The 57,671-nt window shown below is 44.5% G+C and carries 43 protein-coding genes; 20 read left to right on the top strand and 23 right to left on the bottom strand.

The features are described 5' to 3' along the window. Positions 1-224: 224 nt before the first annotated feature. Positions 225-509 (bottom strand): hypothetical protein, encoded by a 285-nt coding sequence (locus ACHUET_RS13685; RefSeq protein ID WP_394213604.1) that lies wholly within the window; start codon positions 507-509, stop codon positions 225-227. Positions 510-752: 243 nt separating this feature from the next. Here ACHUET_RS13685 and ACHUET_RS13680 point away from each other — a divergent pair, with 243 nt between their 5' ends. After that, positions 753-1,475 (top strand): heavy metal response regulator transcription factor, encoded by a 723-nt coding sequence (locus ACHUET_RS13680; protein ID WP_394213602.1) that lies wholly within the window; start codon positions 753-755, stop codon positions 1,473-1,475. 1 nt (position 1,476) lies between these two features. After that, positions 1,477-3,021: an ATP-binding protein gene (locus ACHUET_RS13675; RefSeq protein ID WP_394213600.1), complete on the top strand. Its 1,545-nt coding sequence runs from the start codon at positions 1,477-1,479 to the stop codon at positions 3,019-3,021. Between the two features lie 625 nt (positions 3,022-3,646). Here ACHUET_RS13675 and ACHUET_RS13670 read toward each other — a convergent pair. Further along, positions 3,647-4,009 carry a hypothetical protein gene (locus tag ACHUET_RS13670; protein WP_394213598.1) on the bottom strand — a complete coding sequence of 121 codons (363 nt, stop codon included), beginning with the start codon at positions 4,007-4,009 and terminating at the stop codon, positions 3,647-3,649. 35 nt (positions 4,010-4,044) lie between these two features. Between ACHUET_RS13670 and ACHUET_RS13665 the strand changes: the two genes are divergently transcribed. Then, positions 4,045-4,845: an SIR2 family NAD-dependent protein deacylase gene (locus ACHUET_RS13665; RefSeq protein ID WP_394213596.1), complete on the top strand. Its 801-nt coding sequence runs from the start codon at positions 4,045-4,047 to the stop codon at positions 4,843-4,845. A gap of 105 nt (positions 4,846-4,950) precedes the next feature. On the opposite strand, the gene ACHUET_RS13660 is transcribed toward ACHUET_RS13665, so the two are convergent. The 4 genes from ACHUET_RS13660 to ACHUET_RS13645 all read right to left on the bottom strand — a co-directional run bounded on the left by ACHUET_RS13660 (position 4,951) and on the right by ACHUET_RS13645 (position 8,699). Continuing rightward, positions 4,951-5,946: an adenosine deaminase gene (locus tag ACHUET_RS13660; protein WP_394213595.1), complete on the bottom strand. Its 996-nt coding sequence runs from the start codon at positions 5,944-5,946 to the stop codon at positions 4,951-4,953. Positions 5,947-6,113: 167 nt separating this feature from the next. Beyond that, entirely contained in the window at positions 6,114-6,638 is a 525-nt protein-coding gene (locus tag ACHUET_RS13655; protein WP_394213593.1) for a TPM domain-containing protein, read from the bottom strand. A 138-nt stretch (positions 6,639-6,776) separates the two neighbouring features. After that, the gene (locus ACHUET_RS13650; RefSeq protein ID WP_394213591.1) at positions 6,777-7,955 is read right to left on the bottom strand and encodes a TPM domain-containing protein; all 1,179 of its coding nucleotides are present in this window, start codon (positions 7,953-7,955) and stop codon (positions 6,777-6,779) included. Positions 7,956-8,072: 117 nt separating this feature from the next. After that, positions 8,073-8,699, bottom strand: coding sequence for a LemA family protein (locus ACHUET_RS13645; protein WP_186475055.1), 627 nt, complete (start codon positions 8,697-8,699; stop codon positions 8,073-8,075). A gap of 1,020 nt (positions 8,700-9,719) precedes the next feature. Here ACHUET_RS13645 and ACHUET_RS13640 point away from each other — a divergent pair. Further along, entirely contained in the window at positions 9,720-11,258 is a 1,539-nt protein-coding gene (locus ACHUET_RS13640) for an alanine/glycine:cation symporter family protein (RefSeq protein ID WP_394213589.1), read from the top strand. Positions 11,259-11,491: 233 nt separating this feature from the next. Here the strand turns inward: ACHUET_RS13640 and ACHUET_RS13635 are convergent, their stop codons facing one another. Both ACHUET_RS13635 and ACHUET_RS13630 read right to left on the bottom strand, forming a co-directional pair. Next, the gene (locus ACHUET_RS13635; protein ID WP_394213587.1) at positions 11,492-12,106 is read right to left on the bottom strand and encodes a fasciclin domain-containing protein; all 615 of its coding nucleotides are present in this window, start codon (positions 12,104-12,106) and stop codon (positions 11,492-11,494) included. 416 nt (positions 12,107-12,522) lie between these two features. Next, positions 12,523-13,077 (bottom strand): fasciclin domain-containing protein, encoded by a 555-nt coding sequence (locus tag ACHUET_RS13630; protein WP_394213585.1) that lies wholly within the window; start codon positions 13,075-13,077, stop codon positions 12,523-12,525. A 570-nt stretch (positions 13,078-13,647) separates the two neighbouring features. On the opposite strand from ACHUET_RS13630, the gene metH reads away from it, so the two are divergent. The 3 genes from metH (at position 13,648) to ACHUET_RS13615 (ending at position 19,913) form a co-directional block, all read left to right on the top strand. Continuing rightward, a complete protein-coding gene (gene metH, locus ACHUET_RS13625) occupies positions 13,648-17,451 on the top strand; it encodes a methionine synthase (RefSeq protein WP_394213583.1) in 3,804 nt (1,267 codons plus the stop codon). Between the two features lie 210 nt (positions 17,452-17,661). After that, positions 17,662-18,591 carry a bile acid:sodium symporter family protein gene (locus ACHUET_RS13620; protein ID WP_394213582.1) on the top strand — a complete coding sequence of 310 codons (930 nt, stop codon included), beginning with the start codon at positions 17,662-17,664 and terminating at the stop codon, positions 18,589-18,591. Positions 18,592-19,085: 494 nt separating this feature from the next. After that, entirely contained in the window at positions 19,086-19,913 is an 828-nt protein-coding gene (locus ACHUET_RS13615) for a hypothetical protein (RefSeq protein ID WP_394213581.1), read from the top strand. Between the two features lie 193 nt (positions 19,914-20,106). On the opposite strand, the gene ACHUET_RS13610 is transcribed toward ACHUET_RS13615, so the two are convergent. The 10 genes from ACHUET_RS13610 to ACHUET_RS13565 all read right to left on the bottom strand — a co-directional run bounded on the left by ACHUET_RS13610 (position 20,107) and on the right by ACHUET_RS13565 (position 34,639). Next, positions 20,107-20,250: a DUF2256 domain-containing protein gene (locus ACHUET_RS13610; RefSeq protein ID WP_165596756.1), complete on the bottom strand. Its 144-nt coding sequence runs from the start codon at positions 20,248-20,250 to the stop codon at positions 20,107-20,109. Positions 20,251-20,295: 45 nt separating this feature from the next. Then, positions 20,296-20,457 carry a DUF2256 domain-containing protein gene (locus ACHUET_RS13605; RefSeq protein ID WP_075106903.1) on the bottom strand — a complete coding sequence of 54 codons (162 nt, stop codon included), beginning with the start codon at positions 20,455-20,457 and terminating at the stop codon, positions 20,296-20,298. Positions 20,458-20,537: 80 nt separating this feature from the next. Next, positions 20,538-26,744: a DNA repair ATPase gene (locus ACHUET_RS13600; RefSeq protein ID WP_394213579.1), complete on the bottom strand. Its 6,207-nt coding sequence runs from the start codon at positions 26,742-26,744 to the stop codon at positions 20,538-20,540. Positions 26,745-26,995: 251 nt separating this feature from the next. Next, positions 26,996-29,071, bottom strand: a complete 2,076-nt coding sequence (locus tag ACHUET_RS13595) for a flotillin family protein (RefSeq protein ID WP_394213577.1) — start codon at positions 29,069-29,071, stop codon at positions 26,996-26,998. A 116-nt stretch (positions 29,072-29,187) separates the two neighbouring features. Then, positions 29,188-29,844, bottom strand: a complete 657-nt coding sequence (locus ACHUET_RS13590) for a hypothetical protein (protein WP_394213575.1) — start codon at positions 29,842-29,844, stop codon at positions 29,188-29,190. Between the two features lie 182 nt (positions 29,845-30,026). Beyond that, positions 30,027-31,046 carry a Xaa-Pro aminopeptidase gene (locus ACHUET_RS13585; RefSeq protein WP_394213573.1) on the bottom strand — a complete coding sequence of 340 codons (1,020 nt, stop codon included), beginning with the start codon at positions 31,044-31,046 and terminating at the stop codon, positions 30,027-30,029. Between the two features lie 156 nt (positions 31,047-31,202). Continuing rightward, the gene (locus ACHUET_RS13580; RefSeq protein WP_201599105.1) at positions 31,203-31,691 is read right to left on the bottom strand and encodes an META domain-containing protein; all 489 of its coding nucleotides are present in this window, start codon (positions 31,689-31,691) and stop codon (positions 31,203-31,205) included. Between the two features lie 435 nt (positions 31,692-32,126). Next, entirely contained in the window at positions 32,127-32,258 is a 132-nt protein-coding gene (locus ACHUET_RS13575) for a hypothetical protein (protein WP_257785223.1), read from the bottom strand. Between the two features lie 173 nt (positions 32,259-32,431). Continuing rightward, positions 32,432-33,535, bottom strand: a complete 1,104-nt coding sequence (locus ACHUET_RS13570; protein WP_394213571.1) for a lipase secretion chaperone — start codon at positions 33,533-33,535, stop codon at positions 32,432-32,434. A 27-nt stretch (positions 33,536-33,562) separates the two neighbouring features. Then, a complete protein-coding gene (locus ACHUET_RS13565) occupies positions 33,563-34,639 on the bottom strand; it encodes an esterase/lipase family protein (protein WP_394213569.1) in 1,077 nt (358 codons plus the stop codon). Between the two features lie 299 nt (positions 34,640-34,938). On the opposite strand from ACHUET_RS13565, the gene map reads away from it, so the two are divergent. Both map and glnD read left to right on the top strand, forming a co-directional pair. Beyond that, positions 34,939-35,730 carry a type I methionyl aminopeptidase gene (gene map / locus ACHUET_RS13560; protein WP_394213606.1) on the top strand — a complete coding sequence of 264 codons (792 nt, stop codon included), beginning with the start codon at positions 34,939-34,941 and terminating at the stop codon, positions 35,728-35,730. Positions 35,731-35,949: 219 nt separating this feature from the next. Beyond that, a complete protein-coding gene (gene glnD, locus ACHUET_RS13555) occupies positions 35,950-38,706 on the top strand; it encodes a [protein-PII] uridylyltransferase (protein WP_394213567.1) in 2,757 nt (918 codons plus the stop codon). Between the two features lie 22 nt (positions 38,707-38,728). On the opposite strand, the gene ACHUET_RS13550 is transcribed toward glnD, so the two are convergent. Beyond that, a complete protein-coding gene (locus tag ACHUET_RS13550; RefSeq protein WP_394213565.1) occupies positions 38,729-39,400 on the bottom strand; it encodes a hypothetical protein in 672 nt (223 codons plus the stop codon). A gap of 260 nt (positions 39,401-39,660) precedes the next feature. Between ACHUET_RS13550 and dapC the strand changes: the two genes are divergently transcribed. The 8 genes from dapC (at position 39,661) to ACHUET_RS13510 (ending at position 48,703) form a co-directional block, all read left to right on the top strand. Beyond that, positions 39,661-40,893 carry a succinyldiaminopimelate transaminase gene (dapC, locus tag ACHUET_RS13545; protein ID WP_394213563.1) on the top strand — a complete coding sequence of 411 codons (1,233 nt, stop codon included), beginning with the start codon at positions 39,661-39,663 and terminating at the stop codon, positions 40,891-40,893. 142 nt (positions 40,894-41,035) lie between these two features. Then, positions 41,036-42,982, top strand: a complete 1,947-nt coding sequence (locus tag ACHUET_RS13540) for a DUF294 nucleotidyltransferase-like domain-containing protein (protein WP_394213562.1) — start codon at positions 41,036-41,038, stop codon at positions 42,980-42,982. 34 nt (positions 42,983-43,016) lie between these two features. After that, positions 43,017-43,622 (top strand): 3'-5' exonuclease, encoded by a 606-nt coding sequence (locus tag ACHUET_RS13535; RefSeq protein WP_394213560.1) that lies wholly within the window; start codon positions 43,017-43,019, stop codon positions 43,620-43,622. 180 nt (positions 43,623-43,802) lie between these two features. Next, complete coding sequence (locus tag ACHUET_RS13530; protein ID WP_394213558.1) at positions 43,803-45,812, top strand: D-alanyl-D-alanine carboxypeptidase/D-alanyl-D-alanine-endopeptidase; 2,010 nt, start codon at positions 43,803-43,805, stop codon at positions 45,810-45,812. A 152-nt stretch (positions 45,813-45,964) separates the two neighbouring features. Continuing rightward, positions 45,965-46,450 (top strand): ABZJ_00895 family protein, encoded by a 486-nt coding sequence (locus ACHUET_RS13525; RefSeq protein WP_394213556.1) that lies wholly within the window; start codon positions 45,965-45,967, stop codon positions 46,448-46,450. 149 nt (positions 46,451-46,599) lie between these two features. After that, a complete protein-coding gene (locus ACHUET_RS13520) occupies positions 46,600-47,148 on the top strand; it encodes a DUF421 domain-containing protein (protein WP_394213554.1) in 549 nt (182 codons plus the stop codon). A gap of 89 nt (positions 47,149-47,237) precedes the next feature. Further along, on the top strand, positions 47,238-47,726 hold the full coding sequence (rlmH, locus tag ACHUET_RS13515; protein ID WP_394213553.1) for a 23S rRNA (pseudouridine(1915)-N(3))-methyltransferase RlmH: 489 nt from the start codon (positions 47,238-47,240) through the stop codon (positions 47,724-47,726). Positions 47,727-47,809: 83 nt separating this feature from the next. Then, entirely contained in the window at positions 47,810-48,703 is an 894-nt protein-coding gene (locus ACHUET_RS13510; RefSeq protein WP_394213551.1) for a DODA-type extradiol aromatic ring-opening family dioxygenase, read from the top strand. A 49-nt stretch (positions 48,704-48,752) separates the two neighbouring features. Here the strand turns inward: ACHUET_RS13510 and ACHUET_RS13505 are convergent, their stop codons facing one another. Both ACHUET_RS13505 and ACHUET_RS13500 read right to left on the bottom strand, forming a co-directional pair. Further along, a complete protein-coding gene (locus ACHUET_RS13505; protein WP_394213549.1) occupies positions 48,753-50,246 on the bottom strand; it encodes an amidase in 1,494 nt (497 codons plus the stop codon). 232 nt (positions 50,247-50,478) lie between these two features. Then, positions 50,479-53,817 (bottom strand): DNA translocase FtsK, encoded by a 3,339-nt coding sequence (locus ACHUET_RS13500; RefSeq protein WP_394213547.1) that lies wholly within the window; start codon positions 53,815-53,817, stop codon positions 50,479-50,481. Positions 53,818-54,363: 546 nt separating this feature from the next. On the opposite strand from ACHUET_RS13500, the gene trxB reads away from it, so the two are divergent. The 3 genes from trxB to ACHUET_RS13485 are packed head-to-tail and all read left to right on the top strand — an operon-like array spanning position 54,364 to position 56,667. Beyond that, the gene (gene trxB, locus ACHUET_RS13495; protein ID WP_087040698.1) at positions 54,364-55,386 is read left to right on the top strand and encodes a thioredoxin-disulfide reductase; all 1,023 of its coding nucleotides are present in this window, start codon (positions 54,364-54,366) and stop codon (positions 55,384-55,386) included. Further along, positions 55,387-56,199, top strand: a complete 813-nt coding sequence (gene aat / locus ACHUET_RS13490) for a leucyl/phenylalanyl-tRNA--protein transferase (protein WP_394213544.1) — start codon at positions 55,387-55,389, stop codon at positions 56,197-56,199. It abuts the gene before it with no gap. Positions 56,200-56,232: 33 nt separating this feature from the next. After that, complete coding sequence (locus ACHUET_RS13485) at positions 56,233-56,667, top strand: MerR family transcriptional regulator (RefSeq protein WP_058023725.1); 435 nt, start codon at positions 56,233-56,235, stop codon at positions 56,665-56,667. Positions 56,668-56,746: 79 nt separating this feature from the next. Here ACHUET_RS13485 and rimI read toward each other — a convergent pair whose 3' ends face one another. Together rimI and ACHUET_RS13475 are read right to left on the bottom strand one after the other, a co-directional pair. Then, positions 56,747-57,235 (bottom strand): ribosomal protein S18-alanine N-acetyltransferase, encoded by a 489-nt coding sequence (rimI, locus tag ACHUET_RS13480; RefSeq protein ID WP_394213542.1) that lies wholly within the window; start codon positions 57,233-57,235, stop codon positions 56,747-56,749. Between the two features lie 193 nt (positions 57,236-57,428). Beyond that, the coding region (locus ACHUET_RS13475; protein WP_463556186.1) for an EF-Tu C-terminal domain-related protein at positions 57,429-57,671 on the bottom strand (243 nt) is incomplete at its 5' end.

Genomic DNA, 57,671 nt, shown 5'->3' with positions numbered 1-57,671 from the left:
TGTTGCTACGATTGATTTAGACAGTGGTATTGATTTGAATAGTGACATGGTAAATCCTTATTTTATTTGGTATGAAGTCGAAAAACTTTAAAATATTAAGTTACTTTAAAGCATACTTTATTGATTCTGACAGAGAGATGACAGCAAGATTACAATTCTGTCATCTTGCTATTTATGGTTTCTAATATTGTCATCAATCCTTTAGTATGACATCAGAGCTGATATTACTTATCGCTACCATATTTGTTAATGAAGTATTTTTCAGACTGTAGATGTTGATCTTTGTGTTCAATCTCACAAGCCACTCTTGCATCGATATAGTTTTTCATCTGTGAATTTGAGAGCTGAGCATCGTTATGATCCAAGTTTTTTGCAAAGTCAGTCACAGCGTCGCAGTTATTGATGATTGAAGTGCTTAGATCAGTAGTATGCGCATTGGCAGTGGTAATGCCGATAAGTACCGAGACTGATAGCAGTACTGCTTTTTTGAATGAATCGTGAATTTTCATATAAAACCTCTTTTGCAAGTTGTTAGGTGTTTAAGTTATTAGGCGTTTAAATTGATTACCGATAAAAATAATTCATAGTAGCTAGGTATTGGAAACGAGCAACTATGTTTCATTAATATAGATTAGCAAATGAAGACTGACAGTCTGATTACGAGCACATGACATCTTTGTCAGCTAGCAGTCAATGTTGTCATCTGTGCTGATTAGAACGTTAAACAATCATAATCATACTGAGAAATTACAATGAAAGTCTTACTGGTAGAAGATGAGTTGAAGCTTGGCGAGTATATAAAAAAAGGCTTAACCGAAGCTGGGTTTATTGTTGATCATCACCTAACAGGCCTAGATGGCTATCATGCATTGATGACTGAAGAGTTTAGCGTGATCCTAATGGATGTGATGCTGCCTGATGTTAGTGGTTTTGAGCTGGTGCGTAATTACCGCGCGGCAGGAAAGCATACGCCTGTGTTATTTCTAACGGCAAAAGATGACTTAAGCGATAAGATAAAAGGGATTGAGATTGGTGGTGATGATTATTTGACCAAGCCTTTTGCGTTTGCAGAACTGATCGTCAGAATAAAAAGTCTATTACGACGCGCCAATCAAGCCGATTATCAAAGTACGATCCTGCAAATAGCGGATCTCAAGATGGATATTGCCAAGCGCACGGTACATAGAGGCGGCAAGCCTATTAAGCTCACGGCAAAAGAGTTTTCCTTACTACAGTTCTTATTAGAGCGCCGAGGTGAAGTGCTACCACGCACCGTGATCGCCTCTCAAGTATGGGATGTGAATTTTGATAACGATACCAATGTGATTGATGTGGCGATAAGGCGTCTGCGTATAAAAATAGACGATGAACATGAGGCAAAGCTGATTCAAACGGTACGCGGCATGGGTTACCGATTAGAGGCTGTCGATACTGCGCTTGATAGTAAATCCTCTTATGAAGTTGACGATATCTAATATGAAATATAAGGTGGATAATCGGCGCTTACCATTATTGTGGCGTACTGTATTGCTGCTCACGATATTCGTTGTTGTGTCACAGGTCATTATTTATATATGGATACAGCACTCTGTTAAAGGTCATTTTGAGCAAATGGACGCTGAGATTATGACTCATGCGGCTTTTAACTTACGTAAGCAGGTGGCAGAGCCTAACAGCCCTATAGCCTCCCAAACCTTACCTAGCTCTCAAAATCCATTAAACAGCCAACAGCCGTTAAGTTCGCCACCTGATGCGAAACCTGATATCAATACGCCTACTTCAGTGGTATCAGATGAAGCTGATCATCTGCACTCTTCTTGGCTAGATTATGATCTAAAAACCGTTATCGCCAATAAAGAAGGGCAGATACTGTCTAGTACCCCCAACAATTTTGCTCAAGAGCTAGGAGACGGGTTTAATCTGTCATCACTGAGACAAGATAATGATAAGCAACAGTTCGTGATGAATGTCAACAGCCGATACTATCGAGCGATGGTCATTGAAGATGACAAAATGCTTGCGCTTATCGCATTGCCTATCGATGTGCATCATCAATATTTATTACAGTTCAATCGTCAGCTTAGTATGATTTTGTTCGCGATTACATTGTTACTTGTCTCAGTAGCTGCGTTGAGTGTGTATTGGGGTTTCGCGCCTTTAGCCACTATCGTCCAAAAAATGAAAGGAATGAATCCTGAAAGGTTAGATGACAGAGTTGCGGTTGACGATATGCCGTTAGAACTGAGGCCACTAGCAGAATCTTACAATTCAATGATGGTCAAGCTTGAAAGTAACTTTGAGTCTTTGTCTCGGTTTTCAGACAATATTGCCCATGAGCTACGTACGCCAATAGCGACACTCAGCACGCAGACACAAGTCATGTTAAACAAACCAAGAGCTGGCGATGAATACATTGAGCAGCTACATCATCAGCATGACACGTTAGAGCAGCTGTCGGCCATGATAAACAATATGCTGCTACTGGCAAAAACCCAAAAAGGATTAAGTGACTCGCAAATCAGTCACGTGGATACAGACAGCTTAATTAAAAAGCTCGTTGATTACTATGAAATGATTGCAGAAGATCGAGGGATAATTTTTGAGAAATCGGGTAATTTCGAAAGAGTATTAGGTGATGAAGGCTTATTGCAACGGCTGTTTGCCAACCTGATGTCAAATGCCATCTATTACGCAGCTAGTGATAGTACTATCATGATATCCGCTACCGTCTTCACCTCAACCACCTCAATTAATGTAGCAGAAGACGAGGTTCGGCCCTCACAGCAGCCATGGTTAAGACTAACGATAACCAATCGTTTAGACAAACCGTTAGATCAGAGTCAAGCCGATAAATTATTCGAGCGATTTTATCGTCATGATAAAACTAGCCATAAGTATGCAGGTACAGGGTTGGGATTGTCTATCGTGCAGGCTATCGCTAATGCACATAAAGGTACGGTTGGTATCACTATCAAAGATGAGTATTTTTTTGAGGTTACTGTAGGATTATTGATGGCTTAACAAGGTAAATCAAAAGAAGATAAACTCAAAACGTTGTTGTCAAAAACTCAATATCAGAGTATTTGCAAGTGTAGTCCAGAACCGTTTCTTCAACGCATTCGAAAAATCGTTAAGATCTAAACTACGGCTGAAATACCTGACTATTTTTTCGAAATTATAGCAGCCCATTTCTACAGTAATTTATTCCAATATTACTTTGATGAGTTAATAATTCGCTCAATCAGTAATTTTTGAAAAAGTTAAGTATAAAATACGTACATTAATACTATAAAAAATGATTGAATTCTATACTTAACTAGTGACCAAAATTGATATCAATGTTGCTGTAAAATACTTTAAAATACGCTAAACGTCATGGCATAAAATTCTTCCTATCCCTTTATTTATAACGTATAGTAAGTTTATATACATCAAAGTTATTTAACGAAATATGGTGGTTCTAGCCTCCGAAGCCGAGGGTCGTGGGTTCGATTCCCGCCGAGCGCACCAATTATGATGTTTACAACCTCGCTCCATCAATTCCTTAGTACTATCCTAAACTGCTCATACTCATTAAACCTACATGTCAAAATGTTGGCAGTCTTTCTGTGCGCGCATACCTCTAGTGCTCTCAACTATATAAAACTCACTCTGCGTCTTGTAAGTTAGCTGTTAGCTGAGCACGGCTAGGCACACGGTGATAATTGATCACTGGTACTTCACCCAAACGACGTTGACCTTCAGCAATTTTTTTATCAATCGTAATCACCGCCATTTTTTTGCCTTGTTGGCTGATGAGCAAATGATTTGCCTTACGAGTGACTCGATAAGCAGGAAAGTACTGCTTTAATAATGCGGATGTTTTTTGCAGGGCATCATTCTGTACTGTATTTTTTGACTTGGCACTACCATGCTTTTCGCCTGCTTTTGCCCCGCGCGATTTTGCCACAAACCATAAGGCCACGATGATGGCGAACAATATGACAAGCCACCAAATTCCGTCTATCATAAGAAAAAATATCCATTACTAACAAGGGTTGGCTCATGTTAGCAGAATTATCACCAGCGGTAATAGCAGAAGTAAAACTTGCGGCAACATTGTTGGCATCGAAAGAGCGTATTTGTGTTTTGACTGGGGCTGGCATTTCAGCAGAAAGTGGCATTCCGACGTTTCGAGATAAGCAAACGGGCTTGTGGGAGAATTATCGCGCGGAAGACTTGGCAACCCCTGAAGCATTCACTCGTGATCCAAAGCTAGTATGGTCATGGTATCAATGGCGGCGGCAGATGGTCGCAGATAAAGCACCAAATCCAGCCCATCATGCATTGGCTCAGTGGCAGTATCATGCGCAAACCTCCGATCAGCAAGTCACACTTATCACTCAGAATGTCGATGACCTACATGAGCAAGCTGGTAGTTCGGTAACTCATCTGCACGGTCATCTGTGGCGTGATCGCTGTGGTCAGTGTGAGATACCTTATCCAGAACAATCAAGAGCCGCTTATATTAAGCAAGATGCTATACGTTTGGATGATAAACTGATTACTTGTCCGCACTGTGACGGCTATATCAGACCAGATATTGTGTGGTTTGGTGAAGCACTACCTGTACAAGCATGGCAGGCTGCCGAAGAGGCTGCGGCTAACTGTGATGTGTTTATCAGTATCGGTACATCAAGCTTGGTCTATCCTGCTGCTGGACTCTCACAGTTAGCCAAGCAGAACGGTGCGCAAGTTATCGAGATAAACCCTGACCCAACACCGAATACCATCGTCGATATCACGCTAATAGAAAAAGCTGGTGTAGTCTTGCCGTTACTTATAGAAGAGATTACTGCTTTATAACTGCGACTGCTTATAAATGTCATTACCTGATAAACAATAAAAAGGCTTAACGATTGCTATCAACCGTTAAGCCTTTACTACTGAAAACAAGCTTGCTAAAGCTTATTACAATGCCGCGTCCACTCTCGCCAAGTAATCTTCCTTTAGCTCGTCACTGATGAATGCTGATTTAAAAGAGTTTTTCACCAACGTAATCACATCTTCTTCTGTTATTGGTAGATTCTCATGCAGGTTAATAAAGTTTTGATTCACGTAACCTTTGAAATACGCTGGATCATCTGAGTTAACGCTGATATTTAGACCATAATCCAAAAGCTCTTTAATATTGTGCTCTTGGTAATTATCAAATACTCGCAGTTCGATATTTGAGTTTGGGCAAACCGTCAGTGGCATTTGCTCATCTTTGAGTCTTTGCATCAGCTCTGGGCTTTTTATCGATTGCACCCCATGGTCGATTCGATTGATATTCAATAAGTCCAATGCTTCGTAAATATACGAAAAATCAGCCTCTTCACCCGCATGGGCGACCAGTTTAAAACCTTCTTCTTTGGCTTTTTTGAAGACTTCTTTGAATTTCGATGGTGGATTGCCAAGCTCCGATGAGTCCAGACCGACACCGATGATATCATCTTTATAGTCCAGCGCTTGCTCTAGTGTCTCAAACGCTTCTTCTTGCGACAAATGGCGCAAGAAACACATGATGATACAAGAGGTGATGCCGTACTTTTCTTTGGCATCGGCGAGCGCTTCTTTGATACCTGTGATGACCGCTTCAAAAGGCACACCTCGTTCGGTATGTGTCTGCGGGTCGAAGAATATTTCGGTGTGGATGACATTGTCTTCAACACACTTAAGAATATATTCCCACGTCAAATCATAAAAATCATCTTTGGTCAGTAAGACATTTGCGCCAGCATAGTAAATATCTAAAAAACTTTGCAGATTATTAAAGTTGTAGGCGGCGCGCACGTCTTCTACGCTGTCATATGGAATTTCTACGTTGTTCTTTTTTGCCAGTCTAAACATCAGCTCAGGCTCTAATGACCCTTCGATGTGTAAATGAAGTTCTGCTTTTGGTAGTTTCTGTATTAAATCAATCATAGTATTCCAATAATGGTGTTATCGAGACGAGCTGTGGACAATTTATATATTCGCACCCTCTTTGGACGGTGCGAATATTTTACGTGCGATATTTTAGCATCAAAACCCTATAGACGAGAACAGCCACCTTCGACTCTATCAATAATGTGCTTAGAGATGCTGTATTACTATTTTAAAAATACCACGGTATCAGACAGCTCATTGCCTGCTGGATTTTGCTCAAGCTGATAATACTGGCGCAGCACTTGTCCCACTTCATCTAACAATTCAGCCAAACTCTCTTCCGTCTTCTTGTTGCTGATACCTGATACTGCTTTTTCGCACATGGCACGCCAGACGGTTGGGCTGACGTGAGTGTTGATACCGCGGTCAGCCACAATCTCTAATTGATGCTCGCAGATATTGACATAGATCAAGACGCCAGTGTTTTCTTCGGTATCCCAGACTCGATACTCACTAAACAAATCAACGGCGCGCTCGTGGCAATCCATATGGTAAGCGTCTTGAATTGGCAAATGGTTTTCGACAATCAAAAACACCTCACCGCGATGCCCACGCTCAGCGCGTGTCACCTCATCTGTCAGGCGTGCTTTGGCTTCTGCTGTCAGCCACTTGCTATGCAGCAAAGGTACAAACAAGACCTGACGCCACCATCGAGCAAAGCTAGAAGTTGAAGTGTGGTTTTCTGCCATTATATTTTTCCTCAATTACGTCGTTTTTGATGGTTATTTGGGTCTATTTACTGGGACTCTATTTTTGGCTTTTATCAATTTGAGTCTTTACTAATCTGAGCTTCTAATAACTAAGCTGGGCTTTTAATAAATAGACACTTACCACGAGCCACCAGCACCGCCACCGCCGAAACCGCCGCCACCACCACCAAAGCCGCCGCCGCCAAAACCACCACCACTACTGCCCCCACCCATACCGGGTAAGAAAATCATGCCACCGCCTCTGCGTCCACCTTTACCGCCGCCGCCTTTGCCACCACCGCCGCCACGTGAGATCAAAAACAGCCATATAAATATCGCCATAATTAATGTCATAAAAAAGCCGCCACCCAGCGCCAAGGAACCCGCAAAAAAGCCGCCTGCCGTGATAATAGAACCAAATACTCGGCCTAAGATGTTGGTAATAAAACTGCCAAATATCATCGCCATAATAAATAAGAAAATAGGTGATGGTAACTCATCTGAGCCTTGCTCGGCACTACGCTCAGCAGCTTGCGCATCAGCACGCGCCAATACATCAGGATCAGCCGTTAGACGTGCCTTGAGTGCATCCACGCCTGCCAATATCCCAGCGCCATAGTCATTTTGCTTAAACAATGGTGTGATGTCTTCACGGATGATACGGTTGACCGCCGCATCTGGCAACACACCCTCTAAGCCATAGCCGGTTAGGATATACATGTCACGGTCATTAACTGCAACGACGATTAGCAGACCATCATCAACGTCCTTGTCGCCCAATTGCCATTTTTCAGCTACTTGTAAGGCATAATCAAATATAGGCAGACCATTGGTGGTCGGTACGATAACGACCGCCGCCTGTGCCAAACCTTGCTGATAGATGTCTCTCAGCTGCGCCTCTAAGCGCTGCTTTTCTTGCGGATTTAAGATATTAGCCTGATCAACGACCGGCTCGTTGAGTATCAGTTTGTCAGCATTAACGCTCTGGGCACTTGAGGTTACTGGTGGCTGAGCTGGCGCTTGCGCACTAGCGGTTGCCTCATCATTTGCCGCGCTTTGGTTAATAGCGTCATTACCAAGCACCGCACCATTGATGGCGTCATTATTCAGCACTGCATCATTGATCGCTTCGTTGGATTCCCCAGCTTTGGCAATGGCTACCAAGTCTTCGACACTACGGTCTTGTAGATTCGAGGTGCTATCTGTCGCCGCAGTATTATTGCCAGCATCGGTATTGGGTGCAGCATGTAACACTGATGCACCGCTGACGCTCAGTGTAAACAGTAATGCTGATAAGATTGCTTTTGAATTATTCATCTAATCTCTACCACCTAAAATGACATCTTTATAAATTAATAGACATTAACTAATAGTCATCAGCTAAATAAATAGAGCGGCATACACCGCTCTATTTTTGTATATTTTTAATGCTTCCTACTCTGCTTTTGCAGAATCGCCAAAATCAACACTTGGCGCTGTCGAAATGGCATCTTCATTAGCAACGGTAAAGTTTGGCTTGGTATCCATGCCAAATACTTTTGCGGTGATATTGGTTGGGAACTGGCGCACAGTGGTATTGTAGCCCTGTACTTCTTGGATATAGCGATTACGAGCGACCGCGATACGGTTTTCGGTGCCTTCTAGCTGAGCCTGTAAGTCTTGGAACAGCGCATCTGATTTTAGCTCAGGGTAACGCTCAGACACTGCCATCAGACGTGACAATGCGCCTGTCATTTGTTCTTGCGCAGCAGCATAACGCTCCATTGCTTCTGGGTCATTGAGCACTTCAGGCGTCACAGTGATGCCGCCCGCACGTGAACGTGCTTCCGCCACTTGGGTGAACACTTCTTGCTCTTGTTCAGCATACTGCTGTACGACTTTGACCAAGTTTGGCACCAAATCGCTGCGGCGCTGATATTGGTTGACCACTTCTGACCATGAAGCCGTTACTTGCTCGTCTTGCGCCTGAAGATTGTTATAACCACAGCCACTCAGACCGACAGTAGACGTCGTTAATAGTGCTGCTAGCAACATCGGCTTCATAATAGATTTACGCGTCATCGTTGTTTCTCCTAATAATGATAAATAACAAATATCTGGTAACACGTTTTTTAATAATTTTTTTGCGCTTATGCCTTCACAATCATCTAACGGTCATATGCGTTCTATACTTTGTATAAAGGCACGCGCTTGTAGCTTTTGTATCTACAGATACAACATGAAAAACTACTTATACATATTGCTCAATCTTATAAGCTACAAGATATACTGCTCATAATGGCGCTATCATGATGCTTTTACAATTGACCGTTACCAAAACACAACCGCAACTTTCGACTGCTACTGTGTTTTAAAAGCATTCATTTGAGCCAAATATTAATATATGAAACAAAAGTCTACTAAATAACTTACAGTGAATAAATCTAGGTCATTATTGCAGTCAGTTATGAGTGAAATGATGGCATTAAAACAAAACTTATCCGTCCATACACAAAGAAATTTCTAGTAATTGGTACAAAAATATGGCAAATTGCAGTTACGTAGCCGTACGGTTTGAATACATTTGGTAGTGGACTTATATTTTGATACGTATTAGGGAGTTGGTAGCTGTGATACAAAAGCAGTTACTCACTCTTAGATACTCCACTAATACATTCAATCCGCCATACCAGCAGTGTAGCCAATCGGGACGGCTCATAGCAAATCAAATACCCTCATCATGAGGAGTATTTGATTATATAACCGCCTGTTTTATCCGCGGGTTAACTTATAACTCATCTCATTCGTAACGTGATGATAGGACACCGCAGTAGTTGAGGCTGTAGAACAATCACAAATGCAGCTGATATTAATGCTATCAATGATAATCGCTATAAAAATAGTCTGTGTCACTGATGAAGCCAAGCGGATAAATACAGACAACTACAGTCCATTCTTGGTGGCTAAGCACGTATGAGACTTAACTAATATAGATATGAGTCGATGCAGATAATTTAACTGCTTAACTTAAATAAGTAAGTTAACCAGTTAATTTACTCCTAGCATACAGAGCCACCTTGAGACAGTACTAGGAATATACATATGGAAGGTTTAGTTAACTTAGTAAACGGAATTATCTGGAGCCCAGCACTGATCTATCTGTGCTTGGGCGCTGGTCTGTTCTATTCCATCTTGACGCGCTTTGTACAGGTGCGTTTGTTCGGTGAAATGATCAAATTGCTATTCAGTGGTAAGTCTAGTACTGATGGTATTTCATCTTTTCAGGCACTAGCCGTTTCCCTCGCAGGACGTGTAGGCATGGGTAACATCGCTGGGGTAGCTGCTGCTATCGGCTTCGGTGGTCCAGGTGCTGTGTTTTGGATGTGGGTCGTAGCGTTCTTAGGCGCATCTACTGCCTATGTCGAGTCTACCCTTGCACAGATTTACAAAGAAAAAGATGTGGTGACTGGCGAATATCGCGGTGGCCCTGCTTATTACTTTGAGCGTGCCCTTGGTCAAAAGTGGTACGGCATCCTTTTCGCCATCGCTTCTATTTTATCATGTGGTATGTTCTTACCTGGCGTACAGGCCAACGGTGTTATCAGTGCATTCGCACAGTTAATGGGTGAAGGTACGATCATGAACGTTGCAGGCCTAGAAGTCGGCTCTATGCGTTTGGTTGGCTTAGCCATCATCTTAGTTGTACTAGGTGTCATCATCTTTGGTGGTATTAAGCGTATTGCAACCTTTACTGAGTTTGCCGTTCCGTTTATGGCAATTGGTTATATTGCCTTAGCCTTAATCATCATGTTCAGTAACTTCAGCTTGATTCCAGATGTATTCGGCATGATTGTTGGCGATGCATTCACTGCACAAGCAGGTTTTGGTGCAGCAATCGGTTGGGGTGTAAAACGTGGTATTTACTCTAACGAAGCGGGTCAAGGTACAGGTCCTCACGCTGCTGCTGCTGCTGAAGTTGAGCATCCATCACAGCAGGGTCTTGTTCAGGCATTCTCAGTATATGTTGATACGCTACTGGTTTGTTCTGCGACTGCCTTTATGATTTTATCTACTGGCATGTACAACATCCAAGGTACATTACCAGATGGTCAGTTCATCGTACAAAACGTTGCTGCTACTACTGAAATCAACGCCCCTGCGTTCACGCAAATGGCAATGGAATCGGTATACGGTACGTTTGGTAATGCCTTTATCGCAATCGCTGTATTCTTCTTTGCCTTTACAACCATCCTAGCTTATTACTACATCGCTGAAGTAAACGTGGCTTACTTGACACGCTTCCTTGGTCGCGGTGCCAATAAAACAGGTCTATTCTTAGTAAAAGTATTGATCATGGTGATGGTTGCTTACGGTGGTCTAAACTCAGCTGGTTATATCTGGGCAATTGGTGACATTGGTGTTGGCCTTATGGCTTGGCTCAACATTGTTGGTATTCTTGTTATCTTTATTGTGGCTCGTCCAACGCTTACCATGCTTAAAGACTACGAAGCACAACGTAAAGCTGGTGTGGCACGCTACAGTTTTGATCCTGCAAAATTCGGTATCAAAAACGCACCTTATTGGGAAGCGCGTCATCTAGCAGAGCAAAAAAGAACGAATGTAGATCCACTACGTAAATAACATAGATAATATGCGCTAACGTAGCTACTGCTCAATCTTATTCAGTCTTACTAAAAGCCCGAGGCAATGGTCTCGGGCTTTTTTATTGCAAATAAATAACGCAGATTTTAAGATACCGCTGCTACGCCACCATCTTATAGACACAAAAAAACCCAGCTTTATAGCTGGGCCTCTTTAATATACTTATTAGCTTATGACAGCTAAGTTCTTATAACAACTGATTTAAAAAAAACTTACTCAGGCATCAATACTGCATCGATAGTATGAACCACACCATTGGTTGCCATGATATCAGTACCTGTGATGTTAGCTGTGTTACCAGTCGCGTCAGTGATTACATTAGCATCGCTAATAGAGATCGTTTTGCCATTAGCCGTTTCGATGTCAGTACCATAAGGGATGTCAGCCGCTTTTACTTCCATAGGTACTACGTGGTAAGGCAATACTTTTTTCAGCAAGTCTGTGTTAGCCAATAACTCTTCTTTCGTTACGCCTAGCTTTTCTAGTACTGGAGCAAATGCATCATCAGTTGGTGCAAATACAGTGTACTTAGTATCTTCCATCAACATCGTATCAAGACCAGCAGCTTTCAGTGCAGCTGTCAAAATGGTTAGGTTTTCGTTGTTTGCTGCAATTTCAGCGATGGTTTGAGTCGCTTCCATATTCATGTCGTCTGCCATTGGCTCTGCTTCAACCATTGGATCCGTCTCAGCTACTGGCTCTACTACGACTTCTTCAGTAGTAACCTCAGGCTCAACTGGATCTGCGACAGTTTCGGTGTCGTTACATGCCGCTAATGACATGGCTGCTGTTACGACTGCGATAGATAATAGATTCTTCTTTAACATGGGTATTTCCTTTTAAATGATTGGTTGCGTCATGTGTTTAACAGACAGTTACTTTTAATAAATTTAACAGTGACTGATAAATCGTGGATATGACTAAATAACCAGCCATAGTTTTAAGTCCGCTATATCAATAACTATAATTCTAAAGGTTTAATTTTTAATTGATACTTACTTAAGTAGTGGCACTGTATCAATCACGTATATAGCATTATCAACTTGTATACTCGTTATTGTGTTCTTTAAAATACAATTTCGTTTATTTGATGTCTGTAATCATTAAAACTGCTGTAATTTGTATTTCATGCTACATGATTGATTATCAGATACTAAAACAGCCATTATCAAATGATAAACTCATCAAATAATAGCTGCTTACTTAAGCTTCATCATAAATGTAGATGTTATTTCGCTAAAGCTTATTTAGGTAGTAGCACTCTATCGATGACATGGACAACACCATTAGTAGCTGCGATATCTGTTTTTACAATGTTTGCAGTACGGCCGTTTTCGTCCATCAATTTACCTTGGTTGGTTACCATTAGCGTGTCTTTGCTAGCGGTCATGACGTTACCAGGCTTCACGTCTTTGGCATACATGGCCATGTCACCGCTTACGACGTGATATCCTAGAATCTTGGTTAGTAATGGCTTGTTGGCAAATAGTTGCTCTTTGGTCATACCTGTTTCTTGTAGCGCTTGCATAAATGCAGCATTGGTTGGTGCAAATACCGTATAGTGTGCATTCGGATCAGATAGCATACCTGCTAAACCTGCTGCTTGTACCGCCTCTACTAAGACTGAAAAATCAGAATTACTTTGAGCAACTTGTACCACATTCATTTTTGCCATAGTTTGGCTGTGCATTGGCGGTTTCATATCTGCGCTTTTTGCTGGCATCATATTATTACAAGCGCTTAGGCCAGCGATAGAAATAGCTAGCGTACCGATAGTTGCAATTTTAGTCAGTTTCATAACATTATCCTTAATGATTGAGTATTTATTTGCTTATTGTCTTACAGGTTAGATTGTCTTCTAATATCAGTTGCTCGTGCTGTCCAATTCTTATCTTTTTGATAAGCAACATTTAGATAGACCAACAGAACAATAATAACTTTTTGCCCATAAGTTACTTATAAGCAAAACTTACAAAGACCTAATTCTTCTGAAATCAAATTAACATGTATGAAACCTTTATCAACCTGCCTTTACGCAACTTTTTGTAGTACAGGTGTAAACTGTGTCGGACTTTTAAGCATAAGCGTTGGCTTTCATTTGCAGAAGCAACGCTTTGTGTAATCCGTAAGCGAAATGATATTCATTTGTGCACATATTCTTTGTGAAATACAATGTAACGCTATGTTCAGCAGCTCAGTGAATAGGTATCTGCTTGTCTATGGTAAAAGTAGAATGGGCAGTATCCATGTGTGCTATATTTTTCATGCTAGAATAATTCAAATTTGACGATTTCCTTTATAAGACTTTGTACTCTATTGGTTTGTTACTCCTTCCTTTTATAATATTGACGATATAAGCAGCGCACCTATGACTCAAACGATGACCTCACCGACCTCTTCTCACTCTGATACTACTTCTGACTCATCATCCGCTGATGACTTTATCTTAACGCCGCCTGCTGTCTTTCCTTATAAGGAACAGCAGCTCACCGCGCGCGCCCGTATCACCGAGCAGATGGCATCACGCATTTTGATGTTAGATGGTGCAATGGGTACGCAAATTCAGACCTATAAATTGGAAGAAGCAGATTATCGTGGTGAGCGTTTTGCTGATATCGACCAAGATGTGCGCGGCAATAACGATTTGCTGGTATTGACCCAGCCGCACATGATTAAAGACATTCATCACGATCATCTGTTGGCTGGTGCGGATATCATCGAGACCAATACCTTTAACGGTACGCGTCTGTCGATGGCTGACTACGACATGCAGTACTTGGTGCCTGAACTGAATAAAACAGCAGCCAAAATTGCGCGCGAGGCGGCTGATGAATTTACCGCCAAGACGCCTGAAAAACCGCGCTTTGTCGCCGGTGTGGTGGGGCCAACCTCGCGCACATGCTCGATATCACCTGATGTCAATGACCCTGCCTTTCGTAACATTACCTTTGATGAGTTGGTCCTAAACTACCGTGAAGCGACCTTATGCCTGATAGAAGGCGGCGTCGATCTTATTTTGATTGAGACGATCTTTGATACGCTCAATGCCAAAGCGGCAATATTTGCCATCACGGGTGTGTTTGAAGATATCGGCTTTGAGCTGCCTATTATGATTTCTGGTACGATCACTGATGCCTCAGGTCGTACGCTATCTGGTCAAACCGCGGAAGCGTTCTATAACTCGATTCGCCATGCCAAGCCATTATCCGTTGGCTTTAACTGTGCGCTTGGGGCGGATGCGCTGCGTCCGCACATTCAAACGCTATCGAACATCGCTGATACTTACGTCTCTGCGCATCCAAATGCGGGTCTGCCCAATGAGTTTGGTGAATATGACGAAACCGCTGAAGAAACCGCCGCCCTACTCGAAGGTTTTGCCAAAGCGGGTATCCTAAACATCGTTGGCGGCTGCTGTGGTACAACGCCTGAGCATATCCGCCAAATCGCTAATATGGTAGCAAACTATGCGCCACGTGTGATTCCTGAAATCGCACCTGCCTGCCGCTTATCAGGTCTCGAGCCATTTACCATCAATGCGGACAGCTTGTTTGTCAATGTCGGTGAGCGTACCAATGTCACAGGCTCCAAAAAATTCCTACGTTTGATTAAGACCGAAGCCTATACTGAGGCTCTTGATGTCGCTCGCGATCAGGTCGAGGGCGGCGCGCAGATCGTCGATATCAATATGGACGAGGGCATGCTTGACTCCAAGCAAGCGATGATTCACTTCGTCAACCTCGTCTCAGGTGAACCAGATATAAGCCGTGTACCACTGATGATTGACTCGTCTAAATGGGACATCATCGAAGAAGGTCTCAAGCGTACGCAAGGTAAATCTGTCGTCAACTCCATCTCGCTAAAAGAAGGGCATGCTGAGTTCGTTGAGCGCGCTAAATTATGCATGCGCTACGGCGCTGCCATTATCGTCATGGCATTCGATGAAGACGGACAGGCTGACACTTACGAGCGCAAAATTGAGATATCTAAACGTAGCTATGATGTGCTGGTCAACGAAGTGGGTTTTCCTAGTGAGGACATTATTTTTGACCCCAATATCTTTGCCGTCGCCACGGGTATCACCGAGCACAACAACTACGGCGCGGACTTTATCAATGCCACGCGCTGGATCACGGAAAACTTACCGAATGCTATGGTCTCAGGCGGGGTATCTAATGTCTCGTTTAGTTTCCGTGGTAACCCGATTCGTGAAGCGATCAACTCTGTGTTCCTATTTCACGCGATCAAAAATGGCCTGACCATGGGTATCGTTAACCCAGCTATGCTAGAGCTGTATGATGATATTCCTGTCGAGGCGCGTGATGCCATCGAAGACGTCATGCTCAACCGCAATCAAGGTGAAACGGGTCAGGATGCGACCGAACGCCTAATGACCGTCGCTGAAAATTACCAAGACGGCGGCAAGAAAAAAGACAGCACCGTCGATATGAGCTGGCGTGAGGGTACGGTAGAAGAGCGTATCGCTCATGCTCTCGTTAAAGGCGTGACCACCTTTATCGAAGAAGACACCAAAGAAGCGTGGGAGAAATACCCCAAACCGCTCGAGGTCATCGAAGGACCACTCATGGACGGTATGAATATCGTCGGTGATTTATTCGGTGCGGGCAAGATGTTCCTACCACAAGTCGTCAAATCAGCGCGCGTCATGAAGCAATCCGTTGCTTGGCTAAACCCGTACATCGAAGCGGAAAAAGTCGAAGGCGAAGTCAAAGGCAAAATCCTTATGGCAACCGTCAAAGGCGACGTGCATGATATCGGCAAAAACATCGTTGGCGTGGTACTTGGCTGTAATGGCTATGACATCGTCGATCTGGGCGTGATGGTACCGTGCGAAACCATCCTTGATACCGCTATCAGAGAAAAAGTCGATATCATCGGTCTGTCAGGTCTGATCACCCCCAGTCTCGATGAAATGGTCTATGTTGCCAAGCAAATGCAAGAGCGCGGCATGACCCTACCCTTGATGATCGGCGGCGCAACGACCTCTAAAGCGCATACTGCTGTCAAGGTCGAGCCGCAATATCAAAATGATGCGGTCATCTATGTCTCTGATGCCTCGCGCTCCGTCGGCGTGGTGACCAAGCTGCTATCCAAAGAGCACCGTACTGCCCTCATCGATGAGACCCGTGAAGAGTACATCAAAGTACGTGAACGCCTTGCCAAGCGTCAACCAAAAGCGGCCAAAGTCACCTATGCCGAATCGGTCAAGATTGGCTTTCAGTATGATTGGGAAAACTATGTGCCACCAGTGCCAAATAAGTTAGGACAAGTGATATTGGATGACTATCCTATCAACAACCTGCTGCCGTATATCGACTGGACACCGTTCTTTATCTCTTGGGGTCTAACGGGTAAATACCCAAAAATCTTGCAAGATGATGTGGTGGGTGAAGCGGCACGAGATTTGTTTGAGAACGCTGAAGAGCTACTACACAAAATGATTGAGGAAAAATCAATCGTAGCAAAAGGCGTGTTTAAACTGATGCCTGCTCGCCGTACTGGTGCAGACACGGTAACTGTTTATGATAATGACCCACAGAGTGGTGGCAGCCCAACTTATCAGTTCGAGCACTTACGTCAGCAAAGCGATAAAGCAAGCGGCAAGCCAAACCTGAGCTTGGCGGACTTTATCTCGCCATCAGAGACGCATACCGATCATTTGGGCGGCTTTACCGTCTCTATCGTCGGTACAGAAGCACTTGCTGAGCAATACAAAGCAGCAGGCGATGACTATAATGCCATTATGGTACAGGCGCTATCTGACCGCTTAGCTGAAGCCTTTGCCGAACACCTGCATGAGCTAATTCGTAAAGAGTATTGGGGCTATCAGCCGACTGAGTCACTCACCAATGAGGAAATGATTAAAGAGAAATACGTCGGTATCCGCCCTGCCCCTGGCTACCCTGCGTGCCCTGAGCATACCGAAAAAGGCAAACTGTTTGACTGGCTCGGAACGGTAGAGGCAATCGGCACGACACTGACCGAAAGCTATGCGATGTGGCCTGCGTCGTCGGTCAGCGGATTCTATTACTCACATCCTGATAGTGAGTACTTCAATGTCGGTAAGATCAGCCGTGACCAGTTAGAGAGCTATGCTGAGCGTAAAGGCTGGGATATGAAAACGGCTGAGAAATGGTTAAATCCGAATTTGTAGACTTTCAAAATTCAGTTAACGCTTAAATAATCTCTAATAGCTTTTTGGCTTATTCATTTAATATGAGTAAGCCATTTTTTATGGCTAATCCTTTATTTATTATCAGCAAACTTATCGCTACGTTCATAGCAAAATACTTTTATCATTCATGTTCGATAACCATGCTAGATTATTGTCTACTATATTATTTTTATTATTGTGAGACAGGCTATGAATCAGATTGCATTACTTTCTAGTTGGATTGGCAAAACGTTTGCAATCTGGGCATTGGTCAGTGCCGTGTTGGGCTTCGTATTTCCTACCTTCTTTGCTTCATTGGCTTTTTTGATTGTGCCAATACTTGGCATCATCATGTTTGGCATGGGTATGACGCTCAAAACCGAAGATTTCCTAGAGATTGTCAAACGCCCCAAGCCTGTATTGGTCGGACTGTTGGCACAGTTCACGCTGATGCCGCTGATTGCCTACCTATTAACCGTCATCTTTAACCTTGATCCTTTAATCGCGGTTGGCGTGATTTTGGTCGGTTGTTGCCCAGGTGGTACGTCTAGTAATGTGATTACATTTTTGGCAAAAGGGGATGTGGCGCTGAGTGTCGCGATTACCTCTATCTCCACCTTACTTGCGCCTTTTTTGACGCCTATTCTATTAAACGTGTTTGCCGGTCAGCTGATCGATATCGACCTAGCCAGTATGATGATAACCATTACTAAAATCGTCATCTTGCCCATATTACTTGGTGTTATATTCCATAAGTTTTTGGGTAAAAAAATCGAGTTCGTCACCGAGGTATTGCCAATGGTGTCGGTGTTGGGTATCTCTATTATCATCGCGGCCGTAGTCGCAGTGTCTAAAGCGACGATCTTAGATAGTGGTGTGATTGTCTTTATCGTCGTTGCTCTACACAATATGCTGGGGTATACCTTGGGCTATGTGATTGCGCGCTTGTCTGGATTCACGGAGAGACAGCGCCGCGCCATTATGGTGGAAGTAGGCATGCAAAACTCTGGTCTGGGCGCTGCCCTTGCCGCGACTTATTTCAACCCTGTCGCTGCCTTACCGAGCGCTATATTTAGTGTGTGGCATAACTTTAGTGGCGCGTTGGTTGCGAATATTTTTGCGAAGAGAGATGGTATGTAGTAGTTTCATTGCTTTTGTCTTGGTTATGAGTGTTTTAATATGCCACAACCCTTTCTATTTCATTTAATGAAAATGCAGTAAAAAGGGTTACGGCATTTTTATGACGTCTTTTTCTATCTCTTGATATCTATATTAATTTTACTCACTACTCACTACTCACTACTAATTAGACTTTCTCACATAAAAAAGTTTTAAGATAATCGATCATAATATCCATTCCGACTAGTAAATCTCTTTTATCCCTATTCTCTGTGACTCTAACGTCTTTTAACCTTATAAAAACTTACTGCATTTTTTATTTAAAGAATTCTTATTTTTATTGGTATATCTTAATTATTTTTGATATATTTTAAATTAAGAATATAAATATTCTTTTATAATTATATTCTATACCGTCATTTTCGAGGTATTTTATTTTTCTAAGTTCAGCAGGTACAAGGATGTAGCGTTTTAGATAAGTGAAATCTTAAACTTTCAATCAAGGAGAGATGAAAATGAAACCATTTAAAGTAGCATTACTAACGTTATCAATGGCGTTGTTACTACAGGGTTGTGGTGACGACTCAGATTCTGATACACCATCGACGGCGCAACCTGAGCCCCCCGTTATTACACAACCTGATCAGCCAAATATCGATACCGAAATTGTTGGGATGTGGCATAGCGACGATATCGCCAATGGAGAACTCTCAACCATTATATTTCTAGATGATGGAACCTATATACAAACCCAAGTCGATGGCAGTCAATCAACAAATGAACCTGAAAATGGTATGGAACTAGGCAACTATAGTGTCAGCAGTACAGAAGGTAAGCTAACCGCTACACCTGTTTTTGACAAAAATGGTACTTCTGGACTGTCAGACTCTATTATGCGTTATGCTGAAGTATCTAATAGTAAGCTTATCCTAAAAGTAGATGAAAATGAAAATGGTGTCATTGATAGCAATGAAAGTTATCGCTTCTCAAAAACTAAATATGAAGGTATTTTAGGACCTTGGGATTTTGATGATGCTGATGATAATGAGCTGATTGGCTTAGCTTTCTCAGAAAATGGCACTTATATACATGTACAAGTTGATGAAGATAAGTCAGTCGATAATGCAGAAAACGGTATGGAGTGGGGTAACTACACTATTGATCCTATCACTAGTCAGTTAATTACGACCACAATTTATGATGATAATGCGGGTACCGGATTATCAGAACCAAGGACGCGTTACGCTCGAGTGACAGGTAATACCGCCCTTACGATTGAAGTCGATGACAATCAAAATGATATGATTGACGATGATGAGTCATTTACATTTTCAAGACCGTAGCACGGCAACTGATAAGCTGATTAAATGACTAATAATTCCGTCAAAGAAATTTAGAAAATTTAATTTTTGAAAACAATAATGTGCAGTTATTTTTGAATGCTTTATTTTATTTCAAATATCAGTAGCGACTACAATTTAACTCTAAAAAATTCAGCTTATCAATTGATACGCTGAATTTTTGAATTTGGGATACTCACTCTTTACCTTTTGCCCGCCGACACCGCTCAGAACAATAAATCACCTGCTCCCAATCTTTCTCCCATTTCTTGCGCCACGTAAACGGACGCTGGCAGACGGGGCAAGTTTTTTGCGGTAAGTTTACTTTTTTATGTGCCATTGTTTGCTCCCATCTACTTTTGACTATTTGCGTTACAGTGAAATCTTACTTTTGATGTTCGACACCCTCATACTTCTTAATTCGGCGGCACTGGTCTGAGCAGTACACCATACTCTCCCAGTTTTTATCGAGCTTCTTCGTCCAACTGAACTCACGCTCACAGACGGGGCAGAGTTTTTTTCGAACGTTTTTCTTTTTGTGCGCCATACATTTCTCATTGGTTTGTTTACGACATCAGTCACGTGTCACTATAGCCTACTACGTATCATTGCTATTAGTCACAGTTACTAGTCATAATCGTCAAATATTTTATTGAGGCGATTGAGACTGTTGACGATCAGTTTACCAGATTGATCAGTACTGCTATCAATCGCGAGCTTCTCATCCATGCGCATCGTTAGTGGTGCCAGCGCTTGCTTGAGCGCATTGGCCATCAGTGTGGTCTGCTCATGGATATCAGGCGCATCGTTCTCTACGGTTTTACTATCATCGTTCTTAATCAGGCTTTCGGCTAAGCTACGAGACAAGCTATCTGCCATATTGTGTGCCAGTTGCTCCACTGCATCGACCAGCTGCACCATCAGGGCTTTTTGCACGTCTTGGTTTTGCTTGAGGTACTCGCCCTCGGCTTTGTGATCGTGCTTATATATCTGTAGCAATTGGCTCACGCTTTTCTCAAAGCCATTATCGATGCTATCGCTGACGACTTTGGCATTATTGATCACGCTATCGGCGAGGATTTTTTGTGAGGCTAGCTGCGCCTCCATCTGAGTCTCTAACTGGGCCTTACGCTCTGCTTCTCGTAAGCGCGCGATTTGCTCTGGATCATTTTTGGTTAAGTACGTCTCAAACTGACGACTGATGGTATTGAAGCCGCTCGCCAAATCCACCAACTGCGCGACGATACGCGCGCCCGTATCACCGTCTTCGCCGCCCATGGCTTTATTACGTAAGAAGTCCGCTTTGATTTGCGCCCAACGTTCTTTTTCTGCGTCGGTTAAGGTACCGCGCATCTCACCAAGCTTGAGCAAGTTGCTCTCTGCGCCTTGGGTCAATAGCTGCGACTCGCCCAGATAGTGATCGTCTATCAGCTGGTTTAGCTCATTCTCATTCATGACCGCTGACAGCTTTTCGGTCATCTTATTCATATTACGATAACTGCCTTGTAGCTTAAATATCGGCTCGACACGATATTTATCATCTTGCGAGGCGGAAGCAATATAAGCTTGGTTGACGTCCAGAATGACTGCTTGCACCCGAAACATATGACGCAAGATCGCGATAATCTCGTTAATCTCTGAGGTGCTATATGGATAGGTCAGATCGCTGCTTTGCGCTTGCGCGAGATTGGCATTGTCCGTTTTTGCCATTTTGATCAAGCGATGCACATCACTTAGATCGCGGTTTGCCAGTGGTGCAAGGACACTGTTAGAGGTTAGGGAGTTTTCGATATAACTGAGGGCAAAGATGTCTTCCATACCGCTCATGATATCACCTAAGTTATAGATATCGGCACGGTTGGCGAGCATGTCAGGCACTTTAAAGGCTTCGCCGCTCTCGGTATACGGGTTACCCGCCATGACCACGCAGAACTTTTTGCCGCGCATGTCATAGGTTTTGGTTTTGCCTTGCCAGACGCCATCGATACGGCGCGTGCCATCACCGAGTGAGATAAACTTCTGCAAAAACTCCGCATGCGTATGCTGAATATCATCAAGATACAGCATGACATTATTGCCCATCTCAAAGGCTAAGTTGATTTTATTTAGCTCCTCTCTTGCCGTAGCATTGGGGGCTTTTTCGGGATCTAATGAGGTGACATCATGACCGAGTGACGGACAATTAATCTTCATAAAGATCAGGCCGAGACGATTGGCCACATACTCCATCAAGGTGGTCTTACCATACCCTGGTGGCGATATCATCATGAGGATACCCATCAAATCCGTCCGCTTATCCTCGCCGACCGTGCCCATCTGTTTGGCAAGGTTATCGCCGATGAGTGGCAGGTAGCTCTCATTAATCAGACGGTTACGCACGAATGAGGACAAGGGACGCGGCATAAATTCGGCCAGTCGCAGGGTTGCTTTTGACTCGTGTAATATCTCTGAGCGCATGGCCAGATAGCGTCGATAGGCAGGGATCACTTGGCTATCATGATGATGCAAACGATTTAAAAAATCATCAACGGCAAAGGTTAGGCTCTGCTGATGAATACGAGTATGCTCACCCAGTAGATTATTCACTTGTATTTCAAGTGACACCTTACCTGTATGACGCGCAAAGCTTTGCACTTGATTGAGAGGGTTATTGATACTGGTCAGTGACGTTGATGATGACGCTTGAGGTGAAGAGAACGACAAGGTGGAAGCGGCATTAACTGTGCCTTTATTCGCGCCGCCTTTATCGAAACTCGCACCTGAATCAATCAGGCGCTGTACCAAAGCTTCACGCTGCGTATCGTTCAGTTGAGTGAGTAAAACAGCAATCGCTTCAGGCACATAATGACGTTCACTCTCTAACTGCTGCTTACGTAGCGCCTCTTTTTCTTGACGTTCAGCCAGCTGCGTTTCACTAAGCGCCTCACCTGCCTCACCCAAGCCATCATCGGCTTGATCGGTAGCTGACTCACTATTACCGTAAGTCTTATCAAGCAGTGCATGAAACCATGTGGCTAGTAGCTCATAGGCTGACTTAGGTTGGAAGCCAAGCTTACCAATTGAAGACTGTAGCTGTGCAAAACTGGCATTACTTTGCGTACTGACGGGAGAGCTACTCAGCGTTTGACTAAGCTGCTCACACAATTGCTCGGCCTGTTTACTGGTTTGCCAGTTCATTGTGTTATATGCGGTGGCATTTGGTTCCGCTGATTGCCCCATAACGCTGACCAAGTATTCGCAAGCCAGCTGTACATAGCTTGGCTTAAAAATATTGGTGTTATGAACATCGCTGGTAGTTGAGTCTGGTTCTGAATCCAATGCGGCATCTGATGGCTGATGAGCATCATTACTACTACCCATACGTTCGTCACGATAGGCTGTGACAAAACGGTGCATCACTTGGCTCATATCCTCGACCAGTAAGGATTTAGCCGTATCACTACCGAGCGCACGGCGCAACTGCTCAGCGGTAGCGGCTCTATCCGTCCAGTTATTTGCGCGGGTCAGTACTGACTCATTTAGCCAATTGTCGTAGCCAAATTGACGCAGACTGTCTAAACCCAGCGCTTGTACAATATTTAACTGCCAATAGAACAGTTGCGCCAGTGCGCGGACTTGCGGGGTATAAATCAGTAGCCCGGCCTCACGTAACGTCGGCAGTATTTGCATCAACAGTAGCGTGGCATCACGGTCATGAATGCCTTTGTCATAACCGAGCTGATAACGCGGGGTTGCGTAGGCTTTGACCAATTTCGCCAGCGGACTGTCATTATCGATATCACCATTGATATCTAACGTGATGACGGTGTCGTCGTAGGCTTGGTAGAGGCGGGTCTCTGTCAGACCGTCTTGACTGTTTTTGGCGCTCTCGATAATGCTATAGGCCAAGTACTCGGCGCGGTATACCTTGTCGGACTCGGAGGCGATATTCATCTCCCAATACGGGCGTAAGGCATTCAGCTCAGCGTTATTAAGCGCTTCATAATAGTCAGTACCCGTCAGATGCAAATTGAGCACGCGCTTGCCATCTGATTGCTGACGGCTGAGTAAGGTTAAGTCTAATGGCTGCGTATTGACTGAAAAGCGATGCTTGCCCAGCTTAATAATTTGACCGCCATCTTCGAATAAGTCCGATTTGTCTTTTAGACTCTTATAGCTTTCGATTTGAATAGCTTTTAGGCGCGCATCAATGTCATCGGCTTTGACACTAAAGCCCATCGCTTGTAGCTCTTTTGCGATGTTGCGGACTTTTTGCACCAGACCATCTGATGCAAAATAAGTATTAAGCGCCTCTTCCTCGGTAAAGCCCGTGACACCTGTGCTTTGCGTGCGCTTCTTTATACTCTCAAGCATTCGCAGCGCGCCATCGCCTAAGTTTTGCGCTTTGCGATTGCGAGCATCAAGCAGTTGCTGCTTATGATTTTCAAAGGTCTCGTAAATCTCTTCACGTTTACTGATGATATCGGCTAAAAACTGATCGCCGCTATTGGTCTCAGGATCAGCGAACTGGCTTTCTAATCCCTCTAACTGTACGAGCAGCTTTGCCATTTGCTCATCTGATTTCTCAGGCGTATTGGCAATCGATAGAGCATTGGCAATCGATTGACCGAACAGCTTAAACTGCGCGCCAAATTGCGCGACCGCTTCTGCCGATCCTAAGTTTTTGCGTTTATGATTGAGCTTGGCTTTGCTCTGGTTGAGGCTAGCATAAATAGTCGAGATGTCATCGATGATTTGCGTGCGTACCGTGGCATCAGCAACGTCCAACGTACCGAGCAGCTCGGTCAGTAAATCTAACCCTTGCGCCGTATCGTCAATTTTATCGAGCACTGGCTTTAGTTCAGCATTGGTTTCAGCGGTATTTAGGCGCTCACTGACATCGACCAATATTCCTTCGTAGCTTGATAGCGCTTCTTCACCGCTTAAAAACAGTACGGTTTTTTCGGCAAGATCGCTTTCCGCTTCTTCTAGCTGCGCCTGCAACGCTTCTAATTTATCACTGTCTAAATAGCGCAAATCCTCCAAGCTAACCAAGCGGCCCTTTTGTCGTCTTAATGCCGACAGTTGATCGACATAGTCGCTGGCAGACTCAAATGTCGTGACGCGTATCTGTCGCAAAATCTCATTTTGCTGAGATTCGGCATCGGCAAGCGCGGTTTGGGTTTGCTTTTGGATACTTTGAACTTTGGCAAACTCATCAATGACCAGCTCAGCGGTCGCTGTCACTTCTTTAATACTACTGGCGACGTCGCCCAGCTCAGGCTCAGACAGCCAATAGTAGCTATCAAACAATCTGCTGGTATTGTCCGACAGCTCTTCATAGAGTTTTTGTGACACGCTTTGGTTGTCGATAAGACGGGTAATACTATAAAGATCAGAGATGCCACGCACCAGCTCTTTGTTACCGATTTTGCCATAGAAGCTCGTGCTTTCAGGCAATTCGCTCACATATTCAGGGGAGGCATAAGGGGTGTGCCATATCTGCATCGGGTGAATGCGCGACGGCTCACTTTGGTCACTGAACAATACCAAGCGGCCATTGTCTGCCAACGCCATACCGTTACAATAAATCGGATTTGCCAGTTGTTTTTTGATCAGGTTATAAGGAAACAGCCCCGTGATACCCAGCTCTCTGTCATAAAATAAAAATAAAACATCCTCGCCATTGGTCGAGATAATTTTGCGCTTGAACTTTAAATTTTTGGCACCGATACTGTTGGCATCGAACAGCTTATACTCGCCCGTCTGTAGATAATAGCCACCCGGAAATATAATGCCGTGATCTTCGGGCAACTGTACACAGGACTGGCCAATCGCATCCAAACGCAGCACCGCTTCGGTCAAAGTGTTATAAACAAAATAACGGTAACTGTCCTCACGGTACGGCAGTATTTTGAGAAGGATTAAGCTACCGACTTTGGCATAGGCAATCTCGGCATCGGTCAGCGATTGAGTGCGGTCATTGACAGGCTCGCTATAGATACCCTGCCCCGACTGCGTATTGTCCTCAATCTTGATGGTCAAGTCACCGCCGACGGTTTCCACAAATATCGTATCCAAGATATTCATGTGTGGATACTTACCATTGACCATCTGATCTCGCGTGGTCTCAATCCAATCAAAATCATAAGCAGGTGGCAACTCGATATCACGCTCGCCGCGATTGTCCACGTAGGCGACTTGGGCAGACTCTGGTGTGCCTTGGCTAAAGTCTAATGCAAAACGAAACACGCGAATATCAGTGATACGTTCGCCAATCTGAAATGCCAATAGCAGTTTGCTGTCTTTAACAGTCAGTTGAATCAGGCGTGTTTGCTTGTAATAGCGATAGAGCTCATTAAAATCTTGTACAAAGGCATCTTGATCTAAAAACGTTCCTTTTAAATCCACCTCTTCGAGCTGATACTCTTGCTCTGCACTATCACCACCATTACTCTGCTGATTCTCATCGCTGTCGCTTTTCTCAGTAGGGTCTATCAAGCGATATAGCGACAGTACATCCTTAACATTGCTGGCACGCTTTAGCCCCATAAATACGTTGTAGCCAAACAGCAGATAGTCTCCAACTTGCACCATATCCTGCGCCACACAGTTGTGCTCGGTACGGATACGCGTGCGGGCGATCACCTGCATCTGGGTGCTGCCAAATTCCGTCAGCCGTGCATTATTCAGCTTGGCCGTTTGCTGCTCTAGACGACTGCCTTGCTCTGTTAGGCGTTTTTTGATGAGCTCATAAGCATTACCGGAGGCCACTGCCTGATCGGTTTGAGTTGCTTGGTTCGCGTTAGGATCACTTTTGCTATCTGAATTGGTTGGGTTTTGCGTGTCCGCCATCGTTGCTCGTCCATTTTTATATTTTGGCAATAAGAAATCATTGAAGGTAAAGAAGCACTTGGCTAATCTAAAAAATCAGTAGAAGTGATACGATTTTTTAGATTAGCCAACTCATCATGAATAATGAGTTGGCTATCGCGCTTTAAAATGCTTAGCGCGAATGGGTCATAGCACGCTGCGACCTAAATGATAGCTTGCTTATAAATGCAGCGTGCTTATAAATACTGATATTTATACCAGTCGAATATCATTTAAGCGGTTCTGTCATCATTTGACTGGTTGGCTTTCATGGCTTGATTGGCCATAACCCCATTAATAATACCGCTTAACGTGTCTGACTTGCCCGCTAGGCCATCAATGGCTTTACCGATCGACAATGATTTGGCAAAGTTATCAAAGAAGTGCGCTTCACCGCCGACAATATCGATTTTGGCTTTTTGGAGCGCCACTGCCAAGACTTCGGCGTTTTCTTTGGCAATCTCTTTACCTGCCTCAATCGATGCTAAGGCTTCTTGTAGCGCGGTCTCAAGACCCATGCGGAACTCTTCGTGCTCACGTGCTTCTTTGCTCATGCTACCCATGGCATTGAACTTCTCGACCAGACCATCTGCTTCGGCTTGGAAGTGCGCACGAGTGACTTCGGCTTTTGCCAGTCCAACGTCACGCTCTGCCTTGGCGTTTGATTCACCGCGAGCGGCGATAACTTCAGCATTGGCCATACCGACATCACGCTCGGCTTTGGCATTAGATTCACCGCGAGCGGCAACAATCTCTGCATCGACCATACCGATGTCACGCTCGGCTTTTGCTTTAGACGCACCGCGAGCCGCGATAACCTCAGCTTCAGCCATCCCTTTTTCACGGTCTGTTTGAGCCTGAGCCTGTCCAGTTGCCTTGATGACATTCGCTCTCGCAATGCCTTCTTTTTCAAGCGATACTGATTTGGCTTCTTGAATCGCCGCTTCAGCAAAGCCATGCGCTGACTCTTCTGCTTTGATACCTTCTGCCATTTTGATTTTTGCTTCTGCATCTTTCGCGGAGGCTTCCAGATTGGCATTAGCAAGCGTGGTAATCTCGACAGCTTTATGCTTGGCGGATAGCTCTTCGGCTTCGGCTTTTTTCACCTGACGCACTTTGAGTTCTTCAGCATCTGCTTCGGCAGCCAGTACGCGCGTTTGCTTAGAGCGCTCCGCTTCGCTGACTTCGCGAACTTCTTTGATACGCTCTTCTTCTTGCGCCACAGTTTTGTCGACCGCGATACGCTCACGAATGACGTTGGCGATTTCTTTTTTCTCAAGCTCAATCGCACGCTCGGCTTCGATACGTTGCAAGTCAACTTCACGCTCACGCGAGACGATTTCTAGATCACGAGCACGCGTGACTTTTTCTTCTTCGATGACCACAGCACGTAAGCGGTTCTGACCCGCCACTTCGATTTCACGTTGTTGGTTCTCACGCTGAATCGCCAAATCTTGCTCTACCATGATGATGGCGGTTTCTGACTTTTTGCGCTCTTCTTCTTCGATCTTGCGAGTTTCAGCGGTTTCACGAGCGATTACTGATGAGATTTCACGCTTTTGCTTGGCTTCGGCATCGGCTTGTTGACGCTCCAGCTCCAGCATTGCCTCTCGGGTTTCGACGTTCTTTTTCTTAACCGCCAGCTCTTCGTCACGCTCAAGCTCATTGGTAATGACGTTTTGAAACGCGGTAAGCTGAGTGATCTTTTTGATACCTTCAGCATCTAGGATGTTGCTTGAGTCCAGTGATACTTTTGGCGTTTGCTCTAGATAGTCAATCGCCACATCTTCTAGGACATAACCGTTCAGATCGTTACCGATTTCTTGGACGATACTGTCACGGAACTGACTGCGGTTTTCGAACAGTTTGACAAAATCAATCTGCTTACCGACGGTCTTTAGCGCTTCAGAAAACTTGGCATTGAACAGTTCATTGACCGCGACTTTATCTGACGCTCTCTCTACGCCAACGGATTTGGCGACTTTGAGCACATCTTCTTCAGTTTCATTCACCCGTAGATAAAATGCAACTGTGATGTCCGCACGCATATTGTCCGCACAAATCAGACCTTCTTTGCCGCGTCTGTCCACCTCTAGGGTGATCAGCGAGATTTTCATCAGCTCTTTTTTATTGATGACCGGCCAAACAAACCCGCCATCAAAACGTACAGCTATTTTACTCACACCGTTGATAATAAGTGCTTTGCCCTGCTCAACCTTGACGTAAAAGGCTTTGAGCATCAAAAGTGCAACCATCATAAAAACAAACGCCAGCACCACAACCACGCCGACGATAATGAGTATATCCATATCCATTCCTTTAATTAAAACATTCCAAGCGAATTTAAAACCCTTACTATATTTACCAAATACTTATTTTTTATATTATTGAGCCATCGTTCACTGACCAATATCATTGATGAGCGTTATTTGTCTTTAACAGGTGTTACGCGGTAGGTGTTGGCGTCATCTAAATACTCTACTAACACCACTTTATCGCCTTGTTTTAGCTGATTGTCGCTCATATCTGAGCGAATCTTGAGTATCAATCCTGCGCCGCCATCATTGAGCACAGCTTCGCCATGCTTATCGGTCACACTCAGCGTGCGTACCACAGCGATCTTGCCCACATTACTAGACGAATTGCGCTTAGGAATTTTGGCGATATTTTTGCGGATGGGCGAGATGATAAGACCAGTCAACCACATGGACACAACCAAGACAAAAATGAGCGCCCCTGTACCAAACAAGTAATACAGAATGCCTGAGTCAACGTTTTGGTGTAAAAAGCTAGTGTACAGATAGCTCAGCAGCCAACCAATCAAACTAATCAAGCTGAGTATGATGATTAAAGGCACACCATAAAGGCCAAACTTCAGCATGAGACCAGTGAAAAAACCAGTCGACGATAAGTTGGAGACATCCACATCACCGCCTGCGTCACCAAGATCGACGCTGTCCATATCTGTCATACCAAGCAGTGATACGACCCAATATAAGGTGACAAACATCACAAGCCCCGTAAAAATAATCGTGGGATACAAACTGATTTTAGTGATAAATACTAAAAAAGCCTCTTGCATGACACCTCTTCTCCCTTTACTCACTTAATCTAGTATCTTAATGACTCAGTTACATAGCTTGGTATGACATGAATGACGATTGCTCGACTTGATGCCGTTATATTTCTATTTTCAGAATCAACTTATGTTCCTTTATTAATGATTATATATACATTTCATTACATAATATATAGCTATGGCTGTTAACGACCCCATATCGGTGAGCGCACAACCCCACCATTTTGGCTATTGATGGCGTAACTTGTGTTTCCTGAGAGCGAATGAATAACCAAATCTCCACCTTTTTGTCTTCCTAAACTTTGACCACCTACTTGCCCGCTGATCTTCGAATGACGTGTTGGGTAGATCGCATAATTTCCAGAAGGAGATAGACGTGCCGGTTCATCGAGTCCAGTTTCTGCCAGATTGAGCACTTGTCCAGTCGCTATTGTCATGACAGCAGCCTTACGACCATTTAGGTAAGCCATGCGCTGACCATCTACACTGAGCTGAGGACTAGCGACATAGCCATTTGTCGACACAGGTACGGCATTACTAGTCGCGAATTGATAGCGATAGATACGGGGGCGCCCAGCACGGACTTTGTCACTGGTATAGACAAAGCTTTTGCCGTCAGCCGCATAGCTTGGCTGTACCTCAGTGCTCGGTAGTGTCGTTAATTGCTTGGTCTCGCCATCGCTCAGGCGCATCTCATAGATATCCGCGTTGCCACCGACGGTTGAGCTATAGAGTAGACGTTGACCATCAGGTGAGAATGACGCTGACATATTACTGCCTTCAGCATTGACGACTAGATTGCGCGTTTTGCTGCTGCGGTCGTAAATATATATTTTAGGATGCTCGCGCGGGGCTTGTTTGCTATAAGCAAGCAGTTGCCCATCAGCCGACCACGCTGGCGCATAGATATAGCCTGTGATCTGATCGATGCGCTGACGATCACTGCCATCAGGACGGATGCTATAGAGTGTCGATACTTTGGCGCTCCCTGACCCTTGCTCTTCCACATAAGCAATGTGTCCTTGACGATCAACGGCAGGCATAGCGGCGGTCAGTGGATTGCTATCCACTGTACTGGTCGGCTTTTTTATTTCAGCACTAGGCAGTGTCTGACAGCCAGTGAGAGCCGCCAATATCGCTATCGTCGTAGCCCCTTTTATCGTGATGTTATTCGTGGTTGGTTTTGACATAATGGTTTTAAACATAAAATAGTATCCAATAAAATCGCTAAGGTATGACAGCAGCATCACTCTAGTGTAGCGCAAAATTCGACAAACTTTGGACGAAAAAAAGCCCCACATATTAGTGAGGCCTTATCAAATCTAAACAGAGTATTTATATTGCTCTAATACATCGCTAACTTATTTAGACACGGCTTTAAAATAAGCCACTTGATTGTCATTTTTGATGGTTAAGACAGGGACATTTTTGGCATTTTTACTGAGGCTGTATTTGCCTTGTACCGTTGCTAGGGTCGCTGTGTCAAAGCTGGCTTGCGGCTCAGGACAGGCCATCATTGTGCTGATGCCGTTTTTAATCTGCACATCACCATTGACGACACTGTAGCCCGCACTCATATTGTTGCACGTGTTCATAAATGCTACGTAGTTTCTACCATTGTCGTTCATGAAGCTTAACGTTAAAGGCTTGGCTGGATCAAAGAACAGCTGAGACACTTGCTCACCGTTGCTACGTTTGGCATCAACCAACTGCCAATTGTGCGCTTGTAACGCCTCTACAGTGACGGGCTGACTGGCTGGTGCAGGCAAGGTAGCCGTTGTCTGGCAACCAGCGGCAAGAGCACTAACTGAAAAGGTAGCTGCCATCATCACTTTAGTCATATTTTTCATATACATTCCTTTTTTATTGAATCCAAAAATCTTGCTGAGCATAAGGTCCTATTTGACACGAGACCCAACAAGCGCATTCAGAATTTTGATTTATTATGGTTAATTGTCTTATTCACTGCTTCAGACAGTAACGATATTTTGTCTGACTCACCAGTGACTGTCATTATCAATTGAGTAAGTACTTAGCGGATATTTTTTGCCCTAAAAAGTCTACTGATTACTGATATTTACTATCGACGCTATTTTTCAACGATGATGTCACTTTTCTTGATGATACTTTATTTAAAAGATCTCTTCAGATGTCAGCTGATACGAAAACACCCCACTAAATAGTGAGGTGTTTTTATCGTGCGACTATCGCATCTGATTGCTGATATCGTTTATCGAAACCTTAAGTAATGCTTATAGGTCTCCGTATGCGTATTAGCAACTGCTTTAGATCACATCTGTACCGGTAATGTTTGGCTCTTCAGTAGCGGGCGCTGTCATACTTGACATCGATTGACAACCTACGAGTACCGTTACCATGACAATACCAGTCATCAATGCTTTGGTTAAGTTTTTCATATTAGCTCCTAGAATCGTTTTAATAGACTGTTGGTTCAATTGAAAGATTACTACCATTGTACTAAAGCTACAAATATCGGGCCGTACTTCTCCTAATGATCATAGCTTATTCACACTTTTAGCATACCTATCTCTTACATTGCTGTAAGTTAATTAATGTTAATGAAATACGCTTACTGAGTCTTGGTTTCCTGCAACGCTGCATAACCAGACAAACGCTTGCGCTCAGCATCATCAAACAACTGCTGCTCAAGTTGGTCTATCTGAGTTTGCGCCTCTGCTGGATCTGCACTTTGACTGAGTAAGCGCTGTTTTTGCGTTTGATACTGAGTGAAACGCTGATCAAAATTGGCATCTTCTTGATCGACTTGTGCCAGTCTCTCTGCCGCTGGTGCACCTACTAGCTCTCGGCGCATATTGTATAGCGCTTCAGAGCTGGCACCTGCCGCTTTCATTTGTTCAGTACGAACCATAAGCTCACCAAGATTGGCCTGCTGCATGATATTGGTTTTGATAGCACTGTCTGGCAAGCGACTAATATAGTCTTGTCTGGCGGCTTGTTTCTGTGCTTCGCTCATTTGCTGATTTTGGTTGATTCTGACCATCTCCATACTATAGTCATCATAACTATCGCTAGCACCAAAGAATGCCGCGATGGTGGTTTTATCAAAATACTGCTGACGTAAGTTAGCCACATCCTGCTTTTGCTGAGCAACTGCATTCAAATCTAGCTCACCACTTTTGGTCGCTTGCAATTGCAGATTACCATAACGCTTTTCTATCTCGGGCAGTGCTTTGAGATAGGCCACATATTTGCCAAAGATAGCGACCGCTTGGCTGGCAGCAGGCTCTGGCGTGTGTTGGCGAATATAACTCTCGACACGTGCAAAAATAACGGCTTCGTCCTCCTCTCCTATTGCTGATAAAAAATAATCGAATAAACGCCGTAGACCTTCAGTGACGACCAACTGCTTGTTTTCATCGATGATGATTTCGCCATCAACTTGCGTACCTTTCAATGAGCGCGGCAAACGCTCCAACCCAGTGACAAATTCAGACTGGTTCTGGGCTGAAGCGGTTTGTCCTGTTTGCTCACTATTTAGCGCAGTGGATAGCGTACTCTCAGAGGCATCCGTAGATCCAATGGATGCTGATTGTGCTGTATCCATGCGTTGACTATCTGGCTTAAACCACATAATCACCGCCGCAGCGATGGCGATGACGACCACGGCGATGATAGCGATTGATAAATAGGCTGGACGGCGATTATTCGACATAGATGAGAGTTCTTTTTACAAGTCAGCTTAAAGGTTGGCGTTTTTCAGACGATTAACCTGAGTACGATAGATAGATTTTGGCTCAGACTCGCCCCATGCCGTCAGACCTAATACTTGGTCTGCTGAATCCAAATGGTTCATGATGTAATTATCACGAATCACATAACCAAGTCGACTCGAGCAAGCAGAAACCAAACCATCATTTCCCTCAAATAAAAACGGTACGCTTGTTGCTGCGAGTAGATAATCACTAGGGTCAAGGGCGCTCGTGACTTGTCCGACGCCGCTAAATGAATAGTATTTGATACCATTGGCGGCAGTACTGGACGGCTGACCACAGTAGCTCTTTGGCATTGCTGCTGGGAATTTGGCATTGAACTTGGCAGCACCACTGGTCGATAGCGCCATGAGTGCCTGCCAGCCATCTTGCTCTTGTATCTGCTTAAAACTGATACCTGACCCAACATCGGTAAAACCGCCGATCAGGTTAAATACACCTGACACTAGCTCTGTGGTGACGTTCGACGGCGTGTCTGTATTATTATTTGGTTCAAGGACATTTTTGACAAAATCGGCGGTTTTGGAACCTTGCTCTGGGCTGGATACTGCTGTGACTGATGCGACGTATTTTGGCGCAACACCTGCGACATAACGAATATCGATACCGCCTTGGCTGTGGCCAAATAAATTGACTTTAGGATCGCCTGAGATGGCAGTGATGGTTTTCACCTGTTGTAACAGCTGCTCGCCGCGCACTTCGCTATTATTAACCGCTGATGTTTTGGTGGTATATACCTCTGAGCCACCTTTCATCAACTCCTGAGGAATTCCGTTGAAATAATCTAAAACCCCAAACAGCTTGGTGAAGCCGCCAAGTCCATGCGCCATGACCACTGGATACTGAGTTTTGGTATAATTAGAGGTAAAATATTTGCTGTCGACTAGCGTGCAGCCATTGGCATTGGCACAATTGTAGTACTGGCCTGCCGCTTGAGCAGAGGTGGTTTGCATGGTCATTAACAGGACACCAGTACTGATAGAACCCAGTATTGGCAAAAATGCTTTTGGCGTGAGCGCGGCGCGAATAGATGAGGAAAGCGTCATAACAACATCCTTGTTATCATTAATTGTGATTATCTTTACCTCATAATATCGGCAAAGATGGCAGCTAATCCCTTTAGCATGCAAAATTACATTACTTATATATTTTGTAAGATTCAACTAAATTGTCAAAATATGAATATATCATCGTGACTAAAGAGTCACAACGGTCTCTACCATGCGGTAAAGTAATTATTATCAATAATAATGATAGGTTTACTATCACTTAACATGAAACTGCCATTCATCCATTTATGGTATAATCTATCCACATTAAACCCATAATTATAAGACAGATGATGATGACTAAAAAATCTCTTATTCAGTCCGCCGACGCCATAGAAAAAATGCGCGTGGCCGGTAAACTCGCTAGTGATGTTCTGGTAATGCTCGACGAGCACGTCAAAGTTGGCGTCAGTACCGAAGCGCTTAACCAAATCGCTCATGACTATATCGTTAATGTGCAGCAGGCTATCCCTGCGCCGCTTAACTACAATGGTTTCCCAAAATCTATTTGTACGTCAGTCAATCACGTGGTCTGCCACGGTATCCCAACGGAAAGCAAGCTACTCAAAGATGGTGACATCATCAATATTGATGTGACTGTCATCAAAGATGGCTACTATGGCGACACCTCAAAAATGTGGATCGTTGGCAATGGTTCTATCATGGCGCAGCGTATTTGCAAAGTCGCACAAGATGCCTTATATGCTGGCATGAGTGTGGTCAAAAACGGTGCGCGTCTAGGCGACGTTGGTGCTGCTATTCAAGCAGTGGTTGAGCCTGAGCGCTTTAGTATCGTTCGTGAGTTCTGCGGTCATGGTATCAGTAATGAATTCCACCACGAACCGCAAGTCATGCATTACGGCAAAAAAGGCACTGGTTTTGAGCTAAAAACCGGCATGACCTTTACCATCGAGCCGATGATTAACCAAGGCACATGGCAAACTAAGATCTTGCCAGATGAATGGACAGCAATTACCAAAGACCGCAAACTGTCCGCTCAGTGGGAGCATACGATGGTCGTAACAGACAATGGCTGTGAAGTATTTACCACGCGCCCTGAAGAAGATTTGAGTTTTTTGACACAGTAAGACAATAAAAGATCGCCTAGGCGGTCTTTTTTTTGGCCAATCATTAGCGTATATCGAGTTAGGACAGATTGAGTATTGTGCTTACTGGCTTTTTGTCTTTATACTCTGATGAGTTAATAATTTATATTGATACATTTATTAGTACATTCTATTGGTGACTTTTATCAGCTATCAGCAGCTCAAACGCTCTATTTTTAAACTTTTAATTGGATAACACTCATGTTTACTTGTGATGTCGCTTCTATTGATCTAACGCCCCTACCGCTACTATCAAATGATACGGCGACAGATAACTCGCTGTTGTCAGAGCAAAATACGACAGATAAAGCGCTACTTGGCATTCCTGAATGGCTGGCACAAATCAATGAGGATATCAGCCGATTACTAGAGCGTGGTACCAATATTCGTCAATTGGTCGAAGTACGTGCCTGCGCTATTGATAGCTTACTCATTGCGCTGTTCAAATGGTTTGAGCTAGATAAGACGGATTTGGCATTGTTCGCAACGGGTGGCTATGGACGCGGTGAGCTGTCGCTTTATTCAGATATTGATATTCTGCTGTTGTCTCCTGACGAAATCGGCGCTGATGCCAGCAGTAAGATTGATAAATTGGTCGCATTGCTATGGGATATCGGGCTGGAGCCTGCGCTGTCTGTACGTAGCGTCAATGATGCGTTAGAAGCTGCACTTGACCATACCATCGCCAGTGCCCAGCTCGAAGCTCGATTGTTAATCGGCAACGAAGCATTGCGAGATATGCCCATCCAAATCGTGAACAAGCAGTGGTCTCCTCGCGCCTTTTTTGATGTAAAAATGGAAGAGTCCAAAACTCGCTACTTACAGCACAATGCCACCGAGTATAATCTTGAGCCAAATATCAAAACGGCTCCAGGTGGTCTGCGTGACATTCATATCATCGGCTGGGTCACCAAACGCTACTTTCGAGTGGGCAAGCTCTATGACTTGGTACAACAGAACTTTTTGACCGAAAAAGAGTTTGATGAGCTCAGCTTTGCAGAAGGCTACTTATGGCAGATACGTCATTATTTACATGTATTGACGGGTCGTAACGAAAACAAGCTGTTATTTGATTATCAGCGTGAGATTGCTCAACTAATGGGGTACGAGACCCAGCCAGACGATCAGCCCAATGCGGCCGTTGAACGCTTTATGCGTGATTACTATCGCTGCGCCATGCAGATATCAACGCTGTCTGAGATGCTGACCAACCACTACTATGAGACCATCATAGAACCCAACTTGCCTGATGATGAGCGCCCCAAAAAGCAACCGATCAATGCAAGATTCAACCGTGTTGGTGATCATATTGCTATAGCGCACCATCGGGTTTTCGCTCAGCATCCTGAATCTATTTTAGAGATGTTCTTATTAATGGGTCAGCACGGTATTGATAAGGTTCGTACCCATACGCTACGTGCGCTAAAAATTGCAGCACGCGGCATCGATCAAATTTATAGGGACAACCCCGTCCACAAAGCTTTATTTTTATCTAATCTAAAAGAGCAAAACTATCTGTTCCATCGTTTGCGTACTATGAACCGCTATGGGGTACTAGGCAACTATATTCCTGCTTTCGCTCAAGTCACTGGTCTGATGCAATATGATTTGTTCCATCGCTATACGGTGGACGCGCATACTTTATTTTTGATTCGAATTTTGCACCGCTTTACCGATCCTATGTTTTCTGAAGAGTTTCCGCTGGTCAGCGCTATCTTTCAGCGTATCGAACGCAAAGAAATTTTGGTACTGGCCGCGATGTTTCATGATATTGCCAAAGGTCGTGGCGGCGATCATAGTGAGCTTGGTCAAACTGAATCGACAGAGTTTTGCTTATCACACGGCATGAGTTTGGCAGATGCCAATTTGGTTGGCTGGTTGACCCGCTATCACCTGTTGATGTCGATTACCGCACAGAAAAAAGACATCTCAGACCCTGAGGTGGTGACTATATTTGCAGATCTTATCGGTAATGTGACGCACCTAAATCATCTGTATGTACTGACGGTTGCTGATATGAATGCGACCAACCCACAGCTCTGGAATAGCTGGCGGGCGACGCTGATGAAACAACTATACTCGCAGACGAGGCGCATTTTGCGCGCCGATATTGATGCGCCTACCAATCGCCAAGATATGATCAGTGCCACACGTGCGCAAGCGCTCGCGATGCTAGATAATGTCAACAACCAGCACATGAATCGCGATGAAGTATTGCGACTATGGGACGATTTGGGCGATGAGTACTTTTTGCGAGAGATTGCAGAAGATATCTTGTGGCATACCGAAGCCATCTTGAACCATCCACCGATTGGGCTTGCTTCTAATGCCGATAGTCCACCGCTGGTGGTCTTGCGTGAGCATCGTGAGCTGGCACTTGATGCGGTACAGGTTTTTGTCTATACCCAAGATCAGATGAATCTGTTTGCCGTTACAATGGCGGTGTTCGATCAGATGAATCTTGATGTATTAGATGCACGTATTATTACTGCTACCCGCGACTTTGCCTTGGATTCTTATGTGTTGCTGGATCCTAGCGGTACGCTGTTGGTCGATGAAGACAGTCAGCAAGAACTTAAACAGCGCCTGATTAATGCCTTTAAAGACCCGACAGTACTAAAGCTCACCAACAAACGTATGCCACGTCAGCTCAGGCATTTTGAAGTGACTACGGTGATCAACTTTGAGTTTAATGAAGCATCTGACCAGCATATCATGAGCTTAGAGACACTGGATCAGCCAGGACTATTGGCTCGGGTTGGACAAATATTTTTGCAGGAGCAAATTGAGGTTCATGCAGCTCGTATTACGACCTTAGGCGAGCGCGCAGAAGATATGTTTTATATCAGTGACCAAAACGATAAGCCATTATCTGCTGAACGACTTGATGCGTTAAAATCAGCATTGCTCGCCAGCCTAGCGACTAAAAGAGAAAACAACGTGGTTTATAGCTATTAATTGACGCTATCAAGAGCACGTTTTATAACGTGCTCTTGTATATTATATTATCAGCATGTTCTATCAGCTCAACATCAGCAAGATCTGGCGGTAAGATGTCGACTTCAATTGGCATCTGACTTAGTATTAAGCGCCCAGCCTTGATTTCTTTTTGTAATAAGCAATGCAAGCTTGATAAATGAAACTCGCCATTAAGATAGTCACCCAGCTGCTTTAAAGAAATGGGCGACTTGGCATGCACATCAGGATAGAGACTGTCCTCTGCGAGCACAATCATCTCATTCAGTGCTTCCTCACCTAGCAGCTCATCTTTATCTATCTCATTCTGCAACTTATTCGCTAGACGGCCTTTCGCTGCAAGAATACTAACAAAAAATATGGTCTGTAAGATAAATAAAGCAATGTATTGCCACAAAGATAACGATATATTCAACATATTATTCAGCAGCATCAGTGCCATGGCGACAACCACGTAACCAACCAACTGCCATAATAACCACATGATTAAGCTATTTTCGCCATACCAAAAGATTTTCTTCTCTTGATGCTCAATCAATTGCTGCCTCGCCTGCCACCAGCACGCTTCACGTTCTTTTAGCAGCGCATATACGTTAATAGGATGCACACCTGCATCAGGAATGTCATTATTGATATTTTTAGCGATGAAGTTATTATGATTTAGTACACTAGGCATATCAAACTCTCCTTAAAATGATCTGTTTCTGGCACTGACAGTCATCTTTTATATTGTTATAAGTTATCAGACGCGAAGCGTTTAATGCGCTTTGTAAGTACGGCTGAATGGGCTATGATAAGGTCAGCCGTTCAAGCACAATAAATTCGCATTCACGTTATGAGAAGAAAAAGGCAAAAAACAAGAGGGGTGCTAAACTGCTCTAATGTAAATTTTCTTTATAACTTTATTATTAATTGTCTATTATAGTTACCACACTTATGAATCACAACTTAGCGCATTTACATCCTTATCCCTTTGCCAAGATGGCAACCTTACTCGCTGACAGCAAGCCTGCCAGTGGTTACAGCGAAATCAAACTGGGTATTGGTGAGCCAAAACACGAGCCACCAGCATTTGTACTGGACGTACTACGCGAAAACTTGGACAAAATAAGTCGTTATCCGACCACCAATGGCATGTTTGAGTTACGTCAGACGATTGCGCACTGGTTAGAGAAGCGTTTTTTTCTTAGCCACGTCGATGCCAACACCCAAGTTTTGCCAGTAATGGGTACTCGCGAGGCCATTTTTAGCTTTGTACAAGCCGTCATAAATCATGATACCGCTGATAGCGAAAGCACGTCCTCTTCAGCATCTAATGCCTCACCTCTGGTCGTTATGCCCAATCCGTTCTATCAGATCTATGAAGGTGCGGCAATATTGGCACAAGCGACGCCCCACTTTGTTCCCTGTACGTTAGATAATGACTTTAAAGGGGATTATCGCGCGGTGCCAAAAGACGTTTGGGCACGCACGCAGCTTGTATTTGTCTGTAGTCCGAATAATCCAACGGGTTCGGTTATGACCATGGAGGATTGGGAATATCTCATTCGTTTATCAGACCAATACGGTTTTGTCATTGCCAGCGATGAGTGCTATAGCGAGCTGTATTTTGATACTGCTCCGATCGGCTTACTGCAGGCTTGTGCGAATCTGGGTCGCCGTAATTTCAAAAACTGTATCGTATTCCATTCATTATCCAAACGCTCGAACCTACCTGGTTTACGCTCTGGGTTTGTAGCGGGCGATGCCAAGATTTTGCAGTCTTATTTGCAATATCGTACTTACCAAGGCTGTGCGATGCCAATACCACATCAGCTTGCCTCTATCGCTGCGTGGCAAGATGAAAAGCATGTCGCACACAATCGCGCCCTTTATCAAGAAAAGTTCGCACTATGGATGTCCGAGCTTGGTGATTTACTGGATTTGCGCATGCCAGAAGCTGGATTTTATTTTTGGATAAAAGTACCTGAACCGTTCGATGGCGATGATGAGGTATTTGTCAAAGCGTTATATGAGCAGGCCAATATCCACGCATTGGCAGGACGCTACTTGTCGCGCGAGGTTGATGGTAATAATCCTGGAAAAGGCTATGTCCGTGTTGCTTTGGTCGCGAGTGTCGAGGAGAGCCGCGAAGCAATCAATCGTATTCGCAAATTGCTGGCGGCATAAACAGTCACTCAAAAAGCTTTTATCTTGAGCTAATAAAGTAGCCTCTAATAACCCTATTTATAGTGTGGTTATTAGAGGCTTTTTGCATGAATAGTGTTATAGTAAAGTTTCTATTGCAAAATATGCCATCAAGGATGATGCCATGCCCCATCTTGACTTTACCCAGCCGCCCTTTGACGTACTAAGTCTAGCTGAACGTCAAAGCATCAGAAAAAACACGAAGATCCGCTATCTTGCTAGAGATGAGATCCTACCCGCAGAGGACTTGCAGTATCTATATGTGGTCATCAAAGGACAAATTGAGCAATCACTGAGTGGTGAATTTGTCGCCTCTTATTTGGGCAGCAACCATTCTGATGATCCAAACAATAATGACTGGTTTGATAGTCGCCGCTTACCTGAGTCGCTCATAAAAAATGATGTGCCAGAAAGTAAAAACACGCCTATACAACCGTACCAGTTTCGGGCCAGTGAGGAGACATTGCTGCTACAAGTCGATGGTGCCACTGTCGATAAAATCAGTGCGCAAAATCATCTGGTGCGCCAAATGCTATCAGACAAGCTACCCGAAAGATTAAAGGCTCTACGACAACGCCGTAATAATAAAATACTCAACCCTGCTGGATATACCCATCAACAAGAAGTGCAGCAAATTATGCTGCAACCTGTCATCGACGTCCATTTATTGCCAGTACATATTGTCGATGCCAATAATAGCTTGTACGAAGCTGCGCGTATCATGACCAAGGCTGGACTAAAACACGTACTGGTACGACCGCTAAACTATGTAGAAAATATACGAGAAACTGAGCAGCCAAAACTGCTGCTAGGCATTCTAACTGATACGGATATTTGCCGCGCTGTGAGTGACAGACAAGATCCCGCTATTACACTTTGCCAACGCTATGCTAATTTTAACCTACGTACGATCAAGGCCACTGACGAGATTGGCGATGCGTTACTCACCATGACCCGCTATCGCATTCACAGGCTGCCAGTCATTGATAGCAGTGGTGATGTCGTCGGGGTGCTTGGACAAAGCGATATGCTCGCCCACATTGGTCATCACTCACAGCTCATTAGTATTCAAATCGAGCAAGCAACCGATCTATCAAGCCTAGATACCGCAGTCGAACTCATCGGTCGCTATATTCGTGCGCAGCATCAAAACGGTGTCAAAATCGGTAATATCAGCCGTATGGTGCAGACCTTGAATGCACAGGTATTTACCAAGTTATGGCAACTTATCGTGCCTGATGAAGTGATAAGCAATACTTGTCTCATCGTCATGGGCTCAGAAGGTCGCGGCGAGCAAATCATGCGTACCGATCAAGATAACGCGCTAATCATTCGTGACGGTTATACGCATCCGGACTTGGCACAGTTTGCCGATACCTTTAACAATCACTTGGCAACGCTTGGCTATCCGCTGTGCGATGGTAATATCATGATGACCAACGCCATGTGGCGACAACCGCTTAAGCAGTTTACCGCTCAGATTGGCTTATGGTTTAGAAACACTGACCCCATACATGGCATCTACTTGTCCGCCATAATGGATGGCGAATATGTCTGCGGTGATGAAACCCTGCTTACACAGGTACGTCAGCATTTAAGAATGGCGCACAGAAAAGCCGATCCAATGTTTGTACGTCAGTTTGCCCGTGCGGCGCTACAGTTTGGTGATGTCAATCAGTGGTGGCAAAAGTTTGTGCCTTTGATAGGGGGTAAATCTATATCAGCAGATATTGATCTAAAAAAAGCAGGAATCTTTCCATTGGTTCATGGTATTCGTACGTTGGCATTAGAAAATAATGTGCTCGATGTGCCTAGCAGTAAAGATCGCCTAAAGGCATTGGTGCAGTCTCATGCCCTGACTCAAGAGCGCGCTGATACGTTATTGGAAGCCTTGGAGTTTTTTATGGCGCAGCGTTTATCAGTCGCACTGTCAACCGATGACAAACAGGCAAGGCAAGTCGATCCAACGACACTAACCGCACTAGAACGTGACCTGCTTAAAGAATGTCTGGCCGTGGTAAAAAGTTTTAAAAATCAGCTGCGTCAACACTATCAATTAGAAATAGCATAAATATAGCAATAGAATAAATAAATGGATGATCAACATGAGCTGGCTACAGCAGTTATCTTACGCTTGGCAAAAGACGCAGCTACAGCGTCCGGAGCTGGCATCAATGTTCACCATACCATCGGCTGAGCAGTGGGTAGCGATTGACTGTGAAATGACTGGACTGAACCCCAAAAAGCACCATTTATTATCCGTGGCAGCGATACATATCAATGGTAATACGATCGATACAGGTAACGGTATGCATCTGGTATGCAGACCGCCTGTAATGCCAGATCGCGATACAATTGTCATTCATGGTCTGCGTACTGCTGATGTCGAGCATGGCATGAGTTATGACGACATGCTGGCTCTCTTGTTACCTTTTATTGATAACCGACCCATCGTTGGGTTCTGCACACAGCTCGACATGGCATTTTTGAATCCTTTGGTCAAACGCTATATGGGAACGACCCTGCCCAACAAAGTCATCGATGTGCGTCAATTATACAGTCGACGTATGGGCGACCGTACGCAAGGTATCCCCAATCAAACGCAGCGTTTGACTAATATTTTGGCGCATTATGATATTCCTCAGCTTGGTGCGCATGATGCTTATAACGATGCGATTATGACGGCAATGGCGTTTTTGCATGTACGCTAGCCTTTATCATTGACGATAAAATTGAGCTTTTGAGAGCATGTGCGAAAACAGCAACTCATGTTACCATAGGCAGTTTTTGCCACCTGATGAAAGATGCTCATGCGATACCCTTCTCAACGCGATCTCTGTCAATACGACCCATCTCAACGCGACTTTTCTCAACGCAATAGCCGCATGCCCATGACAGCAAATCTCACCACGCTCTGTGGCCGTGTGCCACTATTTAATCAATCTAAAAAACGTTTGCCGATACTTGCGCTACTGTCAGCGGTTATGCTGGTGCCTACCTACGCACAAGCCGCTCTGCCAACAGCCATTCAAGCTGCGTTATCGCGTGCAGATCTGACAGAATCTGACATCAGTATCATCGTCACGCCAATAGGGGACAAGAATGCCAGTCGTCTGCCTGCGCCCATTCAGGTGATCGATAGCAGTGATATTGATAGTCAATCGATGCCGACGACGCCATCTAACAATACGACCACCAATATACCTACTGATAAAAACAGTAGCAGTCAGAAAGCGACTCAAAATAATAACAACTATGCCGCCAATAATCCTGACCAACAAAGCGCATTGATTACTATTGAAAAGCGCACGATTGAACAGCACGAGCAGAAGATACACGATTATACTGATGATCCTTATACTTATCAGAGTGTAGAAAGCATCCCAACGGTAGTGCCTGACGAACAGCCAACTCCTGCTAACAATGACAATAGCGCGGTGAGCACTGATAAAACTTCTATCAAAATCTCCTTTTCGCCATTATTGAATCATCAACCTGATGTCCCTCGTACCCCTGCCAGCACCATGAAACTCGTTCCCAGTTTTATCGCTTTGGACACACTAGGGGCAGACTTTGTATGGTATACACGCGTCTATCATACTGGTATTGTCATCGGCGACCGTCTACATGGCGATTTAATCATTCAAGGTAGTGGCGATCCAAAAATGACCCACGAGCGTTTGAAGGAGCTACTGTATAAAGTACAAGCCTCAGGTATTCGCCATATCGACGGTGACATCATCGTTGACAGTGCAATCTTCAAAAACGTGAGCGAAGATCCTGCCGCTTTTGATAACTCACCTTTGCGCCCTTATAACGCCAGTCCTGATGGCTTTTTGGTCAACTTTAGCACCATTGGTATCAAAACCTACCCTTCAGATAATGGCCAAGCGAGCTTGACCTATAAGCCACGACTGGCCAACTATCAGCTGCCTGATAAGATAAATACCCGTGCCGCTTACTGTGGACAGGCAAGCTACAGCCTATCGCCGCAGTGGCAAGCGGAGCGGCTAACACTCAATGCCAGTCTGCCAGAGAGCTGCGGCGAGCATGTGTTTTATGTGGCTTATCCTAATGCTAAAGAGTTTGCGGCACACGTCATTGCTGCCAAATGGCAAGCACTAGGCAATACACTAAGCGGACAAGTAATCTCGCAAGAAACCCCTTACGATGCCAAAAAAACCTCAAAATCAGTACATGGTCTCACGGCTATTACCATGTCACCTTTACCTATAGTCAGCTATCCTTCGTTGAACCTAACGCAGCAAATTCATGATATTAACCATTTCTCAAACAATGTTATGGCTGAACAAGTGGCCCTATCTATAGGTGCCTATGACAAAGCAGGACTGACTCAATCAACAGCTATTAATAACAATACTAGCGAGTTAACGAATAACACAGTAGTCAATAATCAGAATACCCATAAAAAAGCTGATAGCCTATATCAGTTTGGCACACCTGCTGGTACTGATTATTCTTCAGCCTTACAGACCATCAATCAATGGTGGCAAACCAATCTAAGCACACCGCCACCTTACCTGACCAATGGCTCGGGACTCTGCCGCGACTGTACCATTACAGCCGCCAACCTAAGCGAGCTGTTGACTTACGCTTATGGTCACCCAAGCTTTGATGCGTATGTAGACTCGTTAGGTATCGCTGGAGTCAGTGGTACCATTGCCGCTCATAGTGAGCGACTACCTAACTCAGCAGCGATTGGCCGAGCATGGATAAAAACAGGCACATTAAATAACGTCACCTCAATGGCAGGCTATGTCAAAGGGTTATCAGGTCAAGACTATGTTGTTGTGGGTATGATTAATACAGATCAAGCGCTCAATCCTTATACGGCAAGACCTGTATTAGATGCAGTACTCGACTGGACCGCTCAGCGCTAATGTTTTTGCTAAAGCGATGCTTAGTGAGCAGTAATAAAGCAACAGCAGATATTTTGACGCAAGTGGTATGATTATTTGCATGGCAATCATAATTGCTATGTTTATTCATATACTTTTAAAACTTTTATTTTTACCTTTACAAAGGCCAGCTTATGTCACGCCAGACAACCAATCTCAGTAAGCCTCGACCGCTTACGTCCAGTCAGCCTAAACTGGCGCAATATATCGGGTTTTTTGCCATTGGTTACATCCTAGCCAGCGCCATATTTATGATGATTCAGACCAAGATTGCGCTTAACTCGCAACTGGTCATGGTCGTCTCTATCATCGTTGGTGCCTATATTGCTGTCAGCAAATTCATCAAGCATCAGCAGCGCGCCTTGGCTAAAAATGAAATCAACCGGCTCATGTTTGGCGGTGTTGCAGTGGTTTGGTTATTGACGGTTCTTTATTTTTTAGCCATATGGTTTTGGTTATTTGATGTGGTTAGTCGTGAAGTACTACTCGAGATGGCAATGGCGCGGCCTTTACCCTTGCTCTCTTCATTGGTGCTGATGCTGGTATTCACCTTGGTCAGTACGCGTATCAGCCTATGGGCTACCAACCATTTCTTGAACCCTGCTCCCAAAACACTATGAGCACACCCGACCATTTACTACGAGCATAACCAACCACCTACAAGCTAATACAAAGTTTTCTCCTACTTATACGTAAAATCCGTTAGGCTAACTTTAAGTAGTCAAATTTTAGCGGTTATTTGTTTTACTTTATAATAGGAGCAGACATCATGGAAACGGTTTTTTTTGACAACATCGATAAGCTCGGGCGCATTGTTTTAACGACTGTTATGGTCTACGTGTTGATTGTGTTGGTGACCAAAGCCTCTGGTAAACGCTCGACGTCACAGCTCAATAATTTTGATTGGATCGTGACGGTAATGATTGGCTCATTAGGCGCCAGTACTATTTTGCTCAAAAACATCCCTTTCATTGAAGGGGTGTCATCAATATTGGTACTCTACCTCTTACAATTTTTGGTGACCAAATACGCCTCTATCTCACCGCAATTTAGCAGTGTTATTTTGTCTGATCCACGTATTGTCTTTTATCAAGGGCAGTTTTTGCCAGAGGCGATGCGTGCCGAGCGCTTGACTCGGCAAGAAATCGAATGTGCGATGCGTGCTGAAGGTATCAATAATTTTGATGATATCGAAGCCATTGTCTTCGAGTCTGACGCCAAGCTCAGCGTGATTCCAAAACAACGCCAAGCCGATACGAATGATGATGAGCAGGATGTAGATCACAGCGTATCAGAGACCATTACCCCTTTGATGTAGTGATTAGATAATCGGGCACTGATGGCTATCAATACTCAGATTCAGTGCTCGGATGTAAAAATTTTTCAATTTAAAAAATGGTACGTACTATGAAGGTAAGAATTTTGACCGTTGGCAATAAGATGCCTAGCTGGGTGCAAACAGGTTTTGATGAGTATTTTAAGCGTATTCAGCCCATGCTGAGCACAGAAATTGTGGAAATTGCCGCCGCAAAACGGGCAAAAAACCCATCAGACGCCAATCTAGCACAGTACCGTGAGCAAGAAGGTCAAGCGATATTGGCCGCTCACGATGCCGCGAGCCGTGAGCAATTATGGGTACTAGACGTCAAAGGTAAGATGATCTCGACAGAAGGACTAGCTGATAAACTCGCTGATGGCATGCAGCAAGGCGATGATATTGCGTTGGTCATCGGCGGTGCAGATGGCGTATCACCAGCAGTGTTGGCAAAAGCCGACGCAAAATTATCATTATCGACCCTGACACTGCCACATCCGCTGGTACGCGTTGTCCTGATGGAGCAGCTATACCGCGCGATGAGTATCAATAATAACCACCCTTATCATCGCGGTAATTAACCAAACTCTAAGCTGTTTTTTTGATTTAAAACATCAACCTCAAAAGAGATTGAAAAACTGGCGTACGCCCTAATAAATGGAACATGAAATATCCAAAACGCGCGACATCCAAAGCCTCTCAGACTACGCATCAGCGTGACTATCATCACGACATTGTACAGACACCTATTACCTCTGCTGCAGCATGGGAAAGTGCGTCTGCTATAATGCCCAATGCGTCTAAACTACCTGCGTTATTTATCTCGCACGGGGCACCTACGCTTGCGATTGAGCAATCTGCCACGACCAGTGCATTGGCACGTATCGGGCAAAATTTACCTAAACCACGTGCTATCGTTATTATGTCGGCGCATTGGCAATCAGCAAAGCTTGAGATCAGCAGTAACCCGCAGCCAAAGACGTGGCATGACTTTTCGGGTTTTTCGCCAGAACTCTACGAGCTTCAGTATCCTGCATCAGGTCAACCAGCACTGGCTGAGACGCTTGCTCAGCAGCTCACCGCGCGCGGTATCACATGTAGCGTCAATCCTGTGCGCGCCTGTGATCATGGGGTTTGGGCACCGCTGAGACACCTTTACCCAGAGGCAGATGTGCCTATCGTTCAAGTGTCACTACCGCAGCATTACGATAGCATTGCTTGCTATCAATTGGGCGCGCAGCTCGCGCAGCTGCGTGATGAGCGAATTCTTGTTATTGGCTCAGGTAATATCACCCACAACTTACAAGCGCTACGCTGGGAATCCGACAGCATCGATCAGGCTGCTAAAGGATTTAAGCAATGGTTGCTCCAGCAGCTCAAGATAGACATACCCACTGCCCTCGACTGGCAGCAATACCCACAATACAAAGATATTCATCCAAGTGACGAGCATTTGCTGCCATTGTTTTTTGCGTTAGGTGCGGGTCAGCGCGTCTCGGTTGTTCATCAAAGCATGGCGCACCACAGCCTAGGTATGGATATCTATCGTTTTGATTAGCTCATATTTATTAGTGCCTACTTATCTAATTAAAGCACACAAACCAAACCTATTTCTCAAAAGCAGGTTTGGTAAATAAACCCGCACGCTCCATCTCACCTGCCAGACTAAATAGCGTCGCTTCATCATTCATACGTCCGATAAGTTGCATACCAATTGGCAAGCCTTTTTTACTCATGCCAACGGGTACTGACATAGCTGGCAATCCTGTGACATTCCCTAACAAGGTAAATCCCATTTTTCCTAGCACAGGTGCGCTTAGCTTTTCGATCATCCCCGAGCTAAAGGCATATCTGCCCATATTAAACCCTTTATTCAGTACCCCAGCGCTACGCATCATCATCTCATCCATACGGCTAGGTGGTAGCACGCCGTGTTTGACCGCAGGTGTTGGTACTGTCGGGGACAAAATCATATCGTAGGTTTCTAATAACAGTCCCGTTTGATACTGACTGTTATGCCAACCATGTTTGGCATGAACCAAGTCCACTGCTGATAGCGAACGTCCGAGTAGCGCCATGTTGTAGGTTTGTGGCTCTAGGTTTTTGACATGGGCGGACCCAAACTCACGCTCGATACTGTCAATCGTAAAGGCGGTATGCGCGCAGACCACGACGATAAAGTCATGCCAAAACTGCTCGATATTGATGTTTGGCTCAGCGGGTACTACTTGATGACCCATAGACTCTAATTGCTTAGCGGTTTGTTCCAGTACAGTAAGGACTTCTTTGTCTACTACGGTATTGGCAATCAATGGCTGCTGCTGCAAAGCGATTTTTAATGGTCGCGGTGCACGCATCGCCGCTTGCAAAAATGTGCCGTCTGGCGGCGCAATGACATAAGGCGCACCAATCTCCGCACCACTGGTGGCATCGAGCATCGCGGCACTGTCACGTACCGAACGCGTAATCACATGATCGGCCACTGCACCATCCCACCCTTCACCAAGATTAGGACCTAGTGGGTTACGGCCACGGCTTGGTTTTAAGCCAAACGCACCGCACCAAGACGCCGGAAACCGTATCGATCCGCCACCATCACCAGCACCTGCCATCGGCACAATACCACTCGCCACTGCTGCAGCACTACCACCCGATGAGCCGCCAGAGCTGTAGCCTTTTTTAAAGGGATTATGAGTGGCACCATGTGCTTTTGGCTCAGTGGTGATAATCAAACCAAACTCAGGCGTATTGGTTTTACCAAAGGTATTGACCCCTGTCGCTTTCATGCGTTTGACGATTTCGCTGTCTTTTTCTGAGAGGATATTGACGCTGCGGCTACCCATCGTGATAGGCTCATCTGCGAAACTAAAGGACAAGTCTTTTAGCAGATAAGGCACGCCATTGAACACACCAGATAGCAACCCTGCCTGCGCAGCGTTATAAGCGCGCTCATCGAAACGGTGAATAATAGCATTTAATTTAGGATTGAGTTTATTGGCCTGATAAACGGCTGCGTCCAATAGCTCTTTTGCGCTCACTTCACCTGAGTTAACCAGCGCCGCTAAGGCGAGTGCGTCGTACTGGGTATATTCTTTAAACATAACCGACCTTCCTTGGAGAGTAATTGTAGTAAGATTTTTCAAATATCTATTTCATCAATAACTGTCAGTTTATTATAAAAAACTACGACTTATAATTGATAAACAAACTCACTGGTCATTTGAAAGTTTTGGTAGCTTGTTCGTTTATGAATGAATTAATCTTAAATCTCTTTCACAAAAAAACGAGCCACTTTCATGACTCGTTTTTTCATTATGAACCTAATACTAAGCACTACATCAACAGTTCACGCTTACCGCTTTTGCCCATCGAGCTGACCAGTCCCGCCTCTTCCATAGAGTCGACAATACGTGCCGCGCGGTTATAACCAATGCTAAATTTGCGCTGGATACTAGAAGCCGATACTTTACGCGTTTCCATAATAAAGGCGACGGCATCATTATATAAGTCATCGTCCTCACCAGAGGCATTAGCCGTGCTACCACCGCCCGGACTAGACAATTCAAAATTACCTGCCATGTTATCAATATAGTCCGGAGCACCGCGCTCACGCCATGCGTCACAGACACGGTTGACCTCTTCATCACTGACATAAGCACCGTGTACACGATCTGGCTCAATCTGACCTGGGCCCAAGAACAACATATCACCGTTACCCAGCATGTCTTCAGCACCGCCACTATCTAGGATCGTTCGTGAATCGACTTTTGAGTTCACACGTAGTGCGGCACGCACAGGAATGTTGGCTTTGATCAAACCCGTAATGACATCGACTGATGGACGCTGAGTAGCTAGCATTAAGTGAATACCAGCCGCACGTGATTTTTGCGCCAAGCGCGTGATCAGCTCTTCGGCTTGTTTACCCACCTGCATAATCATATCGGCAAACTCATCCGCGACAATAACAATCATCGGTAGGGTTTTGAGTTTTGGCGCTTGGCTGATACTTACGCTGTCATTCGGTCGCCATAAAGGATCAAGCATTGGATTGCCTGACTTTTCTGCCGCGATGACTTTTTTATTAAACTCATTGAGCTTACGAACCTTGAGTAAGCTCATTAGCTGATAACGACGTTCCATCTCGGCCACGCACCATGACAAGCTGCTAGCGGCCTCGGTCATATCGGTGACTACGGGCGTTAGTAGATGTGGAATATCATTATAGTTAGCCAGCTCGAGCTGCTTTGGATCAATCAAGATCAGGCGTAGCTCATTGGGTGTGTACTTGAGTAACATTGATAATAGCATCGAGTTGACCAGTACGGATTTACCAGAGCCTGTGGTACCAGCAACCAGCATGTGCGGTGCGCGAGCAAGATCAGTAATGATAGGGTTGCCACCGATGTCTTTACCCATCGCCATGCTGATTTGTGCTTTAGGATCTTTGAACTTTTCGGTATTCAATAGTTCAATCAAGCGCACCATTTCACGTTTCTTATTGGGCACTTCGATACCGATATACGGCTTACCAGGGATGACCTCGACCACACGCAATGAGGCCATCGATAATGAGCGCGCCAAGTCACGCGAAATACCAGTGACTTTACTGGCCTTTACACCAGCAGCAAGCTCGACTTCAAAGCGAGTCACGACAGGCCCTGGAATAGCGTTGACGACGTTGGCTTTTACATTGAACTCTTGGAGCTTGATTTCTAACAACTCAGATAATTGCTCAAGCTCAGCAATGGTATAGCTAGGCTTACGGTCAGGGTCAGGCTTGTCCAATATAGACACTGCTGGAATAGGAGTTAGGCTACTGCGATAGGCAGCCGTCTGCATCGAGCGTGATTTTTGACTGAACGCCGCATCATCACTGATATGCGGCATAACGGGTGCACTGATGTCGTCAGTACTATCTTCCTCCGGCATCATGTCAGTGATATGGTTACTACTATCACCTTCTGGCACCGCAAAGCTGACAGAAGGTTTAGCTGGAGCCACAGGCTGCGTATTTGAGGCCGAACTGACCGCTTCCACAGTCGGTGCGGCTTTTGGATTGGCAGGCGGCGTATTGGTCGGTGTCATATCCGAAATTGCTGATACCGATGCATCCATTTCTACCGATGACTGAGCCATTGTGGCCTCAGGTACGGGCGACGACTCATTACGTTCATTACGTTGTAATAGTTCGGCCTGTGCATCAGAGAACCCATAAGAATCGTCACTTAGAATGCTATTAGTGGTGTCTGACGTAGGTCTTGATAGCTCTTCTTGCGGAGCTTGATTAATGACATTAGTTTCCTCAGCAGTAGCAGATGGCGCTTGCGCAACAGTTTCTGATATATTGCCATGCTCAGCCAACCATGCTTCTGCTAACTTATCGACATTTCCCATTGTATCATCTGGATAAGAGTCTTCTGGCTCAGGAATAGCTTGATTGACAGCTTGAGCATTCGCTGATTCATCCATTGAGGATTGAGTAGCTAGTTCTTGATTAGATAAATCTGATTGAGTTTCTGTTTCTACCTTTGGTGCTGCTACCGAGGTTTGTACCGCTTCTTCTAGTGACACGTCAGTGACGACTTCACTCTGTGCATAGTTAGGCACAGTAGAATTATCTATGCTGTTAGTGCTATAAGCCATCTGCTCACGCGCGAGCAAATCATCAACCGTATTTGCGTCATTCCATGCAAAGCTTGGCTCGACTTTACGGGCAGGCGCTACGATAGGATTTGATATCGCCGATGTGTTTGTGCCACTGACTGTACTACCAGCCGTAGCATTAGCACTCGCTGCGGCCGCGTATTGTGGCTCACTTTTTTCATCGCTAGACGTAGCGGCTGCTTTTGCTGTCGCCATAGAAGCTTTCACACTATCAGCCAATCCTGACGTCGACAAAAAATCTGACAATACATTGCTGAATCTGCCACTATTATCTACTGCGTGAGCACCATTCGCATCGTCAGCTGATTGCAACTCAAGTGGCAGCTGCTCATACTCAGCTGTTTGATTGGGATTGTTTTCTGGGATGTTATCAGCGTTTTGTGAGACATTACTTTGTTGATCCGCTTGAGCGGTGTCTTTATTTTTCAACCCTGAGCCAAGCCAAGATAATGCTGTAATCTTCTGATATATAGCAAGCCAATGGATGTTAAAGGCAAAGGTAGCCGTAATCACGACAAATACCGCCAAGAAAACCACACTCCCCCACTGCGATAACAACTGTGCCAAGCGTTCCTGCAACTCAAGACCGATGATACCGCCAGCCACGCCCTCAAGTCCCGTTGAGGCAGGATTGGCTACCTGCTGAACCAAGGCAACCAGTTGTGCAAATAATGCACTGGCACTCAACAGCAAAAACACATAAGCAACCAGTCGCATGAGCCAAAACGTCGGCTTATTGTCCCACCAAATAAGGATAGACTCATAAACCACAAACGCTAAAAACCACCATGCACCATAGCCAAAAAAGCTATAGAGCAAATCGGACAACCAAGCGCCCGTCTGGCCACCCATATTGTTAATAGTCGTCATATCACTACTGATGTGCGACCAGCTAGGATCATTGCCTGTGTAAGTCATCAAAATAACAAACAAATAAACAGCCAGTATTAACCCAAGGAGGGTAAATATTCCCTTTTTTAAATACTCAATAAGCGGTGCTGATATCACGTAAAATCTGCCTTGTTGTTAATACTAAATGGTCGCCAGTGCATGACTAAGTCTAATCATGCTGACATAAAATGCTGACATATAAAGGTACCTAGCAAAGTGTTTGGTTGAGATTCGCGTCTCAAAAGGCCTGAGCATAGCAGTCATCGCTTAAGCTCTGCCACACTTGGCATAACTTCTTATAATAACAAATACATAGGTACAGTGGCGACACTCTTATAAAGAAAGCGTGCAAGAAAGTAAATCAATGTACGATTTGCGCAAAAAATTTGCGAATAATCCAAAAGTTACTAACAGAATACTGCTAACAATTTTATGTAGACCCTATAAAATACCAGCTGTTTCTAGCACGAGTATTTCAAGGTTATTATGCTTTGATTCTAATGATAGCTGTGTTTGTTTTAGCAAACTTGCACTTCTTGCTATCTACCCTTATGTTATTATCACACAGCAATTAGAAAAACCATATTAGTAGCAACGCTTGACGTTTTTTTATTATATTTATCACTCATATTTTTCATTCGTATATTTAGAAAGGAACAACTCATGGCAACTGACACTACTGCTCCACGTCACGAAAAGCTCATCATTTTAGGCTCAGGCCCTGCTGGTTACTCTGCTGCGGTCTATGCAGCACGCGCCAACCTCAAACCTGTCATGGTAACGGGTATGGAAGTGGGTGGCCAATTAACCACCACCACTGAAGTCGATAACTGGCCAGGCGATGCGCATGATTTGACTGGTCCTGCATTAATGGAGCGTATGAAAGCACATGCTGAGCGTTTTGGTACAGAATTGGTTTATGACCATATCAATGATGTTAACTTGAATGTACGCCCTTTTGAGCTGTCAGGTAACAACGGCACCTACACTTGTGATGCCTTGATTATCTCAACAGGTGCCTCTGCTCAGTACCTAGGTCTAGAATCAGAAACCAAATTTAAAGGGCTTGGCGTATCCGCTTGTGCCACTTGTGACGGTTTCTTTTATAAAGATCAAAAAGTCGCCGTGATTGGCGGTGGCAATACAGCCGTTGAAGAAGCCTTATACCTCTCTAATATTGCTTCTGAAGTCACTTTAGTGCATCGCCGTGATAGCTTACGCTCTGAAAAAATTCTACAAGACAAGCTGTTTGAAAAAGCCAAAAACGGTAACGTCAAAATCGAATGGAACCATCAAGTCAAAGAAGTCGTCGGTGATGACATGGGCGTCAATGGTGTCGTTATCGAATCAATGATTGATGGCAGCACCAAACAACTAGATACAATGGGTATGTTTGTCGCCATCGGTCATAAGCCTAATACCGACCTGTTCAAAGGTCAATTGGATATGAAAGATGGCTATCTGGTCGTCAATAGTGGCCTTAATGGTAATGCCACGCAAACCAGTATCGAAGGTGTGTTTGCCGCAGGTGACGTGGCTGATCATGTCTATCGTCAAGCTATTACCTCTGCTGGTACTGGCTGTATGGCAGCGCTGGATGCTGAGAAGTACTTAGATGCTATCGGTGAGGCAACGGCGAAAGACCATACGTATGCCTCAACCCTGACTGCTGATCAAGAAGACTAAATGAATAACTTCATACAGCTCAACGATAACCATCAATACATCACGCCTGAGACTTTAAAGAGTCTTGGGCGTTATGACTTTCCTGATCCTATCTCTATCGATCCTGATGGCATTGGCATTGTCGCAATGGGTGGCGATCTTGCACCCGATACATTGGTATCTGCTTATGCACAGGGACTGTTTCCTTGGTTCAATGAAGATGAGCCTATCGCTTGGTGGTGTCCTGAGCCGCGTTGTGTGATCGTCCCATCTGATTATCAACCGAGTAAGTCCCTGCGCAAGCAAGCAAGTCGCGTGCGTTGGCAATTGACGCTCAATCAAGCGTTTGACGACGTCATACACGCCTGTAGTCTGCCGCGTAGCGATGGTCTTAATAATGACCTGCCCGAAGGCGAACACACTTGGATTCATGAAGAGATGATTGAGGCCTATACCACACTGCATGCGCAAGGCTTTGCCCATAGCATTGAGGTGTGGGATGAGACAGGTCAGCTCATTGGCGGACTGTATGGGCTAAAAATAAACGGTATCTACTTTGGCGAATCCATGTTTCATCGTGCCTCTAATGCGTCAAAACTCGCGTTTTGGGGATTGATGAGATTGTGTGAGCAAAGTCATGTTGCACTTGTCGACTGCCAGTTACCTAATGATCATCTCATGAGCTTGGGTGCCACCACTCTACCGCGTCCTGACTTTCTTGCTCAATTAGACCGCTTAATAAGCAGTCGCTCCATCAATTGGCACAATAATTCTCACAAACCATTGGCCGTATCCCTTCTCGATACGACAAATCCTTGGCAGCATCAATTATGAAATCTACAAAAGCTAAAGAGTTAAGAGAATTTTATGGCGCTTGATACCTCATTTCTGCTAATCGGAGAGCTGGCAGCAAAAGCCAATACAACCAAAGACACCGTGCGTCATTATGAGCAGTTAGGCCTACTAAGGTCACGTAAGCGTCAAGCAGGCTCACGTTTATATACTGAGTTTCATCCCGAGTGTGTCGAGCGTATTGAGCTAATCAAAAGCGCGCAAGCCATCGGCTTTACCCTCACTGAAATCAAAAACAGCTTAAACGACTACTATGATGGCCAATTGGATATTGATTTGCAGCTCATGCTGACTCAGCAAAAGCTAGAACAAGTCAGAAAACAGCAAGCCAATATAAGCGTGATGGTAGAGTTATTGAGCGAGCGTATAGACGTTCTTGCACGGATGAAAGCAGACAGCAACTATCAATTAGACACTAATATCTGTAAAAAGAAAATACCATCAAGTTAAACACGATAACGTTAGTTGAGATAAGTAATTTATCTTTAAAGAAACTACGCTTATCACTCCTAATAAGAATTTACTCTCTTCACTCACCATAGACATGTTGCATGATGAGTGCATCAACTGCGGGCTGATTCGGTGACTGGTAATAGCCTTTTCGTCTATGAATGACTGCAAATGCTTGCCGCTCATATAGTGCTATTGCAGCATGATTGTCTGCTCGCACCTCTAACAACAAATTCTCCACCTGATTACTCTGCAATACTTTATGCAACTTATCAATAGTCTGTGAAGCAATGCCTTGTCGTTGATAATCAGGATGCGTGCCAATACGTAAAATTTCTGCTTGCTCAAACACCATTTGATATAAGCAGTAACCAATTACGTTGCTCTTTGTACTTTTATCTTGTATGTACACTACCAGCATATTAATGCTGTCTTGCTCAAGCAGTTCGAGCAAAGTCTGGTAACTCCACGCGTCTTGCGGCTGGACGATAACTTCGATATTCGCTACGGCTTGAACCGCTTGTTCAAGCTCTGCTGTATTGGTTGATAAAGCTTCTATCAGAAACATGACTGTCCTTTTATTATGCTGAAATTGTATACATAAATCTTATCGCACGTTTATCGATTAATGATCCAGTGATATGAAAATATAATTATATAGATAAGTAACTAACCCTTTTCCAATACCAATAAAAAAAGCCACCCTAGATAGGATGGCTTTTTTATGACTAATTCATAATCTCATTGCTGAGCCTTAAGGATTAGTTCAATACGTTAGCAACAACACCAGCGCCTACAGTACGGCCGCCTTCACGAATAGCAAAGCGAAGACCTTTGTCCATAGCGATTGGGTGGATAAGCTCTACGCCCATCTCAACGTTATCACCAGGCATGACCATTTCAGTACCGTCTTGTAATTGGATTGCGCCAGTTACGTCAGTGGTACGGAAGTAGAACTGTGGACGATAGCCGTTTAGGAATGGTGTGTGACGACCACCCTCTTC

The sequence above is a fragment of the Psychrobacter piscatorii genome (genome assembly GCF_043641605.1).
In the GTDB taxonomy this organism is placed as follows: domain Bacteria; phylum Pseudomonadota; class Gammaproteobacteria; order Pseudomonadales; family Moraxellaceae; genus Psychrobacter; species Psychrobacter piscatorii_C.
This window is presented reverse-complemented; position numbering and strand designations above follow the sequence as displayed.

What these genes read in the sequence shown, in the direction of transcription:
- ACHUET_RS13675 (WP_394213600.1), top strand. Translation starts at nt 1,477, where the DNA reads ATGAAATATAAGGTGGATAATCGGCGCTTACCATTATTGTGGCGTACT.
- ACHUET_RS13655 (WP_394213593.1), bottom strand. Translation starts at nt 6,638, where the DNA reads ATGGCAGAAAACCACACTTCAACTTCTAGCTTTGCTCGATGGTGGCGT.
- metH (WP_394213583.1), top strand. Translation starts at nt 13,648, where the DNA reads ATGACTCAAACGATGACCTCACCGACCTCTTCTCACTCTGATACTACT.
- ACHUET_RS13550 (WP_394213565.1), bottom strand. Translation starts at nt 39,400, where the DNA reads ATGCCTAGTGTACTAAATCATAATAACTTCATCGCTAAAAATATCAAT.
- ACHUET_RS13510 (WP_394213551.1), top strand. Translation starts at nt 47,810, where the DNA reads ATGAAATATCCAAAACGCGCGACATCCAAAGCCTCTCAGACTACGCAT.
- ACHUET_RS13540 (WP_394213562.1), top strand. Translation starts at nt 41,036, where the DNA reads ATGCCCCATCTTGACTTTACCCAGCCGCCCTTTGACGTACTAAGTCTA.
- rlmH (WP_394213553.1), top strand. Translation starts at nt 47,238, where the DNA reads ATGAAGGTAAGAATTTTGACCGTTGGCAATAAGATGCCTAGCTGGGTG.
- ACHUET_RS13645 (WP_186475055.1), bottom strand. Translation starts at nt 8,699, where the DNA reads ATGACGCGTAAATCTATTATGAAGCCGATGTTGCTAGCAGCACTATTA.
- ACHUET_RS13595 (WP_394213577.1), bottom strand. Translation starts at nt 29,071, where the DNA reads ATGGATATACTCATTATCGTCGGCGTGGTTGTGGTGCTGGCGTTTGTT.
- ACHUET_RS13580 (WP_201599105.1), bottom strand. Translation starts at nt 31,691, where the DNA reads ATGAAAAATATGACTAAAGTGATGATGGCAGCTACCTTTTCAGTTAGT.
- ACHUET_RS13565 (WP_394213569.1), bottom strand. Translation starts at nt 34,639, where the DNA reads ATGACGCTTTCCTCATCTATTCGCGCCGCGCTCACGCCAAAAGCATTT.
- ACHUET_RS13520 (WP_394213554.1), top strand. Translation starts at nt 46,600, where the DNA reads ATGGAAACGGTTTTTTTTGACAACATCGATAAGCTCGGGCGCATTGTT.
- ACHUET_RS13650 (WP_394213591.1), bottom strand. Translation starts at nt 7,955, where the DNA reads ATGAATAATTCAAAAGCAATCTTATCAGCATTACTGTTTACACTGAGC.
- ACHUET_RS13600 (WP_394213579.1), bottom strand. Translation starts at nt 26,744, where the DNA reads ATGGCGGACACGCAAAACCCAACCAATTCAGATAGCAAAAGTGATCCT.
- ACHUET_RS13670 (WP_394213598.1), bottom strand. Translation starts at nt 4,009, where the DNA reads ATGATAGACGGAATTTGGTGGCTTGTCATATTGTTCGCCATCATCGTG.
- map (WP_394213606.1), top strand. Translation starts at nt 34,939, where the DNA reads ATGACTAAAAAATCTCTTATTCAGTCCGCCGACGCCATAGAAAAAATG.
- ACHUET_RS13485 (WP_058023725.1), top strand. Translation starts at nt 56,233, where the DNA reads ATGGCGCTTGATACCTCATTTCTGCTAATCGGAGAGCTGGCAGCAAAA.
- aat (WP_394213544.1), top strand. Translation starts at nt 55,387, where the DNA reads ATGAATAACTTCATACAGCTCAACGATAACCATCAATACATCACGCCT.
- ACHUET_RS13680 (WP_394213602.1), top strand. Translation starts at nt 753, where the DNA reads ATGAAAGTCTTACTGGTAGAAGATGAGTTGAAGCTTGGCGAGTATATA.
- ACHUET_RS13635 (WP_394213587.1), bottom strand. Translation starts at nt 12,106, where the DNA reads ATGTTAAAGAAGAATCTATTATCTATCGCAGTCGTAACAGCAGCCATG.
- glnD (WP_394213567.1), top strand. Translation starts at nt 35,950, where the DNA reads ATGTTTACTTGTGATGTCGCTTCTATTGATCTAACGCCCCTACCGCTA.
- ACHUET_RS13505 (WP_394213549.1), bottom strand. Translation starts at nt 50,246, where the DNA reads ATGTTTAAAGAATATACCCAGTACGACGCACTCGCCTTAGCGGCGCTG.
- ACHUET_RS13570 (WP_394213571.1), bottom strand. Translation starts at nt 33,535, where the DNA reads ATGTCGAATAATCGCCGTCCAGCCTATTTATCAATCGCTATCATCGCC.
- dapC (WP_394213563.1), top strand. Translation starts at nt 39,661, where the DNA reads ATGAATCACAACTTAGCGCATTTACATCCTTATCCCTTTGCCAAGATG.
- ACHUET_RS13605 (WP_075106903.1), bottom strand. Translation starts at nt 20,457, where the DNA reads ATGGCGCACAAAAAGAAAAACGTTCGAAAAAAACTCTGCCCCGTCTGT.
- ACHUET_RS13530 (WP_394213558.1), top strand. Translation starts at nt 43,803, where the DNA reads ATGACAGCAAATCTCACCACGCTCTGTGGCCGTGTGCCACTATTTAAT.
- ACHUET_RS13590 (WP_394213575.1), bottom strand. Translation starts at nt 29,844, where the DNA reads ATGCAAGAGGCTTTTTTAGTATTTATCACTAAAATCAGTTTGTATCCC.
- trxB (WP_087040698.1), top strand. Translation starts at nt 54,364, where the DNA reads ATGGCAACTGACACTACTGCTCCACGTCACGAAAAGCTCATCATTTTA.
- ACHUET_RS13630 (WP_394213585.1), bottom strand. Translation starts at nt 13,077, where the DNA reads ATGAAACTGACTAAAATTGCAACTATCGGTACGCTAGCTATTTCTATC.
- ACHUET_RS13525 (WP_394213556.1), top strand. Translation starts at nt 45,965, where the DNA reads ATGTCACGCCAGACAACCAATCTCAGTAAGCCTCGACCGCTTACGTCC.
- ACHUET_RS13610 (WP_165596756.1), bottom strand. Translation starts at nt 20,250, where the DNA reads ATGGCACATAAAAAAGTAAACTTACCGCAAAAAACTTGCCCCGTCTGC.
- ACHUET_RS13685 (WP_394213604.1), bottom strand. Translation starts at nt 509, where the DNA reads ATGAAAATTCACGATTCATTCAAAAAAGCAGTACTGCTATCAGTCTCG.
- ACHUET_RS13615 (WP_394213581.1), top strand. Translation starts at nt 19,086, where the DNA reads ATGAAACCATTTAAAGTAGCATTACTAACGTTATCAATGGCGTTGTTA.
- ACHUET_RS13535 (WP_394213560.1), top strand. Translation starts at nt 43,017, where the DNA reads ATGAGCTGGCTACAGCAGTTATCTTACGCTTGGCAAAAGACGCAGCTA.
- ACHUET_RS13665 (WP_394213596.1), top strand. Translation starts at nt 4,045, where the DNA reads ATGTTAGCAGAATTATCACCAGCGGTAATAGCAGAAGTAAAACTTGCG.
- rimI (WP_394213542.1), bottom strand. Translation starts at nt 57,235, where the DNA reads ATGTTTCTGATAGAAGCTTTATCAACCAATACAGCAGAGCTTGAACAA.
- ACHUET_RS13585 (WP_394213573.1), bottom strand. Translation starts at nt 31,046, where the DNA reads ATGTTTAAAACCATTATGTCAAAACCAACCACGAATAACATCACGATA.
- ACHUET_RS13620 (WP_394213582.1), top strand. Translation starts at nt 17,662, where the DNA reads ATGAATCAGATTGCATTACTTTCTAGTTGGATTGGCAAAACGTTTGCA.
- ACHUET_RS13660 (WP_394213595.1), bottom strand. Translation starts at nt 5,946, where the DNA reads ATGATTGATTTAATACAGAAACTACCAAAAGCAGAACTTCATTTACAC.
- ACHUET_RS13640 (WP_394213589.1), top strand. Translation starts at nt 9,720, where the DNA reads ATGGAAGGTTTAGTTAACTTAGTAAACGGAATTATCTGGAGCCCAGCA.
- ACHUET_RS13575 (WP_257785223.1), bottom strand. Translation starts at nt 32,258, where the DNA reads ATGAAAAACTTAACCAAAGCATTGATGACTGGTATTGTCATGGTAACG.